This is a genomic window from Methylobacterium sp. Gmos1, from assembly GCF_053764715.1.
Map to the genome: position 1 here is coordinate 1 of NZ_JBSNCC010000023.1, position 55,463 is coordinate 55,463.

Sequence of the window (55,463 nt, forward strand, 5' to 3'; positions counted from 1 at the left end):
CGAGGCGGGTGCGGCGGCAGAAGGGGGGCGATCGCAGCCCAGAGATCGTCAGGGAGAAGCGGGCGAGCCATACCACCCCAACGCCCAACCGACCCAATCGTGCCGTTCTGTTAGGCGCTCTAAGTCGATCTGCGCCGTCTACGCCCACAACGACGACATGATGGTCGGCGCGATCCAGGCCATGAAGGAAGCAGGCCTCAAGCCCGGCAAGGACATCCTCACCGTCTCGATCGACGGCGTGCCGGACATCTTCAAGGCGATGATGGCGGGCGATGCCAATGCCAGCGTCGAGCTGACCCCGAACATGGCCGGCCCGGCCCTCGACGCCGTCCTCGCCTACAAGACCAAGGGCACCGTCCCGCCGAAGTGGATCCAGACGGAATCGAAGCTCTTCACCCCCGCCGACGACCCGCAGAAGGTCTACGACGCGAAGAAGGGCCTCGGCTACTGACGTCGCGCGTCGCGGATCCGAACGCATGTTCCCAGGGCAGGACGACGCCGCACCGCTCCTCGCGGTCCGCGGCCTCACGAAGAGCTTCGCGGGCTTTCCCGCCCTGTCGGGCGTCGACCTGACGCTCAGGGCAGGCGAGATCCACGCGCTCCTCGGCGAGAACGGCGCCGGCAAGTCGACGCTGATCAAGACCGTCACCGGCATCGTGACGCGCGATGCCGGGACGGTGGAGCTCGACGGCACGGCCATCGCGCCGCGCTCGGGGGAAGCGGCGCAAGCCGCCGGCATCGCCACCGTCTACCAGGAGGTGAACCTGCTGCCGAACCTCTCGGTGGCGCAGAACCTCTTCCTCGGCCGCGAGCCGACCCGGCTCGGCCTCGTGCGCCACCGCGAGATGCGCCGGCGCGCCGCCGCGCTGCTCGCCGAATTCGACCTCGCGATCGACGCCGGCGCGCCGCTCGGCGACCACTCGGTCGCGGTACAGCACCTCGTCGCCATCGCGCGCGCCGTCGACCTGTCGGCGCGGGTGCTGATCCTCGACGAGCCGACGGCGAGCCTCGACGCGCACGAGGTCGAGATCCTGTTCCGGGTCATGCGCCGCCTCGCCGCGCGGGGCCTCGGGATCGTCTTCGTCACCCACTTCCTCGACCAGGTCTACGCGGTGACCGACCGGATCACGGTGTTGCGCAACGGCCGGCTCGTCGGCTCCTGGGAGACCGGTGCGCTCCCGCGGATGAAGCTCATCGAGGCGATGCTCGGGCGCGAGCTGAGCGAGGCGACAGTCGGGACGGGCCACGCCGACCGGCACGGTCCCGCCACCGAGGGAGCGGCGGTCGCGGTCTACGAAGGATTCGGGAAACCCGGCTACGTCGCGCCCTTTGACCTGACGCTGAAGCGCGGCGAGGTCGTCGGCCTCGCGGGCCTCCTCGGCTCGGGCCGCACCGAGACCGCGCGCCTCCTCTTCGGCGCAGAAGTGGCGCAGACGGGCGAGGCCCGCATCGACGGCGCGCCCACGCGGCTGCGCACCCCCCGCGACGCGATCCGCCACCGCTTCGGCTACTGCCCGGAGGAGCGCAAGACGGAAGGCATCATCGCCGAATTGAGCGTGCGCGAGAACATCGTCCTGGCGCTCCAGGCGAGGCGGGGGCCGTTCCGCCCGATCCCGCGGCGCGAGCAGGAGGCGCTGGCGCGCCGCTACATCGCCATGCTCGACATCCGCCCGCCCGATCCCGAGCGGCCGATCGGGCTCCTCTCGGGCGGCAACCAGCAGAAGGCGCTGCTCGCCCGCTGGCTCGCCACCGAGCCGCGCGTGCTGATCCTCGACGAGCCGACCCGCGGCATCGACGTCGGCGCGCATGCCGAGATCATCCGACTGATCCGCCGGCTCTGCGACGAGGGGCTCGCCCTCGTCGTCATCTCCTCCGAGCTCGAGGAGATCGTGACCTACGCCGACCGGGTCGTGGTGATGCGCGACCGGGCCCAGATCGCCACCCTCGAGGCCGGCGCCGTCGACGTCACCGCCATCCTGAAGGCGATCGCCGGCGACGAGGCCGCGGAGGCCGCCTGATGCCAGCCCCCTCCCTGCGCTTCCAGCGCGGCGCCCCGCAGGTCCTCGCCTTCGCGGCGGTGCTCCTCGTCGACTGGCTCGTCTCGCCGCAATTCTTCGACCTGCGGATGCAGGGCGGGCGGCTGTTCGGCAGCCTGATCGACGTGTTCAACCGTGGTGCGCCGGTGGCGCTCCTCGCCATCGGCATGGTGCTGGTCGTCGCGACCCGCGGCATCGACCTGTCGGTCGGCGCCGTCATGGCGATCGCAGGCGCGGTTGCCGCGAGCCTCGCCGACGCGCACGCCCTGCCCGTCGTCCTCGCCGCGTCCCTCGGCGCCGGGATCCTGTGCGGGGCCTGGAACGGCTTCCTCGTCGCGGTGCTGGGCATCCAGCCGATCATCGCGACGCTGATCCTGATGGTGGCGGGACGCGGCATCGCGCAGCTGCTGACGGAAGGGCGCATCGTCACCTTCACGGCCCCGGGCCTCGCCGCCCTCAGCAACGGCGCGGTGCTCGGCCTGCCCGCCCCGGTCGTCCTCACCCTCGGCGTCCTCGCCATCACGGTGCTGGTGGTGCGCGGCACGGCACTCGGCCTCCTCATCGAGGCCACGGGGGCCAATGCGCGGGCGAGCGCGCTCGCCGGCGTCAGCACCCGCACGACGACGCTCGCCGTCTATGTCTGGAGCGGGTTCTGCGCCGCGCTCGCCGGCCTCGTCGCCACCGCCGACATCCTCGGCGCCGATGCCAACAATGCCGGGCTGTGGCTCGAGCTCGACGCGATCCTCGCGGTGGTGATCGCGGGAAGCTCGCTCCTCGGCGGGCGCTTCAGCGTGCCGCTCGCGGTGCTCGGCGCCTTCATCATCCAGGCGATGAACACCGGCATCCTGCTGTCGGGGTTTCCGGCGGAGACGAACCTCCTCGTCAAGGCGGTGGTGGTGCTCGCCGTGCTCCTCGTCCAGTCGCCTCGGCTCGCCGGCCTGTCGCTCCTGGTCCGGCGGAGGACCCGATGAGCCGCTACCTGCCCGTCCTCGTCACGGCCCTCGTCTTCGCGGCGGGCTACGGGCTCTGCGCGGCGCAGTTCCCGGCCTTCCTGTCGACGCGGGTCGTCGGTAACCTCCTCACCGACAGCGCCTTCCTGGGCATCGTCGCGGTCGGCATGACGATCGTGATCGTCTCGGGCGGCATCGATTTGTCGATCGGCTCGGTGATCGGCTTCACCAGCGTCTTCCTCGCCATCGCCATCGAGCGCTGGGGCCTGCCGCCGCTCGCCGCCTTCGCCCTGGCGCTCGTCATCGCCGCCGCCTTCGGGGCGGCGATGGGGTGGATCATCGCCGCCCTCGACTTGCCCCCCTTCATCGTGACGCTGGCCGGCATGTTCCTCGCGCGCGGCGCGAGCTTCCTCCTCTCGACGGAATCGATCCCGATCACCGCGCCGCTCTACGAGGCGGTGAGCGAGGCAAGCCTGCGCCTGCCCGGCGGCGGACGGCTCACGGTCGTCGCCGGCATCCTGCTCGCCGTCTTCGTCGGCGGCGGCATCCTGCTGCACCTGACGCGCTTCGGCACGGCGGCCTACGCGCTCGGCGGCAACCGCGTCTCGGCCCGGCTGATGGGCCTGCGCGTCGGCGCCCGGACGGTGGCGATCTACACCCTGTCGAGCGCGCTCGCGGGGCTCGCCGGCATCGTGTTCTCGCTCTACACCTCGTCGGGCACCTCGCTCTCGGCGGTCGGGGTCGAGCTCGACACCATCGCGGCGGTGGTGATCGGCGGCACGCTGCTCACCGGCGGCCAGGGCCTGATGGTCGGCACCTTCCTCGGCGTGATGATCCAGGCCCTGATCGGCACCTACATCACCTTCGACGGCACACTGTCGAGCTGGTGGGCCAAGATCGCGACCGGCGCGCTGCTGTTCGTCTTCATCGCCCTCCAGCAGGGCCTGTCCGTCGTTGCACGCCGGGCCCGCCGCCCGGGCCGGGACACGGCCCGCACGGCGCCGGCACCCCCTCCCCTTTCCGCCCGGGCGCTGCCTTAGGGTTCGGGACAGCTGTCAGCGTCCCGGTCCTGACCCGTTGCCGCCGATGGCCCCCGGCGAGAGATCCCGTCGTCGCTCGGCAAGACCACTACGACCCCGTCGCTCACGCGAGCCGGAACCGCAGCTCGCCCAGGCCTTCCAGGCTACAGGCGATCTCGTCGCCGGCCTTGAGCCACCGGCGCTCGGCTCGCGGGATCTTCTCGCCGAAGATCACCCCCTGCGGCGTTCCGGTATAGAAGATATCGCCCGGCTTGATCGTCATCATCTTCGAGGCGAAGCTGATCAGCTGCCGGCAGTTGAAGATCATGTCATTGGTGTTCCAGTCCTGGCGCTGGACGCCGTTGACCCGGGTCTCCAGCCGCAGGTTGTTTGGGTCCTTCACGAGGTCGCTGGTGACGAGGTAGGGCCCGAGCGGCGCGAACCCGTCGGCCGTCTTGCCGATCATGAACTGCGAGGTCAGGGTCTGGAGATCGCGAGCGCTGAAGTCGTTGCCGGTGGCGTAGCCCGCGACGTAGTCGAGCGCCTGCTCCTCCGACACGTTGGCGCATTCCCGCCCGAACACGATCACCAGCTCGACCTCGTAGTCGAACTCGCGGGCGACCGCGGTCGGCAGCTTGATGGTGCCGCCGTGATGGTTGAGCGCGTTGTTGTACTTGTTGAACAGCGGCGGGTCCTTGGGGATCGGGGTTCCGGTCTCGGCGGCGTGGTGCCGGTAGTTGAACCCCATCATGATGATCTTCTCGGGCCGGGTGACGAGCGGAGCGTACTGCACCGCCTCCTCGCGCAGCAGGTGGGCGCCGCCGCGCCCGGCCGCCCCGACCACCGCGTTGAGCTGGCCGCCCTTCCCGTTCTGCAACAGGTCGTCCATGTCGGCCGGGGCCGGCAGGTTCAGGGCGGCCGCCGCCGCCGTCACGTCGAGGATGCCGCGCTCGGTCTTCACCCCGAGGCCGTAGCCGCCCTCGCGCCGCATGTTGAGCAGGGTGAGGCCCCGCGGCATCTCGAAGGCGGCGGGGGCTGCCGCCGCCGGGGCGGCCGCGCTGGCATTGGCTGCCAGGCCGACGGCGCCCAGGCCAGCCGCGCCCTTCAGGAAGTCGCGACGATCCGTCTGCATTGGGGTCTCCTCCCGTGTCTCTTCTTGTCGTGTCCGTTCACCGTGTCCCGGGCGCCGCGCCTCGCGACGCCTCGGTCACGTTCCGCTTCCACAGCTCCTAGGCCCTGAGATGGATCTGGTCGAGGGCGCGGCCCGCCTTCTCGCCCTCCTCAGGGTCGAGGAAGACGAGCGGGCCGCCGAGCGCCATCGCCTGAGCCTGGATGCGGGCGTTGACCTCGGTGTAGACGGCGCGGAACACCGCCATCGGCAGGGTCGGGCCGACCACCACGTCGCCGTGCCCACGCATCAGGGCCACGGCCTTGTCGCCGAGGCTCGCGGCCAGCGCCCGCCCGAGGGCGGGGTCGCGCACCAGGAGGTCGGTCGCGCCGGCGGCCGCCCGGATGTCGAAGACCGGCACGCCGGCCGCCAGGATGGCCGCGATGTGGTAGGTCGCGCGCAGCGGCACTGAGGCGATGCCGAAGGGGATCACCGACGGCGAGTGGCTGTGGACCACCGCCTGCACGTCGGCCCGCGCCCGGTAGATCTCGGCGTGGATGAAGCGCTCGAGGAAGACCGCGCGCCCGCGCGGGTCGATCGCGTTGCCGTCGAGGTCGAACTCCATGACGTCGTCGGGCGTGACGAGGGCCGGGGCGACCGAGCGCGACATCAGGAACCGCTTCGGGTCGCCCGGATGGCGCACGCTGACATGGCCGAAGCCGTCGACGACGCCCTGATCGGCCAGGATGCGGCTTGCCGCCACCAGATCCTCGACCAGAGCCGGCGGCACGCCGGTGGGGGATTGCGCGCAGGCTCCGTCCCCGCCGAGCCAGGCGCCCATAAGGAGACACGCGGCGGCGGCCGCTCCGACCAGCCTCATGGCTCCTCCCGCGCGGCGGCCGCGCTCGCGCGCTCGGGCCGCCCATTCGTGTTGTCGCGCGAGGATCGGGAAATCCCCGGTCGAGTCAACCCGCCCCGACCGTCACGGCTCGCCGGGCTTGAACGGCGGTTCCTTGCCGGGCGGGACGCCCTCCTCGGCCATGCTCAGGAGCATCGCCACCGTGACGTAAGTGCCCGAGAGCGCCGTGAGGTCGACGACGCCCTGCTCGCCCAGCACCGCCTTTGCCCGGGCGAAGGTCGCGTCGGAGACCGCGTGCTTCGTCGAGAGCTCCATGCAGAAGTCGTAGACCGCCTCTTCGTCGGGCTTCATGCCGCGCGGGCGCCGGCCGGCCTTGAGGTCGGCGGCGACCTCCTCCGACAGCCCGGCCTTGAGGGCGAGGGGATAGTGGGCGAACCACTCGACCTGCGAGCGCCACAGCCGCCCCTGGATCAGGATGGCGAACTCGTTGAGCCGCGTCGGCACGGAGGTGTGCCAGCGCAGGTAGTCGAGGAGGTCGTACATCCGCTGCGCCATCTCGGGGCTGCGGATCATCGGGTTGTAGGGGCCGGCGAGCCCGACGCTGGAGATCTTGAGGATCTTCTCGCCGAGCGGGCGCTGCCGCTCGTTCAAGCCGTCGAGGGTGAGCTGGGGAAAGCGCGGCTCCCGGCCGGAGGCCGGACCGGACGACTGGCTGAGCGCGAGCCCGCCGCCGAGCGTCATCATTCCGAGCAGCGCGAGGCCGCCGATCGTCCGTCGCCTCATCGATCATCCTCCCTCGGGCCGGCGCTCGTTGTCGTCGGCGGCCGGCTCTCCTGGTTCAGTTAGAGCATTTTCCGACGAAGTGGATACTGGTTCGTCGCAGATATGCGGCAAAACAAGGACTTAGAGCATTTCACGATTGCAGCGCGATCGTGACGTGATCTGGTGCATCGCGCGGGAAGGAGAATGCCAGCGCCTGGAAATCCCCGTCCGCGTCCTTCGCGAATCGTGTGCACGACCCTGTCAACGGCGCGGCCCCGCCCTGTTCGGCCGGGCTCACCCGCTTAGATTGTCGGTGAGAGCGCCGTCTGCGGGGCGACAGCCCCCGCCGCCCGAGCGGGGCCGAAAGGAGCGAGAAGCCGTGGCACGCAGGCGCGTCCGACCCACGATCGAGATCCTGAGCGAGATCGTCGCGCGCTTGGGACTGCCGCCGCGCTCGGTCGATCTCGAGGCCCTGCGGGGCCGGCTCGGCCTGCCCGAGTTCAACGGCGAGGCCGACGACACCCGGGTCGCGCGGGCCCTTCGGGCGATGAAGGCCGAGCGCGCCTTCGCGGAGACCGGCGTCGAGGCCTTGAAACGCACCGTGCCGGCGCTGCGGGCCGCCGTCTCGGACGGCGGCGCCATCACCTGGAGCGTGCGCGCCACGATCCCGCTCCTCGACGACGACCGCCTGGCCTTGCGGATCGACGCGCCGCCGGACGCGGAGACCGCCGGGATCCTGCGCGGCATGGCGCACCGCAACGACCCGCGCTGGCGGCTCGACGACCTGCGCGCCGCGGTGGCGCAGGGAGCGGCCAGGGCGGCCGACGATCTGCGCCGTCCGGTCGAGCACCTGCGCGAGCAGGTTCGCCTCGACCTGCGTGAGGTCGGGGCCGACGCCTCGGCCTATCTCGCCCAGCTCGACCGCTCCCTGCGCTCCCGCCCCTTCCCGCTCACCGACGAGCTCGGCCGGTCGCTGTTCCAGACCCTCACGCCGGTGCGCAAGCGCGCGCGGGTGGTGGCGCACCAGGATTCGCGGCTGCGGCGCCTGCGCGACCGGGTCGGCTTCGGCGCCTATATCGAGAAATTCGCCGCGGCGCGCCGGCTCGGCCGGCGCATCGTGTTCCACATGGGGCCGACCAACTCGGGCAAGACCTACGCCGCGCTGAAGGTTCTCACCGAGGCGGCGACCGGCACCTATCTGGCGCCCTTGCGCCTGCTCGCGCTCGAGAACTACGAGACGCTTCTGGAGCGGGGCCTGCACGCCGGCATGGTCACGGGCGAGGAGGTGCTCGGCGAGGCCGGCCCGACCCATACCGCGCGCACCATCGAGACCGCGGACCTGACTCGCCCGGTCGAGGTCGCGGTGATCGACGAGATCCAGATGCTCGCCGATCCCGACCGCGGCTGGGCCTGGACCAACGCGCTGTTCGGCGTGCCGGCCAAGACCGTGATCGTCTGCGGCTCGGACGACGCCCTCGCCTATGTCCGCCGGGCGGCCGAGGCGGCGGGCGAGTCGCTCGAGGTGGTGCCCTTCGTGCGCAAGACGCCGCTTGTGCTCCTGGAGCAGCCGGTGCCGCTCGAGAACGTCGAGCCGGGCGACGCCGTCGTCGCCTTCTCGCGCCGGGCCGTGCACGAGAACCGCGAGATCCTGGTGGCGGCCGGCCACCGCGTCGCGACGATCTACGGCGCGCTCTCGCCGGAGGTGCGCCGGGCCGAGGCCGCGCGCTTCCGCACCGGCGAGGCCGACGTGCTCGTCACCACCGACGCGATCGGCATGGGCCTGAACCTCGGTCCGCTCAAACGCGTGGTGTTCTCGGCGGTGCGCAAGTACGACGGCACCGGCGAGCGTGCGCTGACGAATTCCGAGATCCGGCAGATCGCCGGCCGGGCGGGCCGCTTCGGCCATCAGGACGTCGGCTACGTCGCGGCCTGCGAGGAGGACGGCGTCGTGCCCTTGCGCACCGCGCTCGCCGGAGCGCCGACGGCGCCGGCCGCCGACACCCGATTCTTCGTCCGGCCCGACCTCCAGGCGATCACCTCGGTGGCGGAGGAGATGGGGACCGACAGCCTGCGCGAGGTGCTGGCGCATTTCGCCCGCGCCACCTTCTACGACGGCTCGCCGTTCCAGCCCTCCGCGCTCGAAGAGATCCTCGACGTCGCGCGGCTGGTCGACCGGGCGCGCCTGCCGATCCGGGAGAAGTTCGTGTTCTCGGTCTGCCCGGTCGACCGGCGCGACGACGTCGCGATGGCGGTGCTGGAGCGCTGGACCCAGGCCCGGGCGGCAGGCGCCGGCGTGCCGGCCCTGCGGGCGAACCTGCACGGCGAGCTCGATTATCAGGAGCGCACGGTCAAGCTCGCCAGCGCCTATTTGTGGCTGTCGCGCCGCTTCCCCGAGACCTTCGACGACGTCGAGGCGACCCGGGCGATGCGCGGCCAGGCCAACGGCGCCATCGAGGCGCACCTGCGCGAGACCGCGACGCGCCGCGTCGAGCGCCGCTCGCGCCGGGTCGCGGCAGGAAAGGCGCCGCGCGGATCGCGCGGGTGAGGCGTGGTCTGGGCCGCGATCCTTCGCCGATCCGCCTGCCGGGCGCGGTTGCGCCGCAACGGACGCGGCGGCCTGCCCCGAAGGCCAGGCCGCGGATGAAGGAACCCGACGGTCCTGGTCGTCCAGATGCCGCGATCCACGCCCGCCTTGTTCAGCGTGGATGCGCGACTTCTGGCCGGAGCGACGGGATTTTTCCCGAAGACCGGACGAGATGCTTGCGGCCCATCAGGGAGGGGCGGATCGATCAGCGGGCGGGGGGCGCCCAGATCCCGAGGGCTGCGGTGTCGACGGCGCGCGGCAGCAGCCCCTCGGCCCGGAACGCATTGGCGATCGTCTGCTGCTCGGCGAGCCCTTCCCGGGTCACGGGCTCGACGCGGTAGCTGCGATGGGCGTTCGCCCGCAGCACGATCTCGGGATCGAGCTTCCAGAGCGCGGCGAGCCGCGCGGCGGCCTCGGCCGGGTTCGCCTTCACCCAGGCCCCGGTCTGCGCCAGCTTGCCGAAGAGGAGGTCGAGCACCGGTCCGTTCGCCGCCACGTAAGCGTCGGCGGCGAGGTAGTAGCGCTTGTAGAGCGATAGCCCGGTCCCGTCGCGCAGGATGCGCGCGCCCGCCTGGGCCTGCGCCGCGGTCAGGAACGGATCCCAGGCCGCCCAGGCCTCGACGCCCCCGCTCTCCAGCGCGGCCCGCCCGTCGGCCGGGCTCAGGTAGGCCGGCACGATGCTGCGAAAGGACAGGCCGGCCTCCTTGAGCGCGGCCAGGACCAGGAAGTGGTTGCCCGCTCCCTTGGTGACGGCGATCCGCTTGCCCTTGAGGTCGGCCACGGAACGCAGGCCTGAATCCTTCGGCACCAGGATTCCTTGCGCCTCGGGCGAGGCCGCCTCCTGCGCGATGTAGGTGATGCGCGCGCCGGCCGCTTGCGCGAAGACCGGCACCGTATCGGCGACGTCGGCCGAGACGTCGATCGAGCCCGCGTTGAGGGCTTCCATGATCGGCAGGCCGCTGGTGAATTCATGCCAGGACAGGCCGACGCCCTGCGCCGACAGGGCCTGCTCCAGGCTCCCGTCCTGGCGCAGCAGCGCGATCAGCGTCGAGGAGCGCTGGTACCCGATGCGCAGCGGAGCGGCGGCGCGGGCGGGGCGACCGAGGGCGGCCGAGGCGGCGAGGCCCGCGAGCAGGGACCGGCGGGTGGTCGGCATCGGATCGACTCCTTCGGCAGGACCGGGGCGCGGAAGCGTTCGCGCCGCGTCAGCGGGACGTCGGCGCCTACAGATCACCGTTGGCCAAAGTCAAGCTTCGCCGCGGCTCACGCCGGATCCGATTGTCCAGGACCGCTCCCGGATGTTCGCTCCATGCAGGCAGCATGGCGGTCGGCCGGGCGCCCGACATCGACGAACCGACCCCCCCACGACACGGCCCGCCTCGCCATGTGTGAGCGGCGGCGAACACCGGTTCGTTTACACGAAGCAGCAGCCGGGCGTGATCGCGCTCACGCGCATCGGCGCGCCCTCCAGCGCCGGATGGTCCTGTATCGGCATCACGGCCTCGTGCTGTACCCGTGGGCCGACGGTGCGGTCAGGCCGTGGCCCGGCCCGGATCGTCGACGCGGATCATGCCGCCCGCGTCGATGGTGATCGGGATGACGTCGAGCGCGCAGCCCTGCGCCAGGCCGTCGACGCCGTGCCCGTCGTCGATGCGGAAGGCCGCGTCGTGGTTGGAGCAGCGCACGAGCGTGCCGTCGGCGCTCAGGACCGCGCTGCTGCGGTAGGTGAGCGGCAGGTCGCGGTGCGGGCACAGGTTCACGAAGGCGGCCGGCCCGTCCGCGCCCTTGACCAGCAGGATCGGGAAGGCCCCGTCCCCGCTGTCGATCTCGACGGCGAGGACGCCCGTCGAGTCGAGGCTCGCGGCCTCGGCGAGCACCGCCCCGATCGGCGGCGCGCCCGGCAGGTCCCGGTAATCACCCATCGGGATCGCTCCGACCTTACGCGGTCAGCACGCCGCGCTGGATCTGGTCTTCCTCGATCGACTCGAACAGGGCCTTGAAGTTGCCCTCGCCGAAGCCGTCGTCGCCTTTGCGCTGGATGAACTCGAAGAAGATCGGCCCGATCACCGTCTTCGAGAAGATCTGGAGCAGGATGCGGGTCATGCCGCCGTCGACTACGCCCTCGCCGTCGATCAGGATGCCGTGCTTCTTCAGCTTGTCGAGCGGCTCGGTGTGGCCGCTGACCCGCTTCTGCGAGCGCGCGTAGTAGATGTCCGGCGGGCCGGGCATGAACTGGAGCCCGCGCGCGGCGATGGCGTCGGTCGAGGCGTAGATGTCGTTCGTCGCGACGGCAACGTGCTGAATGCCCTCGCCCTTGTACTCGTTGAGGTACTCCTCGATCTGGCTCTTGTCGTCGGCGCTCTCGTTGATCGGGATCCGGATCTTGCCGCAGGGCGAGGTCAGCGCCCGGCTGGTCAGGCCGGTGAGCTTGCCCGAGATGTCGAAGTAGCGGATCTCGCGGAAGTTGAACGTCTCGGCGTAGAACTTGTACCAGGTGTCCATGTTGCCGCGCCGGACGTTGTGCGTCAGGTGGTCGAGATAGTAGAAGCCGACGCCGAAGGGCTTCGGGTCCGCCTCGCCGAGCCAGTCGAAGTCGTCCGAGTAGGGCGAGCCCTTCGCGCCGTAGCGGTCGACGAAGTAGAGCAGCGAGCCGCCGATGCCGTAGACCGCCGGCGCGTCGATCGTCTTGTCGGCGCCGGTATACTCGGTGGCGCCGAGTTCGACCGCGCGCTTGAGGGCGTGCTGCGCGTCGACGACCCGCCAGGCCATGGCGGCGGCGCAGGGGCCGTGCGCATCGACGAAGCCGCCGGTATGTCCGTCGCGCTCCCGGTTGACGACGTAGTTGATGTCGCCCTGGCGATAGAGCGAGATGTCGCGGCTCTTGTGGCGCGCCACCTCGGTGAATCCCATGCTCTCGAACAGTTTGCCCAGCACCGCCGGGTCGCGGTGGGCGAACTCGACGAACTCGAAGCCGTCGGTGCCGGCCGGGTTGTGGGCGCTGATCGTGGCGGGCGGGGCGTCGTGCGGGAAGGGACCCATGTCGTCCTCCTGAAGGGCTCGTGCGGACAATTGTAGCCGGGGCGCTCCGCGCGATCTGCGCAACTTCGGCTTGCCGGACCGGCTCGTGCGGGTGGATCGCGCGTCAGACGGCTCTTTCGCGCGAGGATCGTGCATTCGTGGGGACCGGGCGGGATGCGTCCGGTCCCGCGGATCACTTCGACAGCGCCTCGAGGGAGACGTCAGTGGTGCGCGGCCCGAGCCATCCGACCGCCAGCATGGTGATCGCCATGCAGGTCGAGGTGAACAGGAACACGCCGGTCACGCCGGAGTGGTTCAGCAGGTATTCGAGGATGAACGCCGTGAAGATCGCCGAGAACCGGCTCCAGGAATACACGAAGCCGACGGCGCGGGCGCGGATGCGGGTCGGATAGAGTTCGGCCTGGTAGGCGTGGTAGGTGTAGGACAGGGTGTTGGCGGCGAGCGTGATGACGAGGCCGGAGATCAGGATCCCGAGCATCTCGGTCTGCTGCGAGAAGGCGAGGCCCGCCACCACGATGATGCCCGCCATGGCGAGGATCACGGTCTTGCGCTCGTAGCGGTCGGCGACGAGGAGCCCGAGCAGGGGGCCGACCGGGGCGGCGAGCGCGATGATGGTGGTGTAGCCGAGGCTCGTGGTGACGGTGATGCCGTGCTTGATCAGCAGGGACGGCACCCAGTTGGCGAAGCCGTAATAGGCGACCGTCTGGAAGACGTGGAACACCAGCATCATCACGGTGCGCCGGCGGTAGGGCGCCTTCCAGATGTCGCCGAACACCTCCGTGCCGGCGGCCGCAGGCGCCACGGCCGTCTCGGGCTCGGGCAGCGGGCGGCCGGTCTCGCGGCGCACCTTGTCCTCGAGGCGCGACAGGATCGCGTCGGCCTCGGCGATGCGTCCCTTGCCGGCAAGCCAGCGCGGGCTCTCGGGCAGCGCGCGGCGAACCCACCAGATCGCCAGGGCGCCGCCTGCGCCGAACAGCACGACCCAGCGCCAGCCGTCGAACCCGAGCGGAGCCGTCGGCACCAGCAGGTAGGACAGGAAGGCGACCAGCGGCACCGAGGTGAAGCCGATCGCCTGCGACAGGGCCGAGGCGCGCCCGCGCATGTGCTTGGGCACCAGTTCGGTGATGTAGGTGCCGATCGTGACGATCTCGACGCCGATGCCGAGGCCCGCGATGAAGCGCCAGAGGTTGACGTCGAAGGCGGTGGACTGGAACGCCATGATGGCGTTCGCGGCGGAGTACCACAGCAGCGACCAGGTGAAGACCGCCTTGCGGCCGAACCGGTCGGCCAGGAAACCGCAGCACAGCGTGCCGAGGAACAGGCCCGAGAACAGGGCGGCGATGAAGCTCGCCCGGCCGGAGAACATCAGCGTCAGGAAGTGCCAGGGCGAGGTGGCGTCGGCCAGCGACGACGCCTTGGCGCTGAGGATGCCGGCCTTGACGAGGCCCGGCGTCACGTAACCGGTGAGGAAGAGGTCGTAGAGTTCGAAGAACAGCCCGAGGCTGATGAGCACCACCACCCGCCAGACCGGGCGGGAGGCCGGGAGCCGGTCGAGCCGGGCGGAGATGGCGGCGGCGCCGGCCGCGCTCTGCGGCGGTGCCGCCGCGTCGGCGATCGCCGCGATGTCGTAGGCGGAGATGGCTTTCAAGGTTTCCTCCTGACAAGTCGATCCGGACTGTTCGCCGCCCTTTGCTCGACCGCACGTGTTTATGAGGGATGTCCTGCCCGATTATTCGAGCCTTGTATTCTTTGCTCGTCGTCGTTGATTTGCTGAGAGCTTGCCGAATGTTCGACGGTCAGACCGTCTCGGGAACTTTGACCGCCGGTGCCACCAGGATGCCGGCCGCGATCAGTGCCGCAACCTCGGCCTCGCCGAGCCCCGCCTCGCGGGCGATGTCCCGCCCGTGCTCGCCCACCCGCGGCGGCTGGCGCGTGAGGCCGGGGCGGCCGTCGAACAGCGAGATCGGCAGGCCAGGCAGGCCCGCGCTCTCCGCCGCCGGCCGGAAGGCGGCGTCGTCCCGGGCCCGGGTCAGGTCGGTCGGCAGGAGGCCGCCGGAGGCGAGGAGATGGGGATCCTCGAACAGGTCGCCGGGCCGGTTGATCGGCGAGAACGGCAGGCCCAGTGCCTCGCAGCGCGCCATCAGCTCGGCCTTGGTGAGCGTCGCGAACACCCCGCCGACCCGGGCGAGGATGCGGGGACGCGCCGCCGCGAGGGCCGCCATACCGGCGAGGTCCGGGTCCCGCGTGAGGTCGTCGAGCCCAAAGGCCTTGCAGAACGCTCGCCACTGCGTCTCGGTGACGACGCCGACGAAGACCTGGCCGTCATCGGCGGTGTCGAAGATGTCGTAGAGCGGCCAGGGCTTCTTCATCTCGGGATCGCCGAACGGCGTCGGGTCGCAGCCCTCGACGGCGGTGCGGGCCATGTGCTGGGCCACCAGCACCATGTTGGTCTCGAACAGGCCGGACTGGACGAGGCCACCGCGCCCGGTCCGGTCGCGTTCGCGCAGGGCCGCGACCACCGCCAGCGCGCCGAACAGCCCGCCCATGATGTCGTTGACCGAGGAGCCGGCGCGCAAGGGGCGCCCGGGCGGGCCGGTCATGTAGGCCAGTCCCCCCATCATCTGCACGACCTCGTCGAGGGCCGCGCGGTGCTCGTAGGGCCCGGGCAGGAAGCCCTTGAGCGAGCAGTAGACGAGGCCCGGGTTGTCGGCCTGGAGCGCCTCGAGTCCGAGGCCCATCTTCGCCATGCCGCCGGGGCGGAAGTTCTCCACCAGCACGTCGGCGTCGGCGGCGAGCCGGCGCACCAGGGCGAGGCCGTCCGGCGACTTCAGGTCGACGCACAGGCTGCGCTTGTTGCGGTTGAAGGCCGAGAAGAAGCCGACCGCCGGCCCGGTCAGGCGCCGGGTGTTGTCGCCGCCCGGAGCGGGCTCGATCTTGATCACGTCGGCGCCGAGATCGGCGAGGATCATCCCGCAGCTCGGCCCCATCACCATGTGGCTGAACTCGATGACCCGGATGCCGGCAAGGGGAAGACGGCTCTCGGGCAGACGGCTCGCGCCCGTGGCCTGGGGGGAGTGGAACATGGCGTCGTCCTCGAGGGCGGTCATCGGGCGGTGTCCGGGGATGGGGCGGCGTGCCGGTAGGTGCGCGGGATGCCGGCGGCGGCGACGCGCCCGTGCAGGCGCTCGGAGGGCAGCAGCTCGGCGAGCAGCGCCCGCGCCGCGATGAGGGCCGGGAGGTCGATCCCGGTGTCGAAGCCTTCCGATTCGAGCAGGTAGACGAGGTCCTCGGTCGCCGCGTTGCCGACCGAGCCGGGCGCGAAGGGGCAGCCGCCCAAGCCCCCGAGCGCCCCGTCGAAGCCGCGCACGCCCTCCTCCAGACCCGCATAGGCGTTGGCGAGGGCCGTCCCGAGGGTGTCGTGCAGGTGGAGGTGGCCCAGGCGCTCCGTGCCGATCTCCCGGCGCAGGCGGCGGACCAGCCGCCTGACCTGCGCGGGCGCGGCGTAGCCGAGGGTGTCGGCGAGGCTGACGATGTCGGCGCCGGCTTCCGCGAGCGCGGCTCCCAGGCGCACCACGTCGTCCTCGGGAACCGCACCTTGCAGCGAGCAGCCGAAGGCGGTGGAGATCCCCGCCTCGATCCGCGGCCGGTCGCACCCGAGCGCCTCGACGATCCGGGCGACCTCGGCGACCTGCTCCTCGCGCGAGCGGCGGACATTGGCGCGGCTGTGGGCTTCGCTCGCCGAGACCGGGACGACGACGACCTGCGCGCCGGCCGCGGCGGCGTTCTGCGCGCCCCGCAGGTTCGGCGCGAGGGCGACCACGGTCAGGGCCGGGTAGCGCTGTCGCGCCGTCCGGGTCACCTCGGCGGCATCGGCCATCTGGGGCATGAGGTGGGGGGGCACGAAGCTCGCCACCTCCATCCCGGTCACGCCTGACGCCGCCACGGCGTCGATCCAGGCGAGCTTCGCGGCGGTCGGCATGACCGACTTCGCCATCTGCAACCCGTCCCGAGGACCGACCTCGCGAACAGCGACGACGGGGCGTTCTCCGTCTGTGACCATCGCTTCCTCACCCGATCTCTTCTTGATCCGGGGGTAACTCCGTATGATGCGGACGAGAATCGCTCATTGACGGGGCCTGGGTCCGCAGTTGGCGGATGCTATGGCCGGTCATCAGGGGAGCAGCGCCATGATGACCTGGCAGCCGGACTGGACGAGCCTGCGGCTGTTCCTGACCGCCCTCGAGCTCGGCAGCATCGCCAAGGCGGCCGAGCGATGCGGCATCGCCAACTCGGCGGCGGCCAAGCGCATCCAGGTGCTGGAGGCCCGGGCCCGGGTCGGGCTCGTCGAGCGGCACGCCCGCGGCATCGTCGCGACGGCGGCCGGCGAGGTGTTCGCGCGCCACGCCCGGGGCCTCATCGACCTCGCGCGCCGGCTGGAGGAGGACATGGACGCCTTCGCGGCCGGCGGCGCCGGCACCGTGCGGCTGCTTGCCACCGCCTCCAGCATCGGCGGGCACGACCTCGCCGAGCGCCTCGCCGTCTTCGCGCGCCTCTACCCGCGCATCGTCGTCGACCTGCGCGAGCTGACGAGCGCCGCGATCCTCCAGGAACTGATCGAGGGGCGGGCCGACATCGGCATCGTCACCACCAACGCGCGGATCCCCGCCGGCCTGGAGGCGCGGCCCTGGCGCGAGGACCGGCTGCTCGCCATCGTCGCGCGCGACCATCCGCTCGCCGACCGCGCGACCCTGCGCTTCAGCGAGGTGGTGGAGCATCCCCTGGTCGACGTCCTGGAGATCGGGGCGCTGTCCCTGCTCCTGACGGAGGCGGCCCAGGAGCTCGGGCGCAGGCCCGATTACCGCTACCGCGTCACCTCGATGGACGCCGCCCGCCGCCTCGTCGCCGCCGGCCTCGCGGTGAACGTGATGCCGGACCGGATGATCGCTCCCTATCTCGACAGGTTCGGCGTGCGCGCGATCGCCATCGACGAGCCGTGGGCGCTGCGGCAGCTGCGGCTCGTGGCGCGGGCGGCGAGCACCCTGCCGGGACCAGCCCGCATCCTCTCCGACCACCTGATGGATCGGGCGGTCCGGGAACCGGCCTCCAGGCCGCAGAGCTGAACGGCAGCGACCGGGCAGGGCCTTGCGGGACCGGCTGCCGCCGATGGACGTCCCGATGCGCGCGGTCGATGGCGGAACGAATCGTCCCGCTCCCCTTCTCGCGGGCCGCCGGGGAAGGAGGAGCGCCGTCTGCGGCATCGTGCGATTGCGGCAACTTGGACACCGGCCCTGGGTGGCCGCCGGGCGCTCCCTACTCTCGCGTCGACCTGCGGTTCATGCGCCGTCCCGCGCGGTCGGCGCGCCGCTTTGGCCCGGAGGCCCACCCGACCATGGCCCAGACGACGATGACCCAGGATCTGCCGGACCTGCCGCCGCAGGCGTTCGCGAAGTTCGATCGCAATCCCGATCCCCTGTTCTACGCCGAACCCCGCTTCGTGACCCATATCGACGCCGCCGCGATCGCGGCGGTGACCGACCTGTACCGGGAGATCGTCCCGGCGGGCGGCGACGTCCTCGACCTGATGTCGAGCTGGGTCAGCCACCTGCCGGACGAGGTCGCCTATGCGGGCGTCGTCGGCCACGGCCTGAACGCGGCTGAACTCGCCGCCAACCCGCGCCTGACCCGGTACGTCGTGCAGGACCTCAACGCCGCGCCGCAGCTGCCCTTCGCTCCCGCGAGCTTCGACGCCGCGCTGATCTGCGTCTCGGTGCAGTACCTGCAGCAACCCGTGGCCGTGCTCTCGGAGGTCGCCCGCGTGCTGCGCCCCGGCGCCCCGGTGGTGATCTCGTTCTCGAATCGCTGCTTTCCGACGAAGGCGGTGGCGGTCTGGCACGGTCTCGACGCCGCGGGACGGGCCGAACTCGTCGGCCTCTATCTCGAACGTGCCGGCTTTCCCCGCATCGAGGCATGGGCCCTGCGACCCGAGGGCGGCCCCGGCGACCCGATGACGGCGGTGATCGGCTGGACAGCCGCGGCGTGAGCGGCCCTAAGCAGACTTGCGTTGGCAGGCCAACGCTTCGCCCGCTTAGGTTCTTGTTTTACCGCAGATTTTTGGCGCCGAACCGGCAACCACTTCGGCGAAATCTGCTTAGGCCGGCTCCGGCGGACGCTCCCGCGGGGTCGAGCCGGTCGCCCCGGGCGTCAAGGCCGGGTGCCGTCCTCGGCCGCGGCGCGGGCCGGGAACCAGTTGCCGTGGAAGCCCGGTGGGATCCGGTGCCCGAGGCGGATCGTGGCGACGGGCGGGGCCTCGAACGCACGCGCGTCGAGGATCGCGAAATCCGTCGTGTCGCGCGCGGCGTCGATGACGAATCCGACGAGCCAGCCCTCGTCCTCGCCCGCCCCGGGATGCGCCGGCACGAAGACGAATTCCCCCGGGATCCGGCCCGGACCGAACTCGTGCACGCGGCGCTCGCCCGTCTCCAGATCGTGCCGGTAGATCTGCGTCGCCCCGGCGAGCTGCGTGTTGCCGTCGGGCGGCACGCTGACCGTGTAGAGGATGCGGTGACGTCGCCCGAGGCGCCGCTCGTCGATGCGGGGGAATTCCTGCGCCGCCGGATCGAGCACCCGCCGCGCCACCCGCCGCGTCGCGGGATCGATCGTCCAGCGCTCGAGCCGGCCCGGGCCGTCGAAGCCGCCAGCGACCGCGGTGAACACCGTGTCGTAGGCGACGACGTCGAGGATCACCCGCCCGTCGGCGTCGTCATAGGCGTTGGCGGTGTGGAACACGAAGCAGGGCTCGACCTCGCACCACAGGATCTCGGTACCGCCGCCCTGCCGGGCGAGCAGGCCGACGCGGGCCTGATGGCCGGGATTCCAGCGGAACGGGAAGCGGTACCCGGCGAGCAAGGCCCGGAAGGAGAACGTGACCGGCAAATCGAGCACGATCGCGAAGCGCGCCGTGATCGCGCAGTCGTGGATGCAGGGGCCGTGCTCGACCGCCACGGGCACGTCCCGCACGACCTGCCCGGCCGGCGAGAGGACGACGTGGCGGACGCTGTCCCAGACGCGCCCGTCATAGGCGATCGCGTGGGTCTCGCCGGTCGAGGGATCGCGGTGGGGATGCCCGGTGAAGGACCCGGCGAGCGTCCCGTCGAACGGATTGTAGCGCTGCTCGTCCAGGTTCCGCGAGAGCTCGACGGGGACGCTGCCGGCCTCGACGACCGCGAAGATCCGGCCGCCGATCTCGACGACGTTGGTGTTGACGGTGTCGTCGCCCCGACGGGGCCCGGGCGCGGCCGGCCGCCCGAGCGCCGCGGCGGCGCTGCGCGAGCCGATCCAGCGGTTGCGGTACCACGCCGCCCGGCCGCCCTCGATCGCGAGACCGTGCACCATGCCGTCGCCGAGGAACCAGTCGTGGCCGCGGGTCGCCGGGCGGACGGGGTTGGCCCCCATCTTCAGATAAAGTCCGTCGAGGCCGGGCGGGATCGTCCCGGTGACCGGCAGGTTCGTGAGCGTCAGCTCCGCGCGCATCGGCGCGTGGACGCCGACCACGAAGGGATTGCGCGTCCCGGGCAGGCGCAGCCGGTTGCAGGCCGCCCACAGGCCGATTCCGGCCTCGGCGGTGGCGCGCAGCGCGGATCGGACCCGGCCCGCCATCAGCGGCGATCCCCGGATGGGCCCGTCATCGGTGGTGCGAAGGAACCGGAGGCGATCATGGATCTTGGCTCCCCGAGGCGGCGCTCGTGCCGGTCCGGGAGAATGGCATGTCCGAGGATACCGAAAAGCACCGCGCCCTGCTCAGTGCCCTCAAGGATGCAGCGGGCAAGGGCGACGGCTCCTTCGAGCGGGCGGTCGTGAGCGCCTTCGAGCACGTCTTCGAACACCTCGGACGCCTGAACGATCACGTCGCCCTCACCGGCCCCGACGGGGGCGACCCCCACCTGAAGCCCGGCGAATCGCCGACCCTGCGATAGGCGGCGCATCCCGCGCGCGCCGGGAGGCCGGTTGGTCAGGCGTCCGAGCCGTCGAACAGCGCGAGGGTCTCGGGCGGGACCGGGGGCGAGATGCGGACCGGTACCGTCGTGCGGGCCAGGACGTCGACGCGGGCCCGGAACTCGTCCCATCCCGCGATCAGGTCGTAGGGAGGCGAGGCGTCGGCCTCCGGCCGCGCCCTCACAACGATGGAGGCGTGTTCGTGTCCGCGCGCGATCCTCGCGGCCAGGGCCGCGATGCGCGGCTCGTCGTCCGCGGAGGGGGCGCCGGGGCTGAGCTCGATGCGCCGTACCTGGCTTGCGGGCAACTCGGTCTCGGGCTCGTCCGCGGCGCGATGGATGTGAGCGAGATCGTCCGCGCGGCGGCAGGCATCCGCCATCACGCCGCCGAACCGCGCGAAGAACGCGGCCGCGACGTCCTCCCCCATGACCTCGATCAGGAAGGCCGCGGCGATGTCCGCCTCCGTCGCACGCCCCACCCTCGCCGTGGTGCTCTCCATTTCGTCGTGAACGAAGCCTGACGGCTCCGACCCCTCGACACGCTGAGACATTAGCATCGCGCTTCTTCCTGAGCCGGCGAGGCATTCGCGTGGCCCTGATACAGCTTCGCTCGTTTGCTCCCGACGCGGTAGCCGCCTCGACGCGGATCGCCCCATCGGCCAAGGCATGGTAGCCGGCCCGGTTCTCCCCCCGTGCCGACCGGGACGCATCGATCCGGCGACGGGCCGCGAAGCCGGACGGGCAGGCCGTTTCAGACCGCGGCCCGCAGGGCGGGCCGCTCGGCACCGAGGCGCGCGCGGATCACCTGCACGATGTGCTCGGCGTCGCGACCAACCGCCTCGAAGCGGCCCGAGCCCCAGGTGTGGAGCCAGGGCAGGCCGACGAAGTAGAGGCCGTCCTCCCGCGTGACGCCCCGCTCGTGCCGGGGGTGGCCGGCGCCGTTGAACACCGGGGCGTCGAGCCAGCGGAAGTCCGGCGTGAAGCCGATGCACCAGACGACGCTCGTGATGCCGGACCCGTCGAGGGCGAGCCGGGTGACCGGCGCGCCGGGCTCCCAGACCGGGGCGTAGGGCGCTTGCGGCGGAGCCTCGATGCCCTGCTCGGCGATGTACGTGTCGATGGCCGCGTTGATGCCGTTGTAGGTCTTGTCGGCCTGGTCGAGCGAGCGCGCGAGGTTGTCGCGAAAGTGCAGGCGGCCGTCCCGGTAATCCTCCAGGACGCCGTAGAGCCTCATGCCCTCGAGCGCGAAGCGGCGCAGGTCGATGTCGCGGCCGCCGTCGCGGCCGGTCACGTAGTGGTTGGTGTTGTCGCGGACGCGGTCGCGCAGCGGGTGGTCGTCGACGGTCTTCTCGTAATAGCCCATGTCGGCGAGCCAGGTGACGACGTCGCGGCCGCGATGGAACCGGGCGCAGCGGGGCGCGTCGCCGACCGCGAGGTGCACATTGCGGCCGGCGAGGTGCAGGTCCTCGGCGATCTGCGCGCCCGACTGGCCGGAGCCGACCACCAGCACCTCGCCCTCGGGGAGCTGGGCCGGGTTGCGGTACTGGTTCGAGTGGATCTGCGTGATCGTGCCCGGCAGCCTCTCGGCCATCCGCGGGACGATCGGGGTGTGGTAGCCGCCCGAGGCGACGACGATCGCGTCGGCGGTGTAATCGCCCTCGGACGTCGCGACCGAGAACGGGCCGTCCCGGCGTCGCTCGACGCGGGTGACCGCCACGCCCTCGCGGATCGGCGGGTCCACCTTGGCGACGAAGGCGTCGAGGTAGGCGACGATCTCGTCCTTCCTCATGAACCCGTCCGGGTCCGGCCCATCGTAGCGGTGGCCCGGCAGGTCGCACTGCCAGTTCGGCGTGACGAGGCAGAACGTGTCCCAGCGCTGCGTCGCCCAGGCATGCGCGGCCGTCCTCGCCTCGAACACGAGATGCGCGATGCCGTGCTGCTTCAGGTGATAGCTGACCGAGAGGCCGGCCTGCCCGCCGCCGACGACGGCGACGGGGACGTGGCGGATCGTCGACGACATGGCGCTGGCTCCATGGATGCCCGTGGGACCGGGCTTTAGGGTTCGAAGGACTCGACCGTGACGCGGCCGGCGGCAGGCTGGCGCCCGGCGGCAGCCTCGATCCGGGCGAGCTGGTCGAGGGCCGAGGAGCACGAGAAGCCGTATTTCTCGCGCACCCGCTCGCTCGCGATGGTGAGGGCCGTGCGCGCCTTCTCGACGAAGTCGTCGAGGGCGTAGCTCTCGCCGGGGGCGAGAAAGTCCCGCACCACGAGGGAGGGCGAGTAGCAGGCCTCGCGCCGGCCGTCGGGCCAGCGAATGTGGAAGCGCATCTCAGGCATGGATCGGCTCACGCATGGATCGACTCAGACATGGATCGACTCTTGGGGCACGCGGGCGCAGGCCGCGTAGGCATCGAGGTGGCGCTCCGCGCAGGCGTGCCAGGAATGCGCCGCAAGCCGCGCCGGGGCGGCATTTTGCAGCCGCGCGCGGGTCTCCGGCATCAGGGCGCGCGCCATCGCGACGGCGATGGCCTCCGCATCGGCCGGATCGACGAAGAGGGCGTCGGTCTCCGCGAGGTACTCGGTGAAGGGCGGCTGCCGCGACACGATGGGAATCGTCCCGCAGGCCATCGCCTCCAGCACGCAGAGGCCGAACCCCTCCTTCCACGAGGGAAAGGCGAGGGCGTCCGCGACCCTGTAGAGCGCCGGCATGTCGCCCTGCGGGACGGGACCTGTCTCGATCACGGCCTGGCCCGGGCCCAGCGCGAGGCCGGCGGCGGACAGGGCGGCGAGGCAGCGGGCGCGGTAGGCCGCGTGGTCGAGGAGCGTGGCCCCGCCGGCGATCACGAGCTGCGCCCGCGGGTGACGCTCGCGCAGGCGCGCGAAGGCCGCGACGATGCCCGCCGTGTTCTTGCGCTCCTCGAAGCCGCCGACGCTGAGGATCACCGGCCCGGGGCCGAGGCCGAGGCGCCCGCGCAAGGCCGCATCGGCTTGCGTCGGCTCGCGGCGGAAGGCCGTGAGGTCGACCCCGTTCCCGACGATGTCGGCCGGCCGGCCGAGGTCCTGCCCGATCCACTCGGCCCAGAGGCGGCTGACGCAGAGGAGGCGCCTGGCCTCGCGGATCGAGCGGTCCTGCCACTCCGCGAGCAGCGGGTCGGAGAAGCTGTCGACGTGATGGACCGTGCGGGCGAAGCCCGGGATCAGGCGCCGGTGCTTCAGGGTCGCGAGCGCGTTGCCGCCGATGCCGTCATGGGCGTGGAAGACGTCGAAGTCGCAGGAAGCGGGCGTCGCGAAGTGGCGCAGGTAGTCGGTGATGCGGGCGCGCACGAGGTCGGCCGTGGTGCCGGCGACCGGCCGGGCGGCGACCGGGACGGTGGGGCAGGCGGCATCCCGGAAGAAGCCGCGGCCGGCGGGGTCCGGCGCGTGGACCACCGCCTCGTGCCCGAGGGCGCACAGGGCCTCGGCGAGCGCGAGGTTGTGGGCGACGCCACCACGCGGGTTGGTCGAGTGGGTCAGGAGGGCGATGCGCAGGCGCCTCACGGAGCGCTCTCCCTGCCGCAGCCGGTGAGCGGGCCCGCCGCGAAATCCCAGACCACGGCCTCCTCGTCCGAGGCGCCGCGAACCCGGACGACGCGGCTCGCATCGAGGCGGCCGATCGGCGCGCACGCGATGCCGCGCTCGCCGAAGCGGGACAGGACGGCCTGCGTGCGGTCGGGGCGCACGGCGACGAGGTAGCCGAAGCTCGGGAAGGCCGTGAGCCAGCGCGCGAGCGGGACGTGGTCGGGACGGGGGATCGCCGCGAGGTCGATGACGCCGCCGACAGCCGAGCATTCGAGCAGCATCAGGGCCGTGCCGACCACGCCGGCCATGCTGATGTCCTTGGCGGCGCGGGCGAGCCCGTCCTCGGCGAGCCCCGGCAGGAGGGCGAGGTCGCCACGCAGGCGCTCGCCCGGCGCGCCGGTCGAGGCGTCCCAGTAGGGATGGGGCTCGCGGAAGCGGCCGCGCAGGTCGATGGCCGCGACGAGGTCGTCGCCGGGCGCCGCATCGAAGCTGGTGAGCAGCCGCGGCCCGGCCCGGCCGAGCACCGCGACGGCGAGGTGGCCGGCCTCGGAGCGGGTGTTGGTGTGGCCGCCGACGATCGGGACGCCGTAGAGCGCCGCCGCCTCCGCGAGGCCGGCGAGCACCGGATCGGCTTCAGCTGCGTCCCGGCTCCAGACCGCATCGACGACCGCGAGCGGCCGGCCGCCCATGGCGGCGACGTCGCTCAGGTTGACCATGACCCCGCAATAGCCGGCGAAGTGGGGGTCGGCGGCGACGAAGCTGTCGAGGAAGCCTTCGATTGCAAAGAGCAGGTGGCCGTCGCCGTCGGGGATCGCCGCGCAATCGTCACCGACGGGAATTGCGGCCCGGCGGTCGGCGAGCCCGAGGCGCGCGACGACGGCATCGATGTCGCGCTTGTGGGCGACCCCGCGCGCGTCCCGGATCTGGCGGGCGAGACCGGGGATGTCGAGGGCGAGATCCATCACGCCGCCCTCGGGCGAGCGGAGGTCCGGCCGTCGGATTTCTGGAACGTGACGAGCCCGTGCCCGGGATCGTGCATCGGCGGGTAGGCGGCGAGATCGGCCTGCATCAGATGGTGGGGGCGCCCGTGCAGGTCGGCCTCGGCGAGGCTCGTCCAGTGCAGGGACTGGAACAGCGGCACGTTCCTCTCCTGCACGTGGGCGAGGAAGAGCGTGCAGCCCCTCGCATGGGCCGAGGAGACCGCGACCTGGATGAGGCCGACGCCGAGGGCGGCGGTGCCGCGGAAGTCCCTTGCCACGGCGAGCCGCGAGCCCCACCACTCGCCCGGCCGCTCGGCCGCCTCGTGGATGCGCACGGTGCCGACGACGGCGTCCGCCTCGCCGCCGAGTGTCGAGAGGGCGCAGATCGGGATCGCCCGTTCGTCGATCGCGTCGCGGTCGTCGTCGGCGAAGATGCCCTGCTCGGTGCAGAAGACCTGACGGCGAAGCGCCGCGCAGGCGCGCTGCTCCCAGGCGCTCGTGGCGAACTTCACCCGGAAGTGGCTCGGCCGGTACGGCGTGACGGGCTCGAACATCATGCCGCCGCCCCCGCGCCCTCGTAGGTGGAGAGGGCCGAGCAGGCGCCGCAGCGCCCGCAGCCGGCCTTGATGTCGGTCGCGCGCAGGTCGGCGCCGACGAGCATCGCCGCGAGCGGCGCCAGGATCGCGTGCATGAAGTCCGGGCCGGGGGCCGGGTGGCTCTCCAGCGGCGTCCCGGAGATCGGCACGAAGGGAACCACGAAGGGATAGACGCCCATCCGGATCAGCCGCTCGGCCGTCTCCAGGATGGCCTGCGGCGTGTCGCCGAGGCCGGCCAGGATGTAGGTCGAGACCTGGCCGCGCCCGAAGACCGGCACCGCCGCCGCGAAGGCGGCGTCGTAGCGCTCCAGCGGCACGCTCGCCTTGCCGGGCATGATGCGGGCGCGGACCTCCGGGGTCACGGCCTCGAGGTGCATCCCGAGGGCGTCGATGCCGGCGCTCTTCATGCGGGCGAACCAGCGGTCGTCGTCGGGCGGCTCGCACTGGCCCTGGATCGGCAGGTCGACCGCCGCCTTCACGGCGCGCGCGCTCTCGCACAGCACCGCCGCGCCGCGGTCGGTCGCGTTCGGCGTGCCGGTCGTCATCACCATGTGCCTGACGCCGTCGAGGAGCACGGCGGCGCGGGCGACCTCGGCGAGCTGCTCGGGCGTCTTGTGCGCGATCGTGCGGCCGGCGGCGAGCGACTGGCCGATGGAGCAGAACTGGCAGGTCTTGGTGCGGCTGGCGTAGCGGATGCAGGTCTGCAGCACGGTGGTGGCGAGCACGTCGCGCCCGTGCAGCACCGCGATCTTGGAGTAGGGCACGCCGTCGAGGGTCGAGAGCGCGTAGAAGCGCGGCTTGCCCGGGAAGGTGGCGCGCCCGATCACCACGCCGTCCCGCTCGATCACCGAGATGCCGTCGGCATCCGGGCGACGGACCAGGAAGGGCGACTCGAAGGCGGTCTCGGTGTGGACCGGCACCATGACGGTGCGGCCCGCGATGGTCATCGCCTTGTGGTCCGACGGCCCGGCCCCGCCGCGGCGGCTCGGCGCGCCGGCGCGGCTGTCGGCCAGCCTAACGCCGTAGGATTGCAACGCGTTGATCAGGCGCTCCGTCGGCATCCCGGCCAGGCCCGGCGGGGGGGAGGGAAGGCTCGTCGGAAGCGGGCTGCTGCTCATGGTCGAGGCTCCGGGACGGGGGCTGGGACGAGGTCTGGGAACGGTGCGGCGCGCGCACGAACGCGGCCGGGCGGTCGTCGTGGAGGAGGCTGAGGAGCTCGGGCCGGGCGTAGTGCCCGACGGAATCCATCATCCGCTTGCGCTTCGTCACGAGCGCCAGGTCCATGTCGGCGATCAGGATGCCCTCGCCGGTGCGCAGCGGCTCGGCGAGGTGCCGGCCCTCGGGCGAGACGATGGCGGTGCAGTTGCCGCCGCGGCAGGCCCCGCGCAGCCGCTCGTCCGGGCAGACCCGCACCACCTGCTCGTCGGTGAGCCAGCCGGTGGCGTTGACGACGAAGCAGGCCGCTTCGAGGGCGTGGTGGCGGATCGTCACCTCCATCTGGTCGGCGAAGATCTGGCCGACGAGCGAGCCCGGGAACTGCGCCGCGTGGATCTCCTCGTGGCGCGCCATCAGGGCGTAGCGGGCGAGCGGATTGTAGTGCTCCCAGCAGGCGAGCGCCCCGACCCGGCCGACCGCCGTCTCCACCACGTCGAGGCCGGCGCCGTCGCCCTGCCCCCAGATCATGCGCTCGTGGTAGGTCGGGGTGATCTTGCGGCGTTTGAGCTTCAGCGTCCCGTCCGCGTCGAAGATCAGCTGCGTGTTGTAGAGCGAGCCGTGGTCGCGCTCGTTGAGGCCGAGCACCACCACCGCGCGGTGGCGGCGGGCGGCGGCCGCGACCGCCTGCGTCACCGGCCCCGGCACCGTCGGCGCCCGCTCGTAGAGCGTCAGGTGCTCGGCGCCCTGCAAAGCGGGCGGCAGCACGAAGGAGAAGTAGGGGTAGTAGGGAACGAAGGTCTCGGGGAAGACCAGGAAGCGCGCGCCCTTGGCCGCGGCCTCGTCGATGGCGTTGAGCACGCGCTCCAGGGTGCCGTCCGGCCGGTCGAGGTCCGGCGCGATCTGGAAGGCGGCGGCCCGCACGATCCGGGTCTCTGGCCGGTTCTCTGTCATGGATGATCCCTCCGGCGATGACGGCGGCCGCGTCGCGCGGCCGCCGGATGCGGTCGACCCGGGCGGGCCGCTCAGACCGTCCAGGTGTCGATGATCACCGCGTTGTCGCGCTTGTGCAGGAGGAGGCAGTCGAGGACGTCGAGGGGGTTGATCATGCGGATCCCCTCGATGAAGGCCGCCTCGCCGTGGCCGTAGAGGGCCTGGGTCGAGAACCGGCAGGCATAGACCTTGCCACCCTCGGCCATGAACTTCTCGAGCTGGTTGTTGAAGTTCAGGTGCCCGGGGAAGGCCTCGTCGCCGAGGCGCGGGAAGCCGCGCTGGACGCCGAGCGTGATGCCGGGCCCGTAGAGCAGGATGGAGGTTTCGAAGCCCTTGCGCTGCAGGCGGGTCGCCTGGAGCAGGTTGACGAGGCCGATCGAGCCCTCGAAGGCGACGGTGTGGAAGGTGACCAGCGCCTTCTGGCCCGGCTCCGCCTTCACGTCCTCGAAGACCTTCTCCTCGTAGTCGACCAGGACATCGCCCTTCTTATGGGGTTCGCGATTCACGGCAGGCATTGCTCTCGCTCCTCGAAGGATGAAACCGCGACGGGCGGAACGGCTCGCGGTCGCACCCATTCAATGGCAAGCGATGTGCCAAGTCGTGACGATCAATGAGTCGATCAATCCGTCCATGAGAAATGCATACAATCATGCGATCAAAGCACATCGTGCGAATATCGGCTGACCCGGGCGCGCCGCCTATTTCATCGGCATGATCTGCGCGTCTTCTCGCCACGATCGAGCGTCTGCATGCCAATGATTGATCGTATTGTATGGATCGGACGCAAGGTTCGTCCGGTCAATGAGCGCGGTACGGCGCTTGCTAGCCATACAATTCGACATTGATCGCATGGTGACGGAGCAGGCGCGCGACGCATGAGGGCGATGGAGCGAGGCGGGCGAGCCGGCCCCCGGACCGTGACGACCGAGGCCTGGGCGCCGGACCTGAAGCGACGGGGCAAGCCGCACTACCTGGCCATCGCGGACGCGCTGGCCGACGACGTCCGGACGGGGCGCCTGATGCCGGGCATGCGCCTGCCGACCCAGCGGGCGCTCGCCGAGGCGCTCGACCTGAACTTCACCACGGTGTCGCGCGGCTACGTCGAGGCGCACAGGCGCGGCCTGATCGAGGGCCGCGTCGGGCAGGGCACGTTCGTGGTCGACCCGGCCCGGGCGCCGAGGCCCGAGGCCGCCCGCGTCGGCCCGGTCGACTTCACCATGAACCTGCCGCCCGAGCCCGACGCGCCGGCCCTCCAGGCGCGCATGCGGGCCTCGTTCGCCGAGCTCTCCGGCGATCTCGCCAACCTGATGCGCTACCAGGGCTTCGGCGGGACCGAGCCCGACAAGGAAGCGGCGCTGCGATGGCTGAAGGGCCGCGGGATCGACGCGAAGCGCGAGCGCCTGCTGATCTGCCCCGGCGCGCACAGCGCCCTGTTCAGCGTGCTGGGCCAGGTCGCCCGGCCGGGCGACGCCATCTGCGCCGAGCGCATCACCTATCCGGGGATCCGCACGCTCGCGGCGCATCTGGGCCTGCGCCTCGTCGACCTGCCGATGGACCGCTGCGGAGTCGATCCCGACGCGTTCGCGGCCGCCTGCACCAAGGTCGCCCCGAAGGCGATCTACCTGAACCCGCTCTTGCAGAACCCGACCACCGCGACCCTGTCCCGGGCGCGGCGGGAGGCCGTCGTCGCGGTGGCGCGGCGCTACGCCGTCAGCATCGTCGAGGACGACGCCTACGCGCGCAACTGCCCGGCCCCACCGCCGAGCTTCGCCGAACTGGCTCCCGAGATCACCTACTACGTGGCGGGGCTCGCCAAGTGCCTGGGCGCCGGGCTGCGCCTCGCCTTCCTGGTCGCCCCGAGCGCGCGCACCGCCCTGCCGCTCGCGGGCTCCTTGCGCGCCGCAACCGTCATGGCCTCGCCGATCTCGACGGCGCTCGCGACGCGCTGGATCATGGACGGCACGGCGGAGGCCATCGTGCAGTTCGTCCGCGAGGAATCGGTCGCGCGCCAGCGCATCGCGGCGTCGCTGCTGCCGGCCGGGACCTACGCCGCCGATCCGCACGGCTTCCACGTCTGGATCACGCTGCCGGAGGGCTGGACGCGCTCGGCCTTCGCCAGCCAGGGGCGGTCGGCGGGGCTCGGCGTCGTCGCCAGCGACCCCTTCTGCGTGGCGGGATCACCCCCGGAGGCGGTGCGGCTGTGCCTCGGCGGCCCGGCGACGCGCCAGCAGATCACGCAAGGCCTCGAGGTTCTCGCCCACGCGCTCGACGGCCTGCCGGCCCTCGCCTCGAGCTACATCTGAGCGGATCGACGCCGCCGGCCACCAGGCACGGGTGATCCCGGCCGCGAGTGGACAGGGCCCGCGCTTTCCGCGAGGCTCGGGCCTCGCGCGGCCGTTCCGGCCCGAAGGGGGATGCGATGCTGACCGCCGGGACCCGGCTCGAACGAGCGCCGGGCTGAGGATGGACCCGGCTCTCCTGCTGGTGCGGGTGCTCGACTTCGTCGGCACCTTCGTGTTCGCCCTGAGCGGGGCGGCGCTCGGGGTCGAGCGCCGGCTCGATCTGTTCGGCGTCCTGGTGCTCGCCTTCGTCACCGCGGTGGTCGGCGGCATCGTGCGGGACGTCCTGATCGGGGCGATCCCGCCGGCCTCGATCGCGAGCTGGTACAACCTCGCGCTCGCGGTCGCGGCCGGTCTCCTGGTGTTCTGGTTCGCCCGGGCGGTCGCGCGCCTGCACCAGCCGGTCCTCGTCTTCGACGCGGTCGGGCTCGGCGTCTTCGCCGTCGCCGGGACGCAGAAGGCGCTCGACCACGGCATCGTCTGGCCGATGGCGGCGGTGCTCGGCATGCTCAGCGGCATCGGCGGCGGGATGGTGCGCGACGGCCTGACGGCGCAGGTGCCGACCGTGCTGCGCTCGGAGATCTACGCCGTTGCGGCCCTGGCAGGCGGGCTGGTGGTGGTGGCCGGCGCCGGGCTCGGATGGCCGCCGACCCCCGTCGCGCTGGCGGGGATCGGACTGTGCGTGTTCCTGCGGCTGATGTCCCTCTACCGGGGCTGGCGGCTGCCGGTGGCCGGCCCGCCCGATCCCTGACCGCGCCCAGCGCCGCGCCTACAACGAGCTGCCGCCGCAGATCACCAGCTGCTGCCCGGTCACCGCCGCGGCCTCCGGCGACAGGAAGTAGGCGACGGCGGCCGCGACCTCCGCGGGCTGGATGAACCGGCCGAGGGGCGGGAGCTTCGGCGCCACGCTGCCGCGCGAGGGATCGGTCAGCATCGGGGTCTCGGTCGCCGCCGGGGCGACGACGTTGACGGTGACGCCGCGCGGCATCACCTCGGCGGCCCAGGAGCGGGCGAGCGCGACGAGCGCCGCCTTCGAGGCCGCGTAGGCGCCCCGGCCGGCGGCGCCCGCGGCCGTGCGGCTGCCGATCAGCACCACCCGGCCGCCCGGCTCCATCCGCGGCACCAGGATTCCGGCGAGCCGCGTCGCCGCCTCTACGTGGAGACGCCACATCGTGGCCCCGTCCTCCGGCGCCGCCTCCCCGAGGCGGCCGACCCGCAGGAGGCCCGCGGCGTGGACGAGGGCGGTGACGCTGAGATCGCCGAGGGCGGGCGCGATGGCGTCGAGGTCGGAGAGATCGAGGGCGAGATGGCGGTAGCGCGGATGCGCGCCCCCTCCCCCGCCCCGGCTCACCCCGGTCACCCGCCAGCCGTCGGCGAGGAGCCGCGCCACGACCGCGGCGCCGATGCCGGAGCTCGCCCCCGTGACGAGGGCGTGCCGATCCACAGCCTCACTCACCGGCGGACACCCCGGCCTCTTTCACCCATGCCTCCTTCACCCACGCCTCGCTCACCCGCACGTACTTGATCGCCTGGCGGTGATACGTGAAGGCGACGTGGATCGCCCCGTCCGGCGTCTGGGTCACCGAGGGATAGGACAATTCGCGGTTGGAGCGGTCGCGGGAGTTGTTGGTCATGCAGTAGCCGTCGCCGATCTCGACGTCGCGCCTGTGCGGCCAGGTGCGGCCGCCATCGGTCGAGATGGCGAGGGTCAGCGGCGCCCGCGGGGTGCCCCAGAACGCCGTGCGCTTGGCCGGATCAACCGGGGCGGGGGCCGCGTCGGACGCGGGCTCCTCGTCCTCGATCTCGTCGTAGAGCGAAGCCCGGCGCTCGGTCGCGGCCTCGGCGTTGACGGCGTTGTAGACGAGGGCGACGTGGCCGTTCGACAGCACGCTCGCCTGGATCGAGGAGTTGTTGTTCGGCAGCACCGTCGGCACAGGCGCCGTCCAGGTCTCGCCGCCGTCGGTCGAGCGGCTCTCGTGGATCGCGTCGGCCCAGCGGCTGCGGAAGAGCGCGAGCAGCGTGCCGTCGTGGAGGGCGAGCACGTTCATGTGCACGGCGCCCGTGCTGCCCGGCACCGCCACCTCGCGCCAGGTCCGGCCCTGGTCCGACGAGAGCATCACCGCGCTGGTGTCGTCGTCGCCGACCCACTTGGCGCCCGGCACGCTCGGGCAGTGGAAGATCGGCAGGAGCCACGTGCCGTTCGCCAGGACCACCGGCGGCTGGCGCACGAAGGTGCCGCAGCCTTCCCGCGGCGCAAACAGGGTCTCGATCGGGCCCCAGGTCAGGCCGTGGTCGTGCGAGATCCGCCGGCGGACGAAGGCGGTGTCCTGGTTGCCCGAGACCTGCGCGGTCCAGATCAGCCAGAGCGCCCCGGTCGGCGCGTTGAACAGGATCGGGTTCTGCTCCGAGCGGGTGGAATCGTCCGAGAGCTTGATCGCCTCAGACCAAGTGTCGCTGCCGGCCGGCAGGCGCGAGCCGTAGACCGAGATATCGGCCATGCCCTCCTGCGTGCCGCCGAACCAGACGCAGGCGAGGTCGCCGTTCGGCAGCGGCAGGAGGTTGGCGGCGTGGTTCTGCACGCAAGGCGACGGAATGAAGGCCTCGCGGCGCGCGGGGTCGCCCGCGACCGCCCGGAGCTGGCCGGTGCGGTCGATCGGCTTGTCGATCGTGTCGAGCATGGGACTCTCTTTCGGGTTCAGGCGGTGGTGGCGGGACGCGCGGGCTCGACTTTCGCCGGCACCCGGTCGCCCCAGCGGAACACGCGCTCGACCGCCATGACGAGGAGCGGGGCCAGCGCGGCGATGTACATATTGTCGATGCCGTAGGGGTTGCCGATCGCGTACCAGACCGTGGTGGCGAGCGCCGCGCCGAGCAGGCCCAGCGTCGCGCCGCGGTTCGAGCTGAACCAGGGCAGGTAGAAGCCGACCATCGCGACGATCGAGATCGACAGGCGAAGCGCGCGGGTGAAGAACGACAGCTTCAGGATCTCGGGGATGAAGAACACGAAGACCAGCGGCACCACCGCGATGACGAGCGAGAACACCCGCGTCATGCGCAGCTCCCGGGCGGGATCGGGCTTCCAATACGGCACGTAGAAGTCGCGCACGACGAGCGACGCGATGGCGAGCGCCACGGTGCTGACGCTGACGAAGATCGAGGCGACGAGCGAGGTGGTGACGACGCCCGCGAGCAGCGGATGCATGTTCTTCAGGAAGATCGGCAGCGCGTAGAGGCTGCTCATCTCGGGGTACAGCGTCCTGGCGGCGAGCCCGATCAGCGCCAGCACGATGCCCAGCGGCAGGCAGAACGCCGCCGCGTAGAGCGCCGAGGCGCGGGCGGCGGAAGCGCTCTTCGTGGAGGAGATCGCCTGGACGATGAACTGGGTCGAGAAGATCGCCCCCACGGTGCCGAAGGTCCAGGCGAAGATCGTGGCGGCGCCGATCTTGCCGTCCCAGGTGAAGTATTCGGGCGGGAGTGCAGCCTGCATCGGGGCGATGCCGCCGGTGGCCGAGAGCGCGACCCACAGGATGATGCCGATGCCCGCGACCTTGATCGCGCTGTGCAGGATCGTCACCCAGGCGACGCCCTTCAGCCCGCCGAACACGTAGTAGAACGTGCTCACCGCCGCGATGATGCACATCGCCGTCGGGATGTTGACGCGCAACGCCGTCGAGATCGCGGCAGCACCACTGACGTAGTTGCCGACGTTCACGAGCAAAAGCGCGTAGATCATGATGACCGAGACCGTCATCATGGTCGACTTGCCGTATTTCTGCGCGATCGCCGCCGAGATGGTGTACTCGCCCGAATCGTAGATGCGGCGGACGATGAGCAGCCCGAACAGCAGGAAGCCGATCGAGGCGCCGAGCACCGACCAGGCGGCGGCGATGCCGGAATTGAACGCCTCCTGCGCGGTGCCGACGGTCGATTTGGCGCCGACGAATTCCGACATCAGGAGCACGCCGACGACGAGCGCCGGCATCGAGCGCGACGCGGTCATGAACTGGGCGTTGGTGCGGCTGCGCAGGCGCAGGGTCAGCCAGCCGGTGAACAGGATGTAGGCGACGACCATGACCGCGATGGTCAGGCTCTCGCCCTCGGTGAATTCATGCATGGGCGTGTCCTCGGACAAATGTTCTTGAAATCGCGCTCTACCTTGACGACCGTATCGGTCGGACGAAGAGCCAAATCTGCCGCCAAATCTCCGTGTCATCCCGGGGCCGCGCGGCGGAGCCCGGGATCCAGAGCCGCTGGACTTGAAAGGCAAGGCGGAAAGCGCCCGTCCTCTTCTTCATCGCCGGCGTTTCTGGATTCCGGGCTCCGCTACGCGGCCCCGGAATGACGAAGAGGGTTTGGCAATTGTGGTTTGATCCCCTGAATCGAGGCCGGCATCTTCGCGCGCCGCTCCCCGACCGGCCTCACGAGGCCCGCGCCAGCCCCTCGCCCGTCCCCAGCAGGGCCGCGCGCTCGTCTCGCGTCAGCGCCATCAGCGGCGGGCGCAGGCGGTGCCAGTTCGCGTCGCCGGTTCGCTCGGCGGTGAGCGCCTTGAGCGAGGCCATCTGGGCAAAGCGCGAGGCGCGCTCGCGGGCAGCCACCACCCGGTTCTGCGCCGCCGCGACCGCATCGGCCTTGGCCGGGTTGGCGTGGTGGTCGAAGACGAAGCGCAGGTCTCGCGCGCAGAGGTTGGTGGTGGCGGTGATCGCGCCGGCGCCGCCCACCTTGAGCAAGGGCAGCATCAGCGGGTCGGCGCCGGCGAGCACCGAGAAGCCCGGGAAGCGCTCGACCAGGGTCGTCATGTGGGCGAGGTCGCCCGACGAATCCTTGATGCCGGTGACGATGCCGGGGAAGCGCGCGCGCAGGGTCGCGATGACCCCGTGCGGGATCGGCACGCCGGAGACCTGCGGGATGTGGTAGAGCACCACCCGCAGCCGGTCGTCGCCGATCCGCTCGATGATCCGCGAGTAGGCCGCCGCCAGCCCGTCCTCCGAGACGCCCTTGTAGTAGAACGGCGGCAGCATCACGACCGTGGTGACGCCGACCGAGAGGGCGTGGCGGGTGAGCGCCACGGTCTCAGGGATCGCCGCGACGCCGGTGCCGGGCATCAGCTGCGAGGGCGAGAGGCCGCCGGCGAGCGCGGCCTCAAGGAGCGCCTTGCGCTCGTCGGTCGAGAACGAGTTCGCCTCGCCGGTGGTGCCGAGGAGGGCGACGCCGGTGCAGCCCTCCTCGATCAGGTAGCGGCAATGGGCGGTGAAGGCCGCGTAGTTCGGGTTCAGGTCGGAATCGAGGGGCGTGAGGGCGGCGCAGAAGACGCCGCGCGGGAAAGCCTGGTCGGTCATGGCGGGTCCTCTCAGCCGGCGGCGTGGTAGAGGGCGAGGATCTGCTGTTCGCTCATCTCGCGCGGGTTGTTGTCGAGGAGCCGGCGGATGGCGTGGGCCTCCGCCGCCATGGCAGGCAGGTCGCCGGCCGGCACCCCGTGGGCGGAGAGGCGCATCGCGACGCCGAGATCGGCGCACCAGCGCGTCGCCGCCTCGACCACCGCCGCCTCGTCGTCGGTCTCGGGCAGGCCGAGCGCCGCCATCACCTGGCGGGTCTTCTCCGGCACCGCCGGCGCGTTGAAGGCGAGCGTGTGCGGGAAGATCACCGCACAGGCGAGCCCGTGCGGGATGTGGTGGCGGGTGCCGAGGGGATAGGCGACGGCGTGGCCCGCCGTGGTGTTGACCGGCCCGAGGCAGAAGCCGCCGTAGAGCGAGGCGAGCGCCAGCCCGGCCCGCGCCTCGCGGTCGTTCCCGTCGCGCACGGCGCGGGCCAAGAAGCGGCCGACGAGGCGGGCGCCCTCGAGCGCGTAGAGGTCGATCAGCGGGTGGGCCTTGCGGCTGGTGAAGGCCTCGACGCAGTGCGCCATGGCGTCGATTCCGGTCGCGGCGGTGACCGCGGCCGGCACCGTCATGGTGAGATCCGGGTCGATCACCGCGGCGTCGGCCAGCATGTGGCGGCTCTGCACCGCGAGCTTGTTCTGGGTCGCGGGATCGGTGACGAGCGCCCGGGTGCCGCCCTCGCTGCCGGTGCCGGCGGTGGTCGGAACCTGGATCAGCCCGACGCGGCGGCCGCGCACCTTCTCGGGGCCGACGACCTCGTGCAGGGTCTGGCCGCTGCCCGGCAGCACCGCCACGAGCTTGGCGAGATCCATGGCGCTGCCGCCGCCGAAGCCGACGACGAGATCGGGCGACACCTCCTCGGCGAGGGCCAGGGCCCGGTCGAGGTTCGGGATGTCGGGCTCGGGCTTGACCTCGCCGAACACCCGCACCTCGCCGGGCAGCTCGAGGAGGTCGATCCGGGCGGCGTTGAAGGCGTCGGCGACGACCAGGATGGTGCGGGCGCCCATCGCGCGGGCGCGGCGGCCGACATCCGCGACCGTGCCGGAGCCGAAGGCGATGTCGGGGCGGACGATCTCGATGGGGGCGGACAGGGGATTCACGCGGCGCTCCTCTGGGCGGTGGCGGCGAGCCGCTCGGCGTATTCGATGGCCTCGATCAGGCTGCGCTCGTTGGCGATGCCGCGGCCGGCGATGTCGAAGGCGGTGCCGTGATCGACCGAAGTGCGGATGATCGGCAGCCCCAGCGTGATGTTGACGCCCGACAGGTCGACCCAGCGCCCGGTCTCGGGGTCGACCTCGAAGCCGAGCAGCTTGACCGGGATGTGACCCTGGTCGTGGTACATGGCGACGACCGCATCGTACTGGCCGGCCCTGAGCTTGACGAACACCGTGTCGCCCGGGACCGGGCCGACGATGTCGAGCCCGTCGGCGACCTTCTGGGCGATCACCGGCGCGCTGACGTCGATGTCCTCGCGGCCGAACAGCCCGCCCTCGCCGGCATGCGGGTTGAGCGCCGCGATCGCGATGCGGGGGTTTTTCAGGCCGATGCCCTTGAGTGCCGCATGGGTGAGGTCGATGACGAGGCGCAGGCGCTCCGGCGTCAGGCGCTTCGGCACGTCCTGGAGCGCGACATGCGTCGTGACGTGGCTCACCCGCATGTTGCCGTGGGCGAGCATCATCACCGAGCCGCGCACGCCGGTGAGGTCGGCCAGCATCTCGGTGTGGCCGGCATAGTGGTAGCCGGCGAGGTTCAGCGCCTCCTTGTTGAGCGGCGCCGTGACGATGCTGCCGATCGTGCCGTCGAGGGCGAGCCGCACCGCCCGCTCGATCGCCTTGTAGGCGAAGCGGCCGCCATCGGCGCTCAAGCGGCCCGGCTCGATCGGGGCACCTTCCGCATCGGCCTGGAGGCAGCAGAGCGCCGGCCATGCGCCGTCGCCCGAGACCTCGGGGATCGCGAGGCCGAGGCCAAGCGCCTCCTCCGCGCGCTTGAGCGCCGGGTTGCTGCCGATGACGACGAGCTTCAGGTCCCCGGAGGCGAGGCGGTCCCGCAGCTTGTGCGCAGCCTTGACGATGATCTCGGGGCCGATCCCGGCGGGGTCGCCCATGGTGATGGCGAGGTGGCGGGTCACGCGCAGGTCCTTTCAGGTGTGAGGCCGTTGGCGCGCAGCAGGTCGCGCCAGATGGCGGGCGTGCCGAACGCCCCGGATTTCGAGATGATAGCGGTGCCATCCCAGGCCCCGCCGCACAGGCGCGAGCGCGGCAGGCCCGGGGCGACCTGGCCGGTGACGACGAGGGACTCGGCCTGGAGCGACAAGCACAGCGCCTTCAGCGTCTCACCGCCGGCGACGACCAGGGTGCCGGGCTGCGGCAGGGCGAGGGCGAGGCGCCCGAAGGCGGCGGCGATGCGCTGGGCGGCGTCGGAGCGGGCGGTCCCCGGAGGGAGGACGAGGCTGACCAGCGCGACGCCGTCGCGCGCGAGCCGGTCCGCGACCCGCGCGGGGTCCTCGCCCTCGCCGATCACCATCCGGTGCTCCGGGCAGCGCGCGAGCTGGCCTTCCGTCTCCGGGCGGTCGGAGCCGAACAGGCCGAGGACCGGGCCGCGCAGGCGCGTATCGCAAGGGGCCGGCGCCCGGCGGGCGAGCGCCCCGGCGAGCCCGCCGCTGCCGCACCACAGCACCGGCGCGCCCTCGCCGAGGGCCGCGATCCGCGCGAGGTCGGACTCGTCCGCCGCGTCGTAGACGGCGACGCCGTCGACGAGGCCGTCCGCGACATCGGCGCGGCGGGCCGGCACGCCCGCCGCGCGCAAGGTGCCGGCGATGTCGCCCGAGACCGCCTCCCAGCCCTCATGCGTGCGGGCGAGCTGGCGGCCATCGCGCGTGCACCGGCCCTGGTAGGGGAAGGCCGGCGCCACGATCACGTGGCGCCAGTCGCCGAGGCAGGCGGCGAGCTCCGCCGCCCAGGGGCCGCGCAGGAGGCTGTCGACCTTCTTGAAGGCGATGCCCGCGCCCGCGAGCATCGGCGCCGCCGCGGCGACGATCGCCGCCGCCTCCCCGGCACCGCGCTCGCGCGTGCCGGTATCGAGGGCGAGGCTCGCCGCCCCGGGCCTGGCGCCGCCGCTCCAGGCGACCGCGACCGGCCCGACGAGCCCGGTGAAGCCGGCAGCGGTGTCGAGGGTGCCGGTGAGGTCGTCGGCGACCAGGCGCAGGGTCGGCGGAGCGGCGGACATGGCGGTCACGCGCGGCCGGTCGCCGGGAACGGGGCGGGCGCGCCGTCCTCGTCGTCCCGGTGCTTCGAGGGCGCGATCTCGCCGACCGCGAACAGGAAGGAAGCGGCCGCCGCGAGGCCGAGGCCGCTCGCCACCGCGAGCAGGATCACGGACGGGCCGTCGGCAAGACCGGCCACCACGATGGTGAGCGCGATGCCGGCGAGCCCGTCGACGGCTCCGATGCGGCGCATTCGGTCGAGGCGGACGGCGATGGCAGGCGTGCACTCGTCTGACAACCTGACAACTTCGAGGGCATCTTCGATCGAGCCCGGCCGCACCGCCGCGAGGTCATCGTCGTGGTCGCGAGCGCGCCAATCAACGGCGCCGGGCACCAGGTGGGCACCGGGCCGGAGAACGTTCGAGCGTCCGGCCGGACCGACGAGCCGCTCCCTCACTCCGCCGGCGTCCGGCATACCTGTTCCTCCCGCACGACACCCGTACAAGCGTCGGATTTGTTGTAAACTTGTTATGAGGTAAGGGAGGGACGGTAGGGTTGTCAAGCGGATCGGCCGAGGAGGCTGATCTCACGACGGTCACCGGGTCGGCAGGGGGCGGAGTGCCGATATCCCGCTCGTCATACGGACGGTCGTTGGACACGACCTCCGGTTCCGTCCTCGAATTTTCGCATAGGCTCTGGCTTGGCATCGGAAATTCGAGATGGGTCGATGACCTGACGCGTCAGCATCTCAGGCCGTTGGCATCATACGCAATCCGACTGATTGCTGCGCAGTTCGGATTTCGGCATCGCTCGGGCGCCGCGCGAGATAATGATATATATTCGAAAAAAATCTGTCGTAGTTTGTTTGCTATCGCTCGCAAATTATTTGATTTGATCTATTTAAGCAAAAAATATCTGCCAAAAAACCTTGAGCAATTCCTGCCGCGCGGCGCTGAGGCGACCGGCCGTCGGGCGTTACAGCGACAGGTCCAGCAGCCGCCCCTCGAACAGCCGATCGCGCGAGGAGCAGATGTGGCGGTGCATCCGGTCCCGCGCCGTCTCGCCGTCGCCGTCGCGGATCGCCGCGAAGATGGCGCGGTGCTCGTCGAACACGCCTTGCAGGCCGGAATTCGGGCCGAGCAGCGCCAGGCCGTGGATCTTCATGCCGACGGCGATGTGCGATTGCAGCGCCTGGAGCGAGGCGCCGTAATAGTGGTTGTTCGCGGCCTCCGCGATGGCGACGTGGAAGGCGAAGTCGGCGTCGTCGCGGTGCAGCTGCTGGCGCGTCGCGGTGTTCATCAGGTCGAGGGCGGCCCCGATGCGGGTCATCGCGGCGTCGTTGCGCCGGAGCGCGGCGTAGCGGGCGGCCTCCGGCTCGATGGTCAGGCGGAACTCGTAGCAGCGCTGGATGTCGGCGATGCTCTCGACCGGCGCGTAGCCGAGCGCCGGGGCCCGGCCCTGGCCGCGCACGAAGCTGCCGGCGCCCTGCCGGGACACGATGACGTTCTCCTGGCGCAGCCGTTCGAGCGCCGCACGCACCACGGGACGCGAGACCTTGTAGCGCGCCGCCAGCTCGTTCTCGCTCGGGAGCCTCTGGTTCTCGCCGTACTGCCCGCCGGCGATCTCGGCGAGGAGCCCGTGATAGACCCCGTCCGCCAGGCCGGACGGCCTCGCCGGGCCGCCCGGCGCGGGATCGACGACGTCGGGAACTGCCGGTTGCATGGATCTCCTGCTTCTCCGCCGCGGCGACGCATGCCGACCACCTGTTGACAAGTATGCCGCAACTCCGGCAACCGGCGCAAGCTTGTTAAATGTTGTTAGCATCCGCGACGCACATCCTGTCCGCGCCGGTGCTTCTCCGGGAAGCACGGTCATGCGAACGGCAGATGGGCCGGGAGCGGGCGCCCCTCGGCGGTCCGGCCCGGGACGCAACGTCCGGGTCGAGCGCTCAGGCCCTGCCCCCGCGCGGGGCGGAGACCAGGCGCGCCGCGGCCGCGTTGGCGGCGGCGAGCGCATCCGGCGCCAGCTCGCCGCGGGCGAGGCGCGCCGCGAAGGTGCCGACGAACATGTCGCCGGCGCCGTGGGTGCTGACCACCGTGACCGGGAGTCCGGGCAGGGAGGCGGCGCCGGCGCGGCCCGCCATGGCGACGCCGCCGCCACCGGCGGTGACGATCGCGATGGGACAGCGCTCCGCCAGCGCCTCGGCCGCCCGCACCGCGTCCGGCAGCGAGCCGACGGGCCCGGCGCCGAGCATCTCGGCCTCGATCGCGTTGACGATCAGGATGTCGACGTGGTCGGCGAGATCGGTCGCGAACGGCCGGGCGGGCGCGGCGTTGAGGATCGTCACGACGCCGAGGCGCCGGGCGCGGGCCGCCACCGCGGCGTTGACGGCTTCCGGGATCTCGTTCTGAAGGATCAGCACCCGGGCCTTTGCGAGCACCGCGTCGATGAGCTGCGTGGCCTCGATCGCGAGGTTGGCGCCCGAGACGATGACCGCGCCGTAATCGCCGTCGTCGTCGAAGATCGCGACGCTCATGCCCGACCCCGTCCCGGGCAGGATCGCGACGCCGGTGCGATCCACCCCGGCGCGGTCGAGGCCCGCCAGCAGGTACCGGCCAAAATCGTCGTCGCCGACGGCGCCCACCATCGCGGTCGGGGCGCCCTGCCCGCTCGCGGCGGCGGCCTGGTTGCCGCCCTTGCCGCCGAAGGCGGGGGCCCAGGCCCGACCGGTCACCGTCTCGCCCTTGCGCGGACGGTCCGGCGCGTCGACCGTGATGTCGTAGTGCAGGCTGCCGACCACCACGACGGCGGCTTCAGTCGCGGCGCTCATGCCCGCCCCCGGGTGACCCGGTCGACCAGCATGGCGAGCAGGATGATGAGGCCGGTGGCCAGCAGCTGGTAGAAGGCCTGGACGTTCATCAGCGTCAGGCCGTTGCGCATCGCCCCGAGGATCACCGCGCCGAGCACCGTGCCGAGGATGCTGCCCTTGCCGCCCATCAGCGAGGCGCCGCCGATCGCCGCCGCCGCGATCGCGTCGAGCTCCCAGAGGTTGCCGAGGATCGGCTCGGCGGCGCCGAGGCGCCCGACGAGGATCAGGGCGGCGAGCGCGGCAAGCGTACCCGACAGCATGTAGGCACCGATCTTGGTGAGCGCGATCGGCACGCCGGCGATGTGGGCCGCCTCCTCGTTGCCGCCGACCGCGAGCAGATATTCCCCGAACGGCGTGCGGCGCAGGATCACCCCGGCGAGGATCGCGACGATCAGCACCGCGACCACCGGCGCCGGCACGCCCATCACGGTGCCGTTGACGATCGCCCGGAAGGATGGCGGCACGCCGAAGATCGGGTTGCCGTCGGTGGCGATCAGCGCCAGCGCCCGGTAGGTGCTGAGCGTGCCGAGCGTCACGATGAAGGGTTGCAGGCCGCCAAAGCAGATGAGCGCGCCGTTGACGAGCCCGCACAGGGCCCCGAGCGCGAGACCTGCCAGGATGGCGAGGACAGGCGGCACGCCCGCCACCATCAGCGCTGCCGAGAGCACGGCGGCGAGCGCCGCGACGGGCCCGACCGAGAGATCGATGCCGCCCGAGACGATCACCAGCGTCATGCCGAGCGCCACGCAGGCGTTGATGCTCGATTGCTGGAGGATGTTGAGGAGGTTGCGCCCGGTCATGAAGCCCGGCGCGAGCGCCCAGAAGGCCAGCACGATGAGCACGAGGCCGATCAGGGTGCCGAGGTCGCGCCAGGCGACGCGCAGGCGCGGCGGCGCGGTTCGCTCGAGGGGGGCGGAATCGGTGAGGGCGGACATGGCGGGGCCTTCGGGGACGGGTGTCAGGCGGCGCGGGTGGATTGCGGGACGGCGTGAGCGACGATCGCCTCCTCGCTCAAGGCGCCCCGCGGGAGGTCCGCGGCGATGCGGCCCTGGCGCAGGACGAGCACCCGGTCGGCGAGGCGCAGGAGCTCGGGCAGCTCCGAGGAGACAACGATGACCGACCGTCCCTCCGCCACCAGCCGCTCGATCAGCCCGTAGATCTCCGCCTTGGCGCCGACATCGACGCCGCGGGTCGGCTCGTCGAACAGGAGGATCCTGGTGCCGGCGGCGATCCAGCGGGCGATGATCGCCTTCTGCTGGTTGCCGCCGCTGAACAGCCGGATCGGCCGGTCGGGCTGCATCGGCCGCAAACCCACCTCCTGGAGGCAACCCGTCGCCTCCGCCCGCAGGCGGCGCCGGCGGATCAGCCCGCCGGGGGCGAAGCGCGCGAGCGAGGGCAGCGCCAGGTTAGCGAGGATCGAGCGCTGCGGCACAATCCCGTCGCGCTTGCGCTCCTCGGGCACGAGCCCGATGCCGGCGGCGATCGCCGCGCGGGGACCGGGCCGCGTCAGCGGCCTGCCCTCGACCGTGATCGTGCCGGCGCTGCGGCGATCGGCGCCGGCGAGCAGGCGCAGCAACTCGGTGCGGCCGGAGCCGATCAGCCCGGCGATGCCGAGCACCTCGCCCCGGTGCAGGTCGAAGCTCGCCGCGACGACCCGGGTGCCGGCGCTGAGCCCGCGCACCGACAGGACGGTCTCGGGTCGCGCCGAGGAGCGGTGCGGCGCGGTGGCGAGCGCCCGGCCGACCATCATGGCGACGACGGCGCCCTCGCTTACGCCCGCGAGGTCGACGGCGCCGACGAGCCGGCCGTCGCGCATCACCGTGGCGCGGCGGCAGATCCGGAACACCTCGTCCATCTTGTGCGAGACGTAGACGACCGACACGCCCCGGGCCGCGAGCCCGGCGATGACCGCGGCCAGGCGCTCGAACTCCGCCGGGGTCAGGCTCGAGGTCGGCTCGTCCATGGCGATGACCCGCGCCTCGTCGAGGAGCGCGCGGGCGATCTCGACGATCTGGCGCTGCGCCACCGTGAGGCTGCGCAGCTTCGCCTCCGGGCGGATGTGAGCGTCGAGCGGAGCCAGGGCCTCCGCCGCCAGCGCCTCCTGCCGGGCGCGGTCGGCGAAGATCCCGGCCCGCCGCAGGGGCCGGCCGAGGAACATGTTCTGCGCCACGCTCAGCTCGGGGACCTGCTGCAACTCCTGGTGGATCATCGCGATGCCGGCGCGGCGCGCCGCCAGGGGTGAGCGCAAGGCGAGCACCGTCCCGTCCACCGCGATCGTGCCGGCATCCGGCGCCATGACGCCCGACAGCACCCGCAGCAGCGTCGACTTGCCGGCGCCGTTCTCGCCGAGCAGCGCGTGGACCTCGCCCGGCGCGACGCTCAGCGCCATGTCGCCGAGCGCCTTCACGCCCGGAAAGCTTTTCGTGAGGCCCTGGATCTCCAGACGTGGGGGACCCTGGCGCGGGACGGCCGGCATGGCTGTCACTTGCCCGCCTGGGCGTCCTGCTCGAGCACGGCGCGGACGTCGACACCCTTGCCCTTGTAGCGCTCGATATTGTCCTTGGTGATCAGCGCCTGGGGCGTGGCGACGACGCGCGGCACCGTCTCCTTGGCGAGCACCCGCAGGGCCGCCTCCATTGCCACCTCGCCGGTCAGCACCGGGAAGCTGTCGACGGTGCCGGTGAGCTCGCCCGCTCGGATCGAGGCGTGGGCGTCCGAGATCCCGTCGGTGCCGAAAACCGCGACCTTGCCCAGCGCGCCGGCATTCTTCACCGCCTCGACGACGCCGAGCGCCATCGTGTCGTTGTTGCAGTAGAAGCCGACGAGGTCGGGATGCTGCTGGAGGATCGTGGTGGCGGCGTCGTAGGAGAGCTGGCGGTCCCAGTTGCCGGGTACGCTGGCGACGATCCTGAGCTTCGGCCCTTCCGCCGCGACCGTGGCCTTGAAGCCGGCGGTGCGCTGGGCGGCGGCGTAGACGCCGGCCTGGCCCTCGATGATCGCGAGCTTGCCGCCGTCGGGCCGGTTGGCGACGAACCAGCGGGCGACCCGCACGCCGTTGTCGCGCTGCACGTTGCCGACGTAGTGCGCGGCCTGCGGGATCACCGCGTCGTTGACGTTGACGACCGGGATGCCAGCCTCCTTGGCCTGCCCTAGGATCGGTTCCAGGTTGGCGTTGGTCTGCGGCGAGACCAGGAGCACGCTGGTCCCTTGCGCGATCAACGTCTCGGCGATCGACAATTGCCCGACCTGGTCGCCCTCGTTCTGCGCCGCCTGGTAGGCGACCGGCACGCCGACCCGCTTGCCGAAACTCCGATAGCCCTCGCCGAGCAGGCGCCAGTACTCGTTGGTCAGCGTCTTCGACACCGCCCCGACACGAGTACCGGCCGGCGGCTTCGGCAGCGGGCCGAGCCTGGCGGTAAGCTGGCTCCAGTCGATCCGGTCCGGCTCGCTGTCCGAGTTGAGGGGCTTCAGGTCCTGCGCCTGCACGATCGACGCGGCGAGCAGCATGACACCGGACAGGATCAGGGACTTCATGGGGTTCCTCCTGGATCGACGCGGCGCGGCCGGTCTGTCGCCGGCCCACGCGCCCTGACGGGGTTCAGCGGCCGAGCATGGCCCGGCGGACGATGGCCTGGCTCGCGACGGCGTCCTGGCGGGCGATGGCACCGGCAAGGTCGCGGTCGGCGTCGAGGGTGTCGGCGATCGTCAGCATCGCCATCACGGTGGCGATGTTGGCCTCGCACTCGGCGACCGGGTCGAGGCCGGAGAGGTCCGGGAAGGTGTCGAAGTAGATCGGGCCGTAAAAACCGTCGCGGCGGACCTGGCGCAGCAGCTCGATCGTCTGGATCGGATGGACGGCGCCGACCATCAGCCCGTCGTCGCGCTTGGCGTAGCCGTCGTTCAGGTGCACCCCGAGGATGCGGCTGTGGCGCGCGATCAAGGCCGCCGCGAAGGCCGGCTGCTCGTCGGCGTAGAGCACGTGGGCGAAATCGAGGGTGACGCCGAGGTTCGGCAGGCCGATGTCCTTCAGCGCCAGCAGCGTCGTGGCGCAATCGGGCATCAAGCTGTAGGAGCGCGGCTCGTTCGGCTTGTACTCGATGCTGATCAGGCAGTCGGGATCGTGCGCGGCGACCTCGCGGATGCCCTCGATCTCGTCGGCCCAGAGCTTGGCGTAGTCGGCCTGGAAGGCGTAGTCGAAGCCGTCCTGGCCGAGCCACAGCGTCATCAGCGCGCAGCCGGCCTCCCGCGCCGCGTCGATGCCGCGCTTCGTCAGGTCGATCGCCTCGCGGCGCACCAGTGGATCGGGGTTGGTGAAGGCGCCGATCTTGAAGGCCGGGTTCGAGTAGTAGCGCATCGCCAGGCCATTCACGGTGAGGCCGAGGTCGCGGATCGCCGCCCCGGTCGCGCGCGCGTCGGTGCCGAGATGGTCGGGATAGTTCAGGTCGACGTCGGTGAGGCCGCGCGCGGTCGCGGCGCGGGCCGCCAGATCCAGCGGGCCCGGCTTGCCGTGGCCCGCCGGCCAGTAGGCGTCCGGCTTCGAGGCGAACGAGTTGAGCCGCGTCGCGAAGCGGACCGGGTCGGATGTCACGATCGAGTCTCCTGCGTTTGATCGGTACATCACATTTTTTTGTGAAACTGTAAAGTAGCTCGATCCTCGCAGGTGATCCCCGCCATCACGCCTTCGTGAGGATTGCAGAGCGGAAACGTTTCGCACGTGCGAGACGATGCGTCCGTCGCGACCCTTCGCAAACCGGCTTGACTCGTCAGTCTCTTCACCCATACCTGTGTTGCAGTGAATAAAGCGACCGCATCACGACAGGTCGCGACCGGGTGGAGGGACGCAGCATGGATCGGCGCACCACGTTGAAGATGCTCGGTGGCCTGGCGGTGGCGGGGCCTCTCGGTGCCGGCCGGGCCTTCGCGGCGGCGCCGAAGACCATGGCGACGGTGGTCAAGGCCGCCGGCATTCCCTGGTTCAACATCCTCAACCAGGGCCTCGAGGCCGCCGGCAAAGAGTTCAACATCACCACCACCATGGTCGGCCCGGCCACGGTCGATCCGGCCCAGCAGGTCAAGCTGATCGACGACCTGATCGCCAAGCAGGTCGACGTGATCGGCCTCGTGCCCCTCGACGTGAAGGTGACCGGCCAGGCGGTGCAGCGCGCCCGCGACGCCGGCATCGTCGTCATCACCCAGGAGGGCGCCAACCAGGACGGCAAGACCTGGGACCTGGAGCTGATCAGCGCCAAGGGCTACGGCGAGATGCAGATGAAGGCGCTCGCCCGCGAGATGAGCGAGGAGGGCGAGTACGTCATCTACGTCGGCACGCTGACGACGCCGGGGCACAACGCCTGGGCGGATGCGGCAGTCGCCTACCAGAAGGCGCACTTCCCCAAGATGAAGCAGGCGGCTGACCGCTTCCCCGGCGCCGACCTGATCGACGAATCCTCGCGCGTGACGCAGCAGGTGCTGCAAGCCTACCCGAACGTGCGCGGCATCATGTCGATGGGGTCGAACGGCCCGATCGGCGCCGGCAACGTGATCCGCCAGCGCCGCCTGGAGAAGAAGATCGCCCTCGTCGGCACGACGATCCCAGCACAGGCCCAGCCGCTGATCATGGCAGGCGCGATCCGCGAGGGCTTCCTGTGGAGCCCGAAGGATGCCGGCTACGGCATGGTGGCGGTCGCCCGCATGGCGCTCGACGGCACGCCGATCAAGACCGGTACCGAGATCCCGACGCTGGGACCGGCGACGGTGGACGAGGCGCAGCGGGTGATCGAGGTCGACCGGGTGCTGACGATCAACAAGACGACGGTGGGCGATCTGGTGAAGCAGGGGTTGTGAGGGCGACTGCCGGCACTGCCGATACGTAAGGCTGTGCGGGAAAAGGAGAGGCGAGGGATCCCCCTCCCCCCTCTGCGGGGGAGGGTGCCCCGCGGAGCGGGGCGGAAGAGGGGACGCCGCTTCCGGAAAGATCGCGCGCGTCATGAAGGGCGCCACCTGGAACACCGTTGCGCTGCCCCTCTCCCGGCCTGCTCCGCAGGCCACCCTCCCCCACAGAGGGGGGAGGGGGAACCCGCGCCTCGTCTTTCGTCGTCGGATCGGTGATACCGGCCAGCACATCCCCCTCCTCCACGGACCAAGCGATGATGTTCCTTGAACTGCGAGGCGTGTCGAAGCGGTTCGGCGGGGTGAAGGCCCTGTCCGACCTCGATTTCGACCTGGCGCGCGGCGAGATCCACTGTCTCGTCGGCGGCAACGGCTCCGGCAAGTCGACGATGATCAAGATCATCTCGGGCGTACAGAGCCCCGACCCGGGCGGGCGCATCGTGGTCGAGGGGCGCGAGCACGCCAAGCTCTCCCCCGTCGAGAGCAGCGCGCTCGGCATCCAGGTGATCTACCAGGACCTGTCGCTTTTTCCGAACCTCACGGTGGCGGAAAACATCGCCATCGCCCAGCACCGCAACCTCGCGGGGCTGGTGAACAGGAAGGCGCTGCGGGCGACGGCGGAAGCCGCGATGAAGCGCATCGACGTCGCCCTCGACCTCGACGAGCGCGTCGCCCACCTGTCGATCGCCCAGCGGCAGCTGGTGGCGATCTGCCGGGCGATCGCCGCCGATGCCCGCCTCGTCATCATGGACGAGCCGACCGCCTCGCTCACCCGCCACGAGGTCGACGCGCTCCTCGCGCTGACCCTCGAATTGAAGCGGCGCGACATCAGCGTGCTGTTCGTCAGCCACCGCTTCGACGAGGTGCTGGAGATCGCCGAGCGGGTCACGGTGATCCGCGACGGGGTGAAGCTCGGCACCTACGACGCCAAGGACATGACCGAGCAGCGCCTCGCGGTGCTGATGTCGGGCAAGTCCTTCACCTACGAGACCGCCGAGCGCGCCGTGCCGCGCGAGCGCCCGGTCCTGAGCGTCGAGGGCCTGACCAAGGCGGGCGAGTACCGCGACGTCGCCTTCTCGCTCTATCCCGGCGAGATCCTCGGCCTCACCGGTCTGCTCGGGGCCGGCCGCACCGAACTGGCACTCTCGCTCTTCGGCATGAACAAGCCGGATTCCGGCACGATCCGCATCGACGGCGAGCCAGTGACGTTACGTCACAACCGCGACGCCATCGCGCGCGGCATCGCCTACGTGCCGGAGGATCGGCTGTCGCTGTCGCTGGTCCTCGACCAGTCGATCGGCGCCAACATCACGCTTCCCGTGCTCGACACGCTCAAGGACACGCTCGGCCTGCTGCGCCGTCGCCGCGAGGCCGGGCTGATCCGCGACTGGATCCGCGGCCTGTCGATCAAGATCGGCACGCCCGACGATCCGGTGCGGACCCTGTCGGGCGGCAACCAGCAGCGGGTGGTGATCGCCAAGTGGCTCGCCACCAGGCCCCGGGTCCTGATCCTCGACAGCCCGACCGTTGGCGTCGACCTGCACGGCAAGGACGGGATCTACCAGCTGGTGAAGGATCTCGCCGCGCAAGGGCTCGCGGTGATCATGATCTCCGACGAGATCCCGGAAGTCCTCTACCATTGCGACCGCATCCTGGTGATGCGCGACGGCCGATTGAACGGGGAAGTGATGGCCCACCATGTCACCGAGCCCGAACTGAGGAGCATGGTCCATGCGTGAACAGTCACGGTGGGCGCGCGCGCCGCAGGAACTCCGGCTCGGTCTCGTCATCCTGGCGATGGTCGTCGTCCTGTCGCTGCTGCGGCCGAACTTCCTCAGCCTCCAGAACATCCTGGAGATGCTGAACGCCACCGCCTATAACGGCATCCTGGTGGCGGGCCTGCTGGTCGTGCTGATCGCCGGCGGCATCGACATCTCGTTCGCGGCGGTCGCCTCGGTGGCGCAGTACGCAGCCCTCACCGTCGCCAACGCGATGGGCGTGGGCTGGGGCGAGGTCGTCGCCATCGCGGGCGGGATCGGGCTAGCCCTCGGGCTCGTCAACGGGCTCCTCGTCAGCACGCTCGGCATCGCCAGCATCATCGTCACCATCGCCACGCAGAGCGTGATCTACGGCGTGCTCCTCACCGTGACCCGCGGCCAGGACATCTTCGCCCTGCCGGACTGGTTCTCGTCCGGGCTCGACCTCTTGGTTGTGAACGACGCCGAAGGCAACGCCTACGTGCTGAGCCTCCAGATCGTCGGGCTGGTGCTCGCCTTCGCGACCACCTGGTTCCTGCTCAACAGAACACATTTCGGCCGGCAGGTCTTCGCGCTCGGCGGCAACGCCGAGGCGGCCCGCCGCGTCGGCTTCGGGACGATGCGGCTCAACCTCCTCGTCTACGGCTATATGGGCCTCGTCGCCGGCCTCGCCTCGCTGGTGCAGGCGCAGTACACCCAGTCGGTGTCGCCCACCGCCCTTGTTGGGCGCGAACTGGAGGTCGTGGCGGCGGCCGTGCTCGGCGGCGCGAGCCTCGAGGGCGGCAGCGGCTCGGTCCTCGGCGCGATCCTCGGGCTCGCCCTCGTCGTCGTCATGAAGAACGGCCTCGCGCTGCTCGGCGTGTCGTCCTACTGGTCGGACTTCTTCACCGGCCTCGTCATCGTCGCGGCCGTCGCCGCCATGGCCTCCCGCGCCCGCCGCCGCTGGCGCGATGCTCCGGGGCTCGCCTGATGCCGAGCCTCCTGACCACGATCGGCCGCACCAACCTGCGGCTCCTCGCGCTGCTGGCCGTCCTGTGCCTCGCCGCCACCCCCCTCGTCGGCGACCGGCTGTTCGCTCCGGCGGGCCTGCGCTCGATGGCGTTCCAGCTGCCGGAGCTGGGACTGCTCTCGCTCGCCATGATGGTCGCGCTGCTGTCGGGCGGCCTCGATCTGTCGATCATCGCGACCGCGAACCTCTCCGCCCTCGCGATGGCGGCGATCCTGAAGGCGATCCCGGACGGCACGTCGGGCGCGCTCCTGCTGGCCTGGGAGGCCGGCGCGCTCGCCGGCGGGCTCGCGACCGCGGCCGTCGTCGGCGCCCTCAACGGGACCCTCATCGGCTACCTGCGCGTCTCGCCGATCCTGGCGACGCTCGGCACCATGACCCTGGTCAAGGGCCTGGCGATCGGGCTGACCCGCGGCGGCGTCGTGTCCGAGTTCCCGCCCGAGATCCTGTTTCTCGGCGGCGGCACGCTCGGCGGGGTGCCGATGCCGCTACTGCTGTTCGGGCTGGTGGCACTGGGGCTAGGAGTCCTCCTCACCCGCACGCCGTTCGGCGTCGTGGTCGCGCTGATGGGCTCGAACCAGCAGGCGGTGCGCTTCTCCGGCATCGACACGCGGGCGGCCCTTTTGAGGGTCTACGTCGTCACCGCCCTCGTCGCGGCCGCCGCCGGCTTCGTCATGCTGGCGCGCTTCAACTCGGCGAACGCCTCCTACGGCGAGAGCTACCTCCTCGTCACGATCCTCGCCTGCGTGCTCGGCGGCATCAGCCCGACCGGCGGCTTCGGCCGGGTCGGCGGGCTGGTCCTGGCGCTGGTGGTGCTGCAGCTGATCTCGACGGCCTGCGTGCTCCTCGACCTCAGCCAGTTCCTGACGCTCGCGATCTGGGGCGGGATCCTGCTTGCCGTCAGCCTGATCGCGGCGGTGCGCGACCAGCTGCGCCCGGTCCTCGCGACCTTGCGCGCGCCGCTCGTCCGCCCGCCGGAGGCGCCGGCCCGCGGTCGGGAGGAGCCGTCATGCTGAAGGGCCTCGACCGGGCCCTCTCGGCCGAGCTGCTCGGCGTCCTGATGGCGATGGGTCACGGCGACGACCTGCTGATCTGCGACGTCAACCACCCCGCCGCCAGCATCGCCCGCCATACCGTCCATGGCCGGGTGATCGACATGGCGGGCTGCGATTTGCCTCGCGCGGCCGAAGCGATCCTCTCGGTGATGCCCCTCGACACCTTCGTGCCGGCCCCCGTGTGGCGGATGCAGGTGGTGGGCGATCCCGAACGGCTGGTACCGGCCCACACCCGGATGCAGGAGGTCGTCGACCGCGCCGAGGGCCGGCCGGTCGCGGTCGAGGCCCTGGAGCGCTTCGCCTTCTACGAGGCGGGCAAGCGCGCCTTCGCGGTCGTGCGCACCGCCGATCCCGGGCCCTACGCCTGCTTCATCCTGCGCAAGGGCGTGGTGTGAGCGGTTGCTGGTACGGGCCTTGCCGGACGACAAAGCGGCGCAGCCCGCGAGGAGACGGACGCGATGAGCGACGGGATGGATCCGAGGTCGGTCGGGCCGCGGATCCGCATGATGCGGCCGAACCTGACCCCGCTGGAGGCCAAGGTCGTCGACAGCGTGTTCGAGCGGCGCGACTTCAGCGCCGAGACCGCCCTGAAGGACGTGGCGGAGGCCGCCGGCGTCTCGGAGGCGATGGTGGTCAAGATCGCCAAGAAGCTCGGCTTCTCGGGCTACCGCGACTTCCGCCAGAACGTCGCCGACTACGTCCGCGTCTCGGTCGCCGAGATGCAGGACGAGCTGTCGCCCGACGATTCCGGTGCCGAGATCGTCGGCAAGGTCTTCCGGGCCTCGATCCAGGCGCTGGAGGAGACGCTGGCCATCGCCGACGTCGCCGCCTTCGAGCGCGCCGCCGACTTCATCGCCGATGCCCGCCAGCGCGACTTCTACGGCATCGGCGGATCGGCCCAGATCGCCCGCGACGTCGCCCACAAGTTCCTGCGCATCGGCATCCGCGCCTCGGTCTACGACGACGCCCACATGATGGCGATGTCGGCGTCCTTGCTCGGTACGCGCGACGTCGCGGTCGGCTTCTCGCATACGGGTGCGACGACGGTGACGCTGGAGGCGCTGCAGATCGCCCGGCGGCGCGGCGCCCGCACCATCGCGATCACCAACTATTCGCATTCGCCCCTCGCCGAGGTGGCGGACGTGGTGCTGTGCTCGACGGCGCGCGGCTCGCCGCTGCTCGGCGAGAACGCGGCGGCGCGCATCGCGCAGCTGAGCCTCCTCGACGCGATCTTCGTGCTGGTGGCCCAGCGCGACGTCAAGTCGGCGGAGGCGAACCTCGCCCTCACGCAGGATGCGGTGCGGGCCAAGCGGCGGGTCTGATATGAGAGCGGTCGTCGCCGGAGGGGCGGCGCGACCGACGGGGCGAAGCCTTTCCGTCCGTCCCCGGGACGACCTTCCCGGCATCCTGCCCCAGGGCGTCGACATGCGAGGGTTCCCATGAGCGTCGTCATCGGTCTCGACGGGGGCACGGAGGGCATCCGGGCCGGGGTGTTCGACCTCGCCGGCCGGCCCCTCGCCTTCGCGGCGCAACCCTACGCCACCCACTTCCCGCGGCCGTCCTGGGCCGAGCAGAACCCGCAGGACTGGTGGGACGCGGCCGGGCGGGCGGTGCGCGAGGCGGTGCGAAAAGCCGGCATCGACCCCCGCGACGTCTCGGCACTCTGCGCCGACACCACCAACTGCTCGGTCGTCGCCCTCGATCGCGACGGCGTCCCGGTGCGCCCGGCCCTGATCTGGATGGACGTGCGCGCGGCCGACGAGGCCGCCCTGGTGCTCGCCACCGGCGACCCCGCGCTGATCCTCAATTCCGCCGGCGCCGGGCCGGTCTCGGCCGAGTGGATGATCCCCAAGGCGCTGTGGATCGCCCGGCACGAGCGCGCCCTGTTCGACCGCGCGGCGACGATCTGCGAGTACCAGGACTACATGAACCTGCGGATGACGGGACGGCGCGCCGCCTCGATCACCAACGCGGCGATCCGCTGGCACTACCGGTCGCGGGAGGGCGGCTACGCCCGCAGCCTGGTCGAGAGCTTGGGCATCCCCGAACTCGCGGAGAAATGGCCGGCCGACGTGCTGCCCCTCGGCGAGGTGGTGGGCGGGCTGACGCCGGAGGCCGCCGCGCATTTCGGGCTGCCGGTCGGGCTCACCGTGGCGCAGGGCGGCTCGGACGCCGAGATCGCGATGATCGGGCTGAACGTCACGGCGCCCGGCAAGCTCGCCTTCATCACCGGCTCGTCGCACCTGCATCTCGGCCTCTCGGCCGAGCCGTTCCACGGCCGCGGCATCTGGGGCACCTACGCCGACGCGGTGATCCCGGGCCTGCACGTGGTCGAGGGCGGACAGACCTCGACCGGCTCGATCGTCAACTGGCTGCGCGGCATCGTCGGCAGCGACTGGTCCTACGACGCGCTCAACGCCGAGGCCGCCGCCCTGCCGCCGGGCTCGGACGGCGTGCTGGTGCAGGACCACTTCCAGGGCAACCGCACCCCGCACACCGACGCGGCCTCGCGCGGCGCCTTCACCGGGCTCACCCTCGCCCATGGCCGCGCCCACCTGTTTCGCGCCGCGATGGAGGGCGTGGCGTTCGGCACGGAATTCATCTTCGAGACGATGCGGGAGGGCGGCTACCGCCCCGAGGAGATCGTGATCTGCGGCGGCGCGACCCGCTCCGACCTCTGGATGCAGATCCACGCCGACGTCTGCGGCCAGCCCCTCACCGTGACCGAAGTCGGCGACGCGCCCGCACTCGGCAGCGCCATCCTGGCGGCGAAGGCGGCGGGCCATTTCGCCTCGATCGAGGAGGCGGCCGGCGCGATGGTGCACGTCTCCCGCCGCATCGAGCCGAATGCCTCGGCGCACGCGCAGTACCGGCCGGTCTACGAGCGCTACAAGCAGGCCTACCACGCGCTCGCGGCCTTTCGCGGCTGATCGGGGGCGCCCGCGCCCCCGGCCCGTCAGATCTGCGGGCGGGACCCTCTCGCCGGATCGTCGGAGCGCCTATCTGTTGCTGCGCAACAGCGGAGACGCGCCCGATGAGCGACCAAGCCGATTACGTGCCGCCGAAGGTCTGGACCTGGGACAAGGAGAGCGGCGGCCGCTTCGCCAGCATCAATCGCCCGATCGCGGGCGCGACGCACGACAAGCCGCTGCCTGTCGGCAAGCACCCGCTCCAGCTCTACTCGCTCGGCACGCCGAACGGCCAGAAGGTCACGATCCTGCTGGAGGAGCTTCTGGCGCTCGGGCACACGGGCGCCGAGTACGATGCCTGGCTCATCCACATCGGCAACGGCGACCAGTTCGGCTCCGGCTTCGTCGAGGCCAACCCGAACTCGAAGATCCCGGCCCTCGTCGATCGCAGCGGCGCGAACCCGATCCGGGTCTTCGAGTCGGGCGCCATCCTGACCTATCTGGCGGAAAAGTTCGGCGCCTTCCTGCCGACCGAGCCGGCGGCACGGGCCGAGACACTGTCCTGGCTGTTCTGGCAGATGGGCTCGGCGCCGTTCCTCGGCGGCGGCTTCGGCCACTTCTACGCCTACGCGCCGAAGAAGTTCGAGTACCCGATCAACCGCTACGCCATGGAAGCCAAGCGCCAGCTCGACGTGCTCGACCGGCGGCTCGCCGAGCACGAATTCATCGCCGGTGACACCTACACCATCGCCGACATGGCGATCTGGCCCTGGTACGGCGGCGTGGTGAAGGGCTGGCTCTACGAGGCGGCCGAGTTCCTGGACGTCCAGAGCTACCGCAATGTCCTGCGCTGGGCCGACCAGCTCTTCGCCCGCCCGGCGGTGCAGCGTGGGCGCAAGGTCAACCGCATCAACGGCGACCCGGCCGACCAGCTCCACGAGCGGCATGATGCGGGGGACTTCGAGACGAAGACGCAGGACAAGGTGGGTGGGACGCAGGGGTAATGCGACACTTCCTTGATCTGCCGCTCTGCTCGTAGAACGCGCGATCCCCTCTCCAGGCGGTGCCGGGCTTGCCAAGTGATCCTTGCCCGGTATCGCCTGGAGAGCGAAGATGCGCTGCGTATTGACTTGAATGGAATCACGGCAGCCGGGTCTTATTGGAGAAGACGTTACATCCTCGGGTCCTACGACATCACGTCGACAGTCGCGCGCCACCGCGTTTCGCCGGAACGACCGCGCCCCCCTCCCCCGCCAGCAAACCCTCCACCGAACTCTCCACCAGCGTGACGTGCCGCAGCATCGCCGCGTGCGCCTGCGCCGCCTGGCCCGCCAGGATCGCCGCCACCACCGCGCCGTGCTCCGCGTGCGAGCGGGCGAGGCGGCCCTTCAAGCGGAACTGCGCCTCGCGATAGGGCTGGAGGCGCCGGCGCAGA

At 71.5% G+C, this 55,463-nt stretch carries 51 protein-coding genes and 1 pseudogene (1 of these 52 running past the window's edge); 18 read left to right on the forward strand and 34 right to left on the reverse strand.

Annotated features, from left to right (window positions below; translation table 11 throughout):
* Positions 1-121: 121 nt before the first annotated feature.
* The 4 genes and pseudogenes from ACS5PV_RS28130 to yjfF form a co-directional block, all read left to right on the forward strand.
* Positions 122-451, forward strand: a pseudogene (locus ACS5PV_RS28130) (sugar ABC transporter substrate-binding protein); the annotation flags it as partial.
* A 25-nt stretch (positions 452-476) separates the two neighbouring features.
* Positions 477-2,018 (forward strand): sugar ABC transporter ATP-binding protein, encoded by a 1,542-nt coding sequence (locus ACS5PV_RS28135; RefSeq protein WP_455398630.1) that lies wholly within the window; start codon positions 477-479, stop codon positions 2,016-2,018.
* A complete protein-coding gene (locus ACS5PV_RS28140; protein ID WP_455398631.1) occupies positions 2,018-3,007 on the forward strand; it encodes an ABC transporter permease in 990 nt (329 codons plus the stop codon). The genes ACS5PV_RS28135 and ACS5PV_RS28140 overlap by 1 nt, the downstream gene beginning before the upstream one ends.
* Positions 3,004-4,026, forward strand: a complete 1,023-nt coding sequence (gene yjfF, locus ACS5PV_RS28145) for a galactofuranose ABC transporter, permease protein YjfF (RefSeq protein ID WP_455398632.1) — start codon at positions 3,004-3,006, stop codon at positions 4,024-4,026. Before ACS5PV_RS28140 ends, yjfF begins: the two co-directional genes overlap by 4 nt.
* Positions 4,027-4,129: 103 nt before the next feature.
* On the opposite strand, the gene ACS5PV_RS28150 is transcribed toward yjfF, so the two are convergent.
* From ACS5PV_RS28150 to ACS5PV_RS28160, 3 genes are all read right to left on the reverse strand, one after another.
* Positions 4,130-5,137, reverse strand: coding sequence for a fumarylacetoacetate hydrolase family protein (locus tag ACS5PV_RS28150; protein WP_455398633.1), 1,008 nt, complete (start codon positions 5,135-5,137; stop codon positions 4,130-4,132).
* A 97-nt stretch (positions 5,138-5,234) separates the two neighbouring features.
* A complete protein-coding gene (locus tag ACS5PV_RS28155; RefSeq protein ID WP_455398634.1) occupies positions 5,235-5,993 on the reverse strand; it encodes a class II aldolase/adducin family protein in 759 nt (252 codons plus the stop codon).
* 102 nt (positions 5,994-6,095) lie between these two features.
* Positions 6,096-6,755 carry a carboxymuconolactone decarboxylase family protein gene (locus ACS5PV_RS28160; RefSeq protein WP_455398635.1) on the reverse strand — a complete coding sequence of 220 codons (660 nt, stop codon included), beginning with the start codon at positions 6,753-6,755 and terminating at the stop codon, positions 6,096-6,098.
* A 358-nt stretch (positions 6,756-7,113) separates the two neighbouring features.
* Between ACS5PV_RS28160 and ACS5PV_RS28165 the strand changes: the two genes are divergently transcribed.
* Positions 7,114-9,279, forward strand: a complete 2,166-nt coding sequence (locus tag ACS5PV_RS28165; protein ID WP_455398636.1) for a helicase-related protein — start codon at positions 7,114-7,116, stop codon at positions 9,277-9,279.
* 244 nt (positions 9,280-9,523) lie between these two features.
* Here the strand turns inward: ACS5PV_RS28165 and ACS5PV_RS28170 are convergent, their stop codons facing one another.
* From ACS5PV_RS28170 to ACS5PV_RS28195, 6 genes are all read right to left on the reverse strand, one after another.
* A complete protein-coding gene (locus ACS5PV_RS28170) occupies positions 9,524-10,474 on the reverse strand; it encodes an aliphatic sulfonate ABC transporter substrate-binding protein (RefSeq protein WP_455398637.1) in 951 nt (316 codons plus the stop codon).
* 376 nt (positions 10,475-10,850) lie between these two features.
* Positions 10,851-11,240, reverse strand: a complete 390-nt coding sequence (locus tag ACS5PV_RS28175) for a Rieske (2Fe-2S) protein (RefSeq protein WP_455398638.1) — start codon at positions 11,238-11,240, stop codon at positions 10,851-10,853.
* 16 nt (positions 11,241-11,256) lie between these two features.
* On the reverse strand, positions 11,257-12,357 hold the full coding sequence (gene hppD, locus ACS5PV_RS28180; RefSeq protein WP_455398639.1) for a 4-hydroxyphenylpyruvate dioxygenase: 1,101 nt from the start codon (positions 12,355-12,357) through the stop codon (positions 11,257-11,259).
* Positions 12,358-12,529: 172 nt separating this feature from the next.
* On the reverse strand, positions 12,530-14,005 hold the full coding sequence (locus ACS5PV_RS28185; RefSeq protein WP_455398640.1) for an MFS transporter: 1,476 nt from the start codon (positions 14,003-14,005) through the stop codon (positions 12,530-12,532).
* Between the two features lie 148 nt (positions 14,006-14,153).
* Positions 14,154-15,464: a CaiB/BaiF CoA transferase family protein gene (locus ACS5PV_RS28190; protein ID WP_455398641.1), complete on the reverse strand. Its 1,311-nt coding sequence runs from the start codon at positions 15,462-15,464 to the stop codon at positions 14,154-14,156.
* Positions 15,461-16,417, reverse strand: a complete 957-nt coding sequence (locus tag ACS5PV_RS28195; protein WP_455398642.1) for a hydroxymethylglutaryl-CoA lyase — start codon at positions 16,415-16,417, stop codon at positions 15,461-15,463. The genes ACS5PV_RS28190 and ACS5PV_RS28195 overlap by 4 nt, the downstream gene beginning before the upstream one ends.
* Positions 16,418-16,544: 127 nt before the next feature.
* On the opposite strand from ACS5PV_RS28195, the gene ACS5PV_RS28200 reads away from it, so the two are divergent.
* Together ACS5PV_RS28200 and ACS5PV_RS28205 are read left to right on the forward strand one after the other, a co-directional pair.
* Positions 16,545-17,477: a LysR family transcriptional regulator gene (locus ACS5PV_RS28200; protein WP_455398643.1), complete on the forward strand. Its 933-nt coding sequence runs from the start codon at positions 16,545-16,547 to the stop codon at positions 17,475-17,477.
* Between the two features lie 284 nt (positions 17,478-17,761).
* The gene (locus ACS5PV_RS28205) at positions 17,762-18,397 is read left to right on the forward strand and encodes a class I SAM-dependent methyltransferase (protein ID WP_455398698.1); all 636 of its coding nucleotides are present in this window, start codon (positions 17,762-17,764) and stop codon (positions 18,395-18,397) included.
* A 161-nt stretch (positions 18,398-18,558) separates the two neighbouring features.
* Here ACS5PV_RS28205 and ACS5PV_RS28210 read toward each other — a convergent pair whose 3' ends face one another.
* Positions 18,559-20,013, reverse strand: a complete 1,455-nt coding sequence (locus ACS5PV_RS28210) for an 8'-apo-carotenoid 13,14-cleaving dioxygenase (RefSeq protein ID WP_455398644.1) — start codon at positions 20,011-20,013, stop codon at positions 18,559-18,561.
* A 107-nt stretch (positions 20,014-20,120) separates the two neighbouring features.
* On the opposite strand from ACS5PV_RS28210, the gene ACS5PV_RS28215 reads away from it, so the two are divergent.
* Positions 20,121-20,330: a hypothetical protein gene (locus ACS5PV_RS28215; RefSeq protein ID WP_455398645.1), complete on the forward strand. Its 210-nt coding sequence runs from the start codon at positions 20,121-20,123 to the stop codon at positions 20,328-20,330.
* 35 nt (positions 20,331-20,365) lie between these two features.
* Here ACS5PV_RS28215 and ACS5PV_RS28220 read toward each other — a convergent pair whose 3' ends face one another.
* The 9 genes from ACS5PV_RS28220 to ACS5PV_RS28260 form a co-directional block, all read right to left on the reverse strand.
* Positions 20,366-20,827, reverse strand: a complete 462-nt coding sequence (locus tag ACS5PV_RS28220) for a hypothetical protein (protein ID WP_455398646.1) — start codon at positions 20,825-20,827, stop codon at positions 20,366-20,368.
* 272 nt (positions 20,828-21,099) lie between these two features.
* On the reverse strand, positions 21,100-22,368 hold the full coding sequence (locus tag ACS5PV_RS28225) for an MSMEG_0569 family flavin-dependent oxidoreductase (RefSeq protein WP_455398647.1): 1,269 nt from the start codon (positions 22,366-22,368) through the stop codon (positions 21,100-21,102).
* A 35-nt stretch (positions 22,369-22,403) separates the two neighbouring features.
* Positions 22,404-22,685: an MSMEG_0570 family nitrogen starvation response protein gene (locus ACS5PV_RS28230; RefSeq protein ID WP_455398648.1), complete on the reverse strand. Its 282-nt coding sequence runs from the start codon at positions 22,683-22,685 to the stop codon at positions 22,404-22,406.
* A 24-nt stretch (positions 22,686-22,709) separates the two neighbouring features.
* Positions 22,710-23,885 carry an MSMEG_0565 family glycosyltransferase gene (locus ACS5PV_RS28235; protein ID WP_455398649.1) on the reverse strand — a complete coding sequence of 392 codons (1,176 nt, stop codon included), beginning with the start codon at positions 23,883-23,885 and terminating at the stop codon, positions 22,710-22,712.
* Positions 23,882-24,868 carry a sll0787 family AIR synthase-like protein gene (locus ACS5PV_RS28240; RefSeq protein ID WP_455398650.1) on the reverse strand — a complete coding sequence of 329 codons (987 nt, stop codon included), beginning with the start codon at positions 24,866-24,868 and terminating at the stop codon, positions 23,882-23,884. The genes ACS5PV_RS28235 and ACS5PV_RS28240 overlap by 4 nt, the downstream gene beginning before the upstream one ends.
* A complete protein-coding gene (locus ACS5PV_RS28245; RefSeq protein ID WP_455398651.1) occupies positions 24,868-25,443 on the reverse strand; it encodes an MSMEG_0567/Sll0786 family nitrogen starvation N-acetyltransferase in 576 nt (191 codons plus the stop codon). The genes ACS5PV_RS28240 and ACS5PV_RS28245 overlap by 1 nt, the downstream gene beginning before the upstream one ends.
* Positions 25,440-26,543, reverse strand: coding sequence for an MSMEG_0568 family radical SAM protein (locus ACS5PV_RS28250; protein WP_455398699.1), 1,104 nt, complete (start codon positions 26,541-26,543; stop codon positions 25,440-25,442). Before ACS5PV_RS28250 ends, ACS5PV_RS28245 begins: the two co-directional genes overlap by 4 nt.
* Entirely contained in the window at positions 26,497-27,588 is a 1,092-nt protein-coding gene (locus tag ACS5PV_RS28255) for a Nit6803 family nitrilase (protein WP_455398652.1), read from the reverse strand. The genes ACS5PV_RS28250 and ACS5PV_RS28255 overlap by 47 nt, the downstream gene beginning before the upstream one ends.
* Before the next feature lie 71 nt (positions 27,589-27,659).
* Positions 27,660-28,142, reverse strand: a complete 483-nt coding sequence (locus ACS5PV_RS28260) for an MSMEG_0572/Sll0783 family nitrogen starvation response protein (RefSeq protein ID WP_455398653.1) — start codon at positions 28,140-28,142, stop codon at positions 27,660-27,662.
* Between the two features lie 360 nt (positions 28,143-28,502).
* On the opposite strand from ACS5PV_RS28260, the gene ACS5PV_RS28265 reads away from it, so the two are divergent.
* Together ACS5PV_RS28265 and ACS5PV_RS28270 are read left to right on the forward strand one after the other, a co-directional pair.
* A complete protein-coding gene (locus ACS5PV_RS28265) occupies positions 28,503-29,930 on the forward strand; it encodes an aminotransferase-like domain-containing protein (protein WP_455398654.1) in 1,428 nt (475 codons plus the stop codon).
* A gap of 160 nt (positions 29,931-30,090) precedes the next feature.
* Entirely contained in the window at positions 30,091-30,717 is a 627-nt protein-coding gene (locus ACS5PV_RS28270; RefSeq protein WP_455398655.1) for a trimeric intracellular cation channel family protein, read from the forward strand.
* Between the two features lie 18 nt (positions 30,718-30,735).
* Here ACS5PV_RS28270 and ACS5PV_RS28275 read toward each other — a convergent pair whose 3' ends face one another.
* The 14 genes from ACS5PV_RS28275 to ACS5PV_RS28340 form a co-directional block, all read right to left on the reverse strand.
* A complete protein-coding gene (locus tag ACS5PV_RS28275; protein WP_455398656.1) occupies positions 30,736-31,422 on the reverse strand; it encodes an SDR family NAD(P)-dependent oxidoreductase in 687 nt (228 codons plus the stop codon).
* Positions 31,415-32,644 carry a sialidase family protein gene (locus ACS5PV_RS28280; protein WP_455398657.1) on the reverse strand — a complete coding sequence of 410 codons (1,230 nt, stop codon included), beginning with the start codon at positions 32,642-32,644 and terminating at the stop codon, positions 31,415-31,417. Before ACS5PV_RS28280 ends, ACS5PV_RS28275 begins: the two co-directional genes overlap by 8 nt.
* Before the next feature lie 17 nt (positions 32,645-32,661).
* Entirely contained in the window at positions 32,662-34,080 is a 1,419-nt protein-coding gene (locus ACS5PV_RS28285; protein WP_455398658.1) for a sodium:solute symporter family protein, read from the reverse strand.
* A gap of 304 nt (positions 34,081-34,384) precedes the next feature.
* Positions 34,385-35,302 (reverse strand): dihydrodipicolinate synthase family protein, encoded by a 918-nt coding sequence (locus ACS5PV_RS28290; RefSeq protein WP_455398659.1) that lies wholly within the window; start codon positions 35,300-35,302, stop codon positions 34,385-34,387.
* 11 nt (positions 35,303-35,313) lie between these two features.
* On the reverse strand, positions 35,314-36,441 hold the full coding sequence (locus ACS5PV_RS28295) for an iron-containing alcohol dehydrogenase (protein WP_455398660.1): 1,128 nt from the start codon (positions 36,439-36,441) through the stop codon (positions 35,314-35,316).
* Positions 36,438-37,469 (reverse strand): 4-hydroxythreonine-4-phosphate dehydrogenase PdxA, encoded by a 1,032-nt coding sequence (gene pdxA / locus ACS5PV_RS28300; protein ID WP_455398661.1) that lies wholly within the window; start codon positions 37,467-37,469, stop codon positions 36,438-36,440. The genes ACS5PV_RS28295 and pdxA overlap by 4 nt, the downstream gene beginning before the upstream one ends.
* Complete coding sequence (locus ACS5PV_RS28305) at positions 37,466-38,566, reverse strand: four-carbon acid sugar kinase family protein (RefSeq protein ID WP_455398662.1); 1,101 nt, start codon at positions 38,564-38,566, stop codon at positions 37,466-37,468. Before ACS5PV_RS28305 ends, pdxA begins: the two co-directional genes overlap by 4 nt.
* Before the next feature lie 5 nt (positions 38,567-38,571).
* Complete coding sequence (locus tag ACS5PV_RS28310) at positions 38,572-39,018, reverse strand: hypothetical protein (protein WP_455398663.1); 447 nt, start codon at positions 39,016-39,018, stop codon at positions 38,572-38,574.
* A gap of 500 nt (positions 39,019-39,518) precedes the next feature.
* Positions 39,519-40,265, reverse strand: coding sequence for a FadR/GntR family transcriptional regulator (locus ACS5PV_RS28315; RefSeq protein ID WP_455398664.1), 747 nt, complete (start codon positions 40,263-40,265; stop codon positions 39,519-39,521).
* A gap of 226 nt (positions 40,266-40,491) precedes the next feature.
* The gene (locus ACS5PV_RS28320) at positions 40,492-41,373 is read right to left on the reverse strand and encodes a PfkB family carbohydrate kinase (RefSeq protein ID WP_455398665.1); all 882 of its coding nucleotides are present in this window, start codon (positions 41,371-41,373) and stop codon (positions 40,492-40,494) included.
* Positions 41,370-42,347: an ABC transporter permease gene (locus tag ACS5PV_RS28325; protein WP_455398666.1), complete on the reverse strand. Its 978-nt coding sequence runs from the start codon at positions 42,345-42,347 to the stop codon at positions 41,370-41,372. Before ACS5PV_RS28325 ends, ACS5PV_RS28320 begins: the two co-directional genes overlap by 4 nt.
* 23 nt (positions 42,348-42,370) lie before the next feature.
* A complete protein-coding gene (locus tag ACS5PV_RS28330; protein WP_455398667.1) occupies positions 42,371-43,888 on the reverse strand; it encodes a sugar ABC transporter ATP-binding protein in 1,518 nt (505 codons plus the stop codon).
* A 5-nt stretch (positions 43,889-43,893) separates the two neighbouring features.
* Positions 43,894-44,946, reverse strand: coding sequence for a sugar ABC transporter substrate-binding protein (locus ACS5PV_RS28335; protein ID WP_455398668.1), 1,053 nt, complete (start codon positions 44,944-44,946; stop codon positions 43,894-43,896).
* Positions 44,947-45,010: 64 nt separating this feature from the next.
* Positions 45,011-46,000, reverse strand: coding sequence for a sugar phosphate isomerase/epimerase family protein (locus ACS5PV_RS28340; protein WP_455398669.1), 990 nt, complete (start codon positions 45,998-46,000; stop codon positions 45,011-45,013).
* Between the two features lie 257 nt (positions 46,001-46,257).
* On the opposite strand from ACS5PV_RS28340, the gene ACS5PV_RS28345 reads away from it, so the two are divergent.
* From ACS5PV_RS28345 to yghU, 8 genes are all read left to right on the forward strand, one after another.
* Positions 46,258-47,256 (forward strand): substrate-binding domain-containing protein, encoded by a 999-nt coding sequence (locus tag ACS5PV_RS28345; protein ID WP_455398670.1) that lies wholly within the window; start codon positions 46,258-46,260, stop codon positions 47,254-47,256.
* Between the two features lie 302 nt (positions 47,257-47,558).
* The gene (locus tag ACS5PV_RS28350; protein ID WP_455398671.1) at positions 47,559-49,040 is read left to right on the forward strand and encodes a sugar ABC transporter ATP-binding protein; all 1,482 of its coding nucleotides are present in this window, start codon (positions 47,559-47,561) and stop codon (positions 49,038-49,040) included.
* The gene (locus ACS5PV_RS28355; protein ID WP_455398672.1) at positions 49,033-50,028 is read left to right on the forward strand and encodes an ABC transporter permease; all 996 of its coding nucleotides are present in this window, start codon (positions 49,033-49,035) and stop codon (positions 50,026-50,028) included. The genes ACS5PV_RS28350 and ACS5PV_RS28355 overlap by 8 nt, the downstream gene beginning before the upstream one ends.
* Positions 50,028-51,080: an ABC transporter permease gene (locus tag ACS5PV_RS28360; protein ID WP_455398673.1), complete on the forward strand. Its 1,053-nt coding sequence runs from the start codon at positions 50,028-50,030 to the stop codon at positions 51,078-51,080. The genes ACS5PV_RS28355 and ACS5PV_RS28360 overlap by 1 nt, the downstream gene beginning before the upstream one ends.
* Positions 51,074-51,514, forward strand: a complete 441-nt coding sequence (locus ACS5PV_RS28365; RefSeq protein WP_455398674.1) for an RbsD/FucU family protein — start codon at positions 51,074-51,076, stop codon at positions 51,512-51,514. The genes ACS5PV_RS28360 and ACS5PV_RS28365 overlap by 7 nt, the downstream gene beginning before the upstream one ends.
* 63 nt (positions 51,515-51,577) lie before the next feature.
* On the forward strand, positions 51,578-52,441 hold the full coding sequence (locus ACS5PV_RS28370; protein ID WP_455398675.1) for a MurR/RpiR family transcriptional regulator: 864 nt from the start codon (positions 51,578-51,580) through the stop codon (positions 52,439-52,441).
* Between the two features lie 117 nt (positions 52,442-52,558).
* Positions 52,559-54,049 carry an FGGY-family carbohydrate kinase gene (locus tag ACS5PV_RS28375; protein ID WP_455398676.1) on the forward strand — a complete coding sequence of 497 codons (1,491 nt, stop codon included), beginning with the start codon at positions 52,559-52,561 and terminating at the stop codon, positions 54,047-54,049.
* A gap of 104 nt (positions 54,050-54,153) precedes the next feature.
* Positions 54,154-55,032: a glutathione-dependent disulfide-bond oxidoreductase gene (gene yghU / locus ACS5PV_RS28380; protein ID WP_455398677.1), complete on the forward strand. Its 879-nt coding sequence runs from the start codon at positions 54,154-54,156 to the stop codon at positions 55,030-55,032.
* A 190-nt stretch (positions 55,033-55,222) separates the two neighbouring features.
* On the opposite strand, the gene ACS5PV_RS28385 is transcribed toward yghU, so the two are convergent.
* Positions 55,223-55,463, reverse strand: the final stretch of a protein-coding gene (locus ACS5PV_RS28385; RefSeq protein ID WP_455398678.1) for a GntR family transcriptional regulator. It continues 461 nt past the right edge of the window; only the last 241 of its 702 coding nucleotides appear in the window; its start codon lies beyond the right edge, outside the window — the gene reads right to left on this strand; its stop codon occupies positions 55,223-55,225.

What these genes read in the sequence shown, in the direction of transcription:
- ACS5PV_RS28270 (WP_455398655.1), top strand. Translation starts at nt 30,091, where the DNA reads ATGGACCCGGCTCTCCTGCTGGTGCGGGTGCTCGACTTCGTCGGCACC.
- ACS5PV_RS28230 (WP_455398648.1), bottom strand. Translation starts at nt 22,685, where the DNA reads ATGCCTGAGATGCGCTTCCACATTCGCTGGCCCGACGGCCGGCGCGAG.
- ACS5PV_RS28280 (WP_455398657.1), bottom strand. Translation starts at nt 32,644, where the DNA reads ATGCTCGACACGATCGACAAGCCGATCGACCGCACCGGCCAGCTCCGG.
- yjfF (WP_455398632.1), top strand. Translation starts at nt 3,004, where the DNA reads ATGAGCCGCTACCTGCCCGTCCTCGTCACGGCCCTCGTCTTCGCGGCG.
- ACS5PV_RS28205 (WP_455398698.1), top strand. Translation starts at nt 17,762, where the DNA reads ATGACCCAGGATCTGCCGGACCTGCCGCCGCAGGCGTTCGCGAAGTTC.
- ACS5PV_RS28255 (WP_455398652.1), bottom strand. Translation starts at nt 27,588, where the DNA reads ATGACAGAGAACCGGCCAGAGACCCGGATCGTGCGGGCCGCCGCCTTC.
- ACS5PV_RS28365 (WP_455398674.1), top strand. Translation starts at nt 51,074, where the DNA reads ATGCTGAAGGGCCTCGACCGGGCCCTCTCGGCCGAGCTGCTCGGCGTC.
- ACS5PV_RS28320 (WP_455398665.1), bottom strand. Translation starts at nt 41,373, where the DNA reads ATGAGCGCCGCGACTGAAGCCGCCGTCGTGGTGGTCGGCAGCCTGCAC.
- ACS5PV_RS28335 (WP_455398668.1), bottom strand. Translation starts at nt 44,946, where the DNA reads ATGAAGTCCCTGATCCTGTCCGGTGTCATGCTGCTCGCCGCGTCGATC.
- ACS5PV_RS28370 (WP_455398675.1), top strand. Translation starts at nt 51,578, where the DNA reads ATGAGCGACGGGATGGATCCGAGGTCGGTCGGGCCGCGGATCCGCATG.
- ACS5PV_RS28285 (WP_455398658.1), bottom strand. Translation starts at nt 34,080, where the DNA reads ATGCATGAATTCACCGAGGGCGAGAGCCTGACCATCGCGGTCATGGTC.
- ACS5PV_RS28290 (WP_455398659.1), bottom strand. Translation starts at nt 35,302, where the DNA reads ATGACCGACCAGGCTTTCCCGCGCGGCGTCTTCTGCGCCGCCCTCACG.
- ACS5PV_RS28135 (WP_455398630.1), top strand. Translation starts at nt 477, where the DNA reads ATGTTCCCAGGGCAGGACGACGCCGCACCGCTCCTCGCGGTCCGCGGC.
- ACS5PV_RS28160 (WP_455398635.1), bottom strand. Translation starts at nt 6,755, where the DNA reads ATGAGGCGACGGACGATCGGCGGCCTCGCGCTGCTCGGAATGATGACG.
- ACS5PV_RS28200 (WP_455398643.1), top strand. Translation starts at nt 16,545, where the DNA reads ATGATGACCTGGCAGCCGGACTGGACGAGCCTGCGGCTGTTCCTGACC.
- ACS5PV_RS28355 (WP_455398672.1), top strand. Translation starts at nt 49,033, where the DNA reads ATGCGTGAACAGTCACGGTGGGCGCGCGCGCCGCAGGAACTCCGGCTC.
- ACS5PV_RS28245 (WP_455398651.1), bottom strand. Translation starts at nt 25,443, where the DNA reads ATGATGTTCGAGCCCGTCACGCCGTACCGGCCGAGCCACTTCCGGGTG.
- ACS5PV_RS28225 (WP_455398647.1), bottom strand. Translation starts at nt 22,368, where the DNA reads ATGTCGTCGACGATCCGCCACGTCCCCGTCGCCGTCGTCGGCGGCGGG.
- ACS5PV_RS28175 (WP_455398638.1), bottom strand. Translation starts at nt 11,240, where the DNA reads ATGGGTGATTACCGGGACCTGCCGGGCGCGCCGCCGATCGGGGCGGTG.
- ACS5PV_RS28310 (WP_455398663.1), bottom strand. Translation starts at nt 39,018, where the DNA reads ATGCCGGACGCCGGCGGAGTGAGGGAGCGGCTCGTCGGTCCGGCCGGA.
- ACS5PV_RS28360 (WP_455398673.1), top strand. Translation starts at nt 50,028, where the DNA reads ATGCCGAGCCTCCTGACCACGATCGGCCGCACCAACCTGCGGCTCCTC.
- ACS5PV_RS28140 (WP_455398631.1), top strand. Translation starts at nt 2,018, where the DNA reads ATGCCAGCCCCCTCCCTGCGCTTCCAGCGCGGCGCCCCGCAGGTCCTC.
- ACS5PV_RS28215 (WP_455398645.1), top strand. Translation starts at nt 20,121, where the DNA reads ATGTCCGAGGATACCGAAAAGCACCGCGCCCTGCTCAGTGCCCTCAAG.
- ACS5PV_RS28210 (WP_455398644.1), bottom strand. Translation starts at nt 20,013, where the DNA reads ATGGCGGGCCGGGTCCGATCCGCGCTGCGCGCCACCGCCGAGGCCGGA.
- ACS5PV_RS28345 (WP_455398670.1), top strand. Translation starts at nt 46,258, where the DNA reads ATGGATCGGCGCACCACGTTGAAGATGCTCGGTGGCCTGGCGGTGGCG.
- ACS5PV_RS28195 (WP_455398642.1), bottom strand. Translation starts at nt 16,417, where the DNA reads ATGGTCACAGACGGAGAACGCCCCGTCGTCGCTGTTCGCGAGGTCGGT.
- ACS5PV_RS28325 (WP_455398666.1), bottom strand. Translation starts at nt 42,347, where the DNA reads ATGTCCGCCCTCACCGATTCCGCCCCCCTCGAGCGAACCGCGCCGCCG.
- ACS5PV_RS28155 (WP_455398634.1), bottom strand. Translation starts at nt 5,993, where the DNA reads ATGAGGCTGGTCGGAGCGGCCGCCGCCGCGTGTCTCCTTATGGGCGCC.
- ACS5PV_RS28150 (WP_455398633.1), bottom strand. Translation starts at nt 5,137, where the DNA reads ATGCAGACGGATCGTCGCGACTTCCTGAAGGGCGCGGCTGGCCTGGGC.
- ACS5PV_RS28375 (WP_455398676.1), top strand. Translation starts at nt 52,559, where the DNA reads ATGAGCGTCGTCATCGGTCTCGACGGGGGCACGGAGGGCATCCGGGCC.
- ACS5PV_RS28170 (WP_455398637.1), bottom strand. Translation starts at nt 10,474, where the DNA reads ATGCCGACCACCCGCCGGTCCCTGCTCGCGGGCCTCGCCGCCTCGGCC.
- ACS5PV_RS28330 (WP_455398667.1), bottom strand. Translation starts at nt 43,888, where the DNA reads ATGCCGGCCGTCCCGCGCCAGGGTCCCCCACGTCTGGAGATCCAGGGC.
- ACS5PV_RS28250 (WP_455398699.1), bottom strand. Translation starts at nt 26,543, where the DNA reads ATGCCGACGGAGCGCCTGATCAACGCGTTGCAATCCTACGGCGTTAGG.
- ACS5PV_RS28190 (WP_455398641.1), bottom strand. Translation starts at nt 15,464, where the DNA reads ATGACCGCCCTCGAGGACGACGCCATGTTCCACTCCCCCCAGGCCACG.
- ACS5PV_RS28305 (WP_455398662.1), bottom strand. Translation starts at nt 38,566, where the DNA reads ATGTCCGCCGCTCCGCCGACCCTGCGCCTGGTCGCCGACGACCTCACC.
- ACS5PV_RS28240 (WP_455398650.1), bottom strand. Translation starts at nt 24,868, where the DNA reads ATGGATCTCGCCCTCGACATCCCCGGTCTCGCCCGCCAGATCCGGGAC.
- ACS5PV_RS28265 (WP_455398654.1), top strand. Translation starts at nt 28,503, where the DNA reads ATGAGGGCGATGGAGCGAGGCGGGCGAGCCGGCCCCCGGACCGTGACG.
- ACS5PV_RS28315 (WP_455398664.1), bottom strand. Translation starts at nt 40,265, where the DNA reads ATGCAACCGGCAGTTCCCGACGTCGTCGATCCCGCGCCGGGCGGCCCG.
- yghU (WP_455398677.1), top strand. Translation starts at nt 54,154, where the DNA reads ATGAGCGACCAAGCCGATTACGTGCCGCCGAAGGTCTGGACCTGGGAC.
- hppD (WP_455398639.1), bottom strand. Translation starts at nt 12,357, where the DNA reads ATGGGTCCCTTCCCGCACGACGCCCCGCCCGCCACGATCAGCGCCCAC.
- ACS5PV_RS28260 (WP_455398653.1), bottom strand. Translation starts at nt 28,142, where the DNA reads ATGCCTGCCGTGAATCGCGAACCCCATAAGAAGGGCGATGTCCTGGTC.
- ACS5PV_RS28350 (WP_455398671.1), top strand. Translation starts at nt 47,559, where the DNA reads ATGATGTTCCTTGAACTGCGAGGCGTGTCGAAGCGGTTCGGCGGGGTG.